This window comes from Microvirga sp. 3-52, assembly GCF_018383585.1.
In the GTDB taxonomy this organism is placed as follows: Bacteria; Pseudomonadota; Alphaproteobacteria; order Rhizobiales; family Beijerinckiaceae; genus Microvirga.
The window spans coordinates 56,470-113,964 of sequence record NZ_JAHAMK010000009.1 but is presented as its reverse complement, the minus strand read 5'-3'; the positions used below and the strand labels follow the sequence as shown (position 1 = coordinate 113,964).

At 65.8% G+C, this 57,495-nt stretch carries 52 protein-coding genes (2 of these 52 cut by a window edge); 7 read left to right on the top strand and 45 right to left on the bottom strand.

The window, feature by feature from the left end; translation table 11 throughout:
- Positions 1-1,758, top strand: the 3' portion of a protein-coding gene (locus KHP60_RS09815; RefSeq protein WP_213563714.1) for a response regulator. Its footprint begins 372 nt before the window's first position; 1,758 of the gene's 2,130 nt are visible here — the last part of the coding sequence; its start codon lies beyond the left edge, outside the window; the stop codon is at positions 1,756-1,758.
- A 250-nt stretch (positions 1,759-2,008) separates the two neighbouring features.
- Here KHP60_RS09815 and arsB read toward each other — a convergent pair whose 3' ends face one another.
- The 33 genes from arsB to KHP60_RS09650 form a co-directional block, all read right to left on the bottom strand.
- Entirely contained in the window at positions 2,009-3,076 is a 1,068-nt protein-coding gene (arsB, locus tag KHP60_RS09810; protein ID WP_213563713.1) for an ACR3 family arsenite efflux transporter, read from the bottom strand.
- 11 nt (positions 3,077-3,087) lie between these two features.
- Complete coding sequence (gene arsC / locus KHP60_RS09805) at positions 3,088-3,513, bottom strand: arsenate reductase (glutaredoxin) (protein ID WP_213563712.1); 426 nt, start codon at positions 3,511-3,513, stop codon at positions 3,088-3,090.
- Between the two features lie 56 nt (positions 3,514-3,569).
- Entirely contained in the window at positions 3,570-3,926 is a 357-nt protein-coding gene (locus KHP60_RS09800; protein ID WP_213563711.1) for a helix-turn-helix transcriptional regulator, read from the bottom strand.
- 154 nt (positions 3,927-4,080) lie between these two features.
- The gene (locus tag KHP60_RS09795) at positions 4,081-4,455 is read right to left on the bottom strand and encodes a hypothetical protein (RefSeq protein WP_213563710.1); all 375 of its coding nucleotides are present in this window, start codon (positions 4,453-4,455) and stop codon (positions 4,081-4,083) included.
- Between the two features lie 103 nt (positions 4,456-4,558).
- Positions 4,559-5,041 (bottom strand): DUF411 domain-containing protein, encoded by a 483-nt coding sequence (locus KHP60_RS09790; protein WP_213563709.1) that lies wholly within the window; start codon positions 5,039-5,041, stop codon positions 4,559-4,561.
- Between the two features lie 23 nt (positions 5,042-5,064).
- The gene (gene dmeF, locus KHP60_RS09785; protein ID WP_213563708.1) at positions 5,065-6,063 is read right to left on the bottom strand and encodes a CDF family Co(II)/Ni(II) efflux transporter DmeF; all 999 of its coding nucleotides are present in this window, start codon (positions 6,061-6,063) and stop codon (positions 5,065-5,067) included.
- Between the two features lie 116 nt (positions 6,064-6,179).
- The gene (locus KHP60_RS09780) at positions 6,180-6,617 is read right to left on the bottom strand and encodes a DUF305 domain-containing protein (protein WP_213563707.1); all 438 of its coding nucleotides are present in this window, start codon (positions 6,615-6,617) and stop codon (positions 6,180-6,182) included.
- A 26-nt stretch (positions 6,618-6,643) separates the two neighbouring features.
- Entirely contained in the window at positions 6,644-7,018 is a 375-nt protein-coding gene (locus tag KHP60_RS09775) for a hypothetical protein (RefSeq protein ID WP_249688663.1), read from the bottom strand.
- 23 nt (positions 7,019-7,041) lie between these two features.
- On the bottom strand, positions 7,042-10,167 hold the full coding sequence (locus KHP60_RS09770) for an efflux RND transporter permease subunit (RefSeq protein WP_213563706.1): 3,126 nt from the start codon (positions 10,165-10,167) through the stop codon (positions 7,042-7,044).
- A gap of 7 nt (positions 10,168-10,174) precedes the next feature.
- Entirely contained in the window at positions 10,175-11,896 is a 1,722-nt protein-coding gene (locus tag KHP60_RS09765) for an efflux RND transporter periplasmic adaptor subunit (protein ID WP_213563705.1), read from the bottom strand.
- A gap of 64 nt (positions 11,897-11,960) precedes the next feature.
- Positions 11,961-12,425 (bottom strand): hypothetical protein, encoded by a 465-nt coding sequence (locus KHP60_RS09760; RefSeq protein WP_213563704.1) that lies wholly within the window; start codon positions 12,423-12,425, stop codon positions 11,961-11,963.
- Between the two features lie 132 nt (positions 12,426-12,557).
- Positions 12,558-13,043, bottom strand: coding sequence for a plastocyanin/azurin family copper-binding protein (locus KHP60_RS09755; RefSeq protein ID WP_213563703.1), 486 nt, complete (start codon positions 13,041-13,043; stop codon positions 12,558-12,560).
- 11 nt (positions 13,044-13,054) lie between these two features.
- A complete protein-coding gene (locus tag KHP60_RS09750) occupies positions 13,055-13,285 on the bottom strand; it encodes a heavy-metal-associated domain-containing protein (RefSeq protein WP_213563702.1) in 231 nt (76 codons plus the stop codon).
- Positions 13,286-13,331: 46 nt separating this feature from the next.
- Positions 13,332-13,640 carry a cation transporter gene (locus KHP60_RS09745; RefSeq protein ID WP_311924797.1) on the bottom strand — a complete coding sequence of 103 codons (309 nt, stop codon included), beginning with the start codon at positions 13,638-13,640 and terminating at the stop codon, positions 13,332-13,334.
- Positions 13,641-13,684: 44 nt separating this feature from the next.
- A complete protein-coding gene (locus KHP60_RS09740; protein WP_213563701.1) occupies positions 13,685-14,455 on the bottom strand; it encodes a hypothetical protein in 771 nt (256 codons plus the stop codon).
- An 87-nt stretch (positions 14,456-14,542) separates the two neighbouring features.
- The gene (locus KHP60_RS09735) at positions 14,543-15,712 is read right to left on the bottom strand and encodes a DUF3800 domain-containing protein (protein WP_213563700.1); all 1,170 of its coding nucleotides are present in this window, start codon (positions 15,710-15,712) and stop codon (positions 14,543-14,545) included.
- Positions 15,713-15,795: 83 nt separating this feature from the next.
- Positions 15,796-18,018 (bottom strand): AAA family ATPase, encoded by a 2,223-nt coding sequence (locus KHP60_RS09730; protein WP_213563699.1) that lies wholly within the window; start codon positions 18,016-18,018, stop codon positions 15,796-15,798.
- Positions 18,015-18,482 carry a hypothetical protein gene (locus KHP60_RS09725; RefSeq protein WP_213563698.1) on the bottom strand — a complete coding sequence of 156 codons (468 nt, stop codon included), beginning with the start codon at positions 18,480-18,482 and terminating at the stop codon, positions 18,015-18,017. The genes KHP60_RS09730 and KHP60_RS09725 overlap by 4 nt, the downstream gene beginning before the upstream one ends.
- Positions 18,482-19,021, bottom strand: a complete 540-nt coding sequence (locus KHP60_RS09720) for a hypothetical protein (protein ID WP_213563697.1) — start codon at positions 19,019-19,021, stop codon at positions 18,482-18,484. Before KHP60_RS09720 ends, KHP60_RS09725 begins: the two co-directional genes overlap by 1 nt.
- Before the next feature lie 11 nt (positions 19,022-19,032).
- Complete coding sequence (locus KHP60_RS09715; protein WP_213563696.1) at positions 19,033-21,108, bottom strand: integrase; 2,076 nt, start codon at positions 21,106-21,108, stop codon at positions 19,033-19,035.
- A complete protein-coding gene (locus KHP60_RS09710; RefSeq protein ID WP_213563695.1) occupies positions 21,086-23,077 on the bottom strand; it encodes a hypothetical protein in 1,992 nt (663 codons plus the stop codon). The genes KHP60_RS09715 and KHP60_RS09710 overlap by 23 nt, the downstream gene beginning before the upstream one ends.
- Entirely contained in the window at positions 23,074-24,450 is a 1,377-nt protein-coding gene (locus KHP60_RS09705; protein WP_213563694.1) for a tyrosine-type recombinase/integrase, read from the bottom strand. Before KHP60_RS09705 ends, KHP60_RS09710 begins: the two co-directional genes overlap by 4 nt.
- Positions 24,451-24,910: 460 nt before the next feature.
- Positions 24,911-25,138: a hypothetical protein gene (locus tag KHP60_RS09700; RefSeq protein WP_213563693.1), complete on the bottom strand. Its 228-nt coding sequence runs from the start codon at positions 25,136-25,138 to the stop codon at positions 24,911-24,913.
- A complete protein-coding gene (locus tag KHP60_RS09695; protein ID WP_213563692.1) occupies positions 25,131-27,116 on the bottom strand; it encodes an AAA family ATPase in 1,986 nt (661 codons plus the stop codon). The genes KHP60_RS09700 and KHP60_RS09695 overlap by 8 nt, the downstream gene beginning before the upstream one ends.
- Before the next feature lie 377 nt (positions 27,117-27,493).
- Positions 27,494-28,132, bottom strand: a complete 639-nt coding sequence (locus KHP60_RS09690) for a hypothetical protein (RefSeq protein ID WP_213563691.1) — start codon at positions 28,130-28,132, stop codon at positions 27,494-27,496.
- Between the two features lie 345 nt (positions 28,133-28,477).
- On the bottom strand, positions 28,478-29,467 hold the full coding sequence (locus KHP60_RS09685) for a hypothetical protein (RefSeq protein ID WP_213563690.1): 990 nt from the start codon (positions 29,465-29,467) through the stop codon (positions 28,478-28,480).
- Positions 29,468-29,592: 125 nt separating this feature from the next.
- Positions 29,593-29,961, bottom strand: coding sequence for a DUF6527 family protein (locus KHP60_RS25820; RefSeq protein WP_409366270.1), 369 nt, complete (start codon positions 29,959-29,961; stop codon positions 29,593-29,595).
- A gap of 5 nt (positions 29,962-29,966) precedes the next feature.
- Positions 29,967-31,367, bottom strand: coding sequence for a ThiF family adenylyltransferase (locus tag KHP60_RS09680; RefSeq protein WP_213563689.1), 1,401 nt, complete (start codon positions 31,365-31,367; stop codon positions 29,967-29,969).
- A 1-nt stretch (position 31,368) separates the two neighbouring features.
- Entirely contained in the window at positions 31,369-32,253 is an 885-nt protein-coding gene (locus tag KHP60_RS09675) for a multiubiquitin domain-containing protein (RefSeq protein ID WP_213563688.1), read from the bottom strand.
- 240 nt (positions 32,254-32,493) lie between these two features.
- Complete coding sequence (locus tag KHP60_RS09670; protein WP_249688667.1) at positions 32,494-33,615, bottom strand: PD-(D/E)XK nuclease family protein; 1,122 nt, start codon at positions 33,613-33,615, stop codon at positions 32,494-32,496.
- Positions 33,506-36,019, bottom strand: coding sequence for a UvrD-helicase domain-containing protein (locus KHP60_RS25145; RefSeq protein WP_249688662.1), 2,514 nt, complete (start codon positions 36,017-36,019; stop codon positions 33,506-33,508). Before KHP60_RS25145 ends, KHP60_RS09670 begins: the two co-directional genes overlap by 110 nt.
- 17 nt (positions 36,020-36,036) lie before the next feature.
- Positions 36,037-36,639, bottom strand: coding sequence for a hypothetical protein (locus KHP60_RS09655; RefSeq protein ID WP_213563686.1), 603 nt, complete (start codon positions 36,637-36,639; stop codon positions 36,037-36,039).
- Positions 36,636-37,424, bottom strand: coding sequence for an RNA polymerase sigma factor (locus KHP60_RS09650; protein WP_213563685.1), 789 nt, complete (start codon positions 37,422-37,424; stop codon positions 36,636-36,638). The genes KHP60_RS09655 and KHP60_RS09650 overlap by 4 nt, the downstream gene beginning before the upstream one ends.
- A 404-nt stretch (positions 37,425-37,828) precedes the next feature.
- On the opposite strand from KHP60_RS09650, the gene KHP60_RS09645 reads away from it, so the two are divergent.
- A complete protein-coding gene (locus KHP60_RS09645) occupies positions 37,829-38,200 on the top strand; it encodes a hypothetical protein (RefSeq protein WP_213563684.1) in 372 nt (123 codons plus the stop codon).
- A 439-nt stretch (positions 38,201-38,639) separates the two neighbouring features.
- Here the strand turns inward: KHP60_RS09645 and KHP60_RS25140 are convergent, their stop codons facing one another.
- The 9 genes from KHP60_RS25140 to KHP60_RS09605 all read right to left on the bottom strand — a co-directional run bounded on the left by KHP60_RS25140 (position 38,640) and on the right by KHP60_RS09605 (position 49,780).
- A complete protein-coding gene (locus KHP60_RS25140; protein WP_249688666.1) occupies positions 38,640-40,544 on the bottom strand; it encodes a TniQ family protein in 1,905 nt (634 codons plus the stop codon).
- On the bottom strand, positions 40,541-41,689 hold the full coding sequence (locus KHP60_RS09640) for an ATP-binding protein (RefSeq protein ID WP_213563683.1): 1,149 nt from the start codon (positions 41,687-41,689) through the stop codon (positions 40,541-40,543). The genes KHP60_RS25140 and KHP60_RS09640 overlap by 4 nt, the downstream gene beginning before the upstream one ends.
- A gap of 2 nt (positions 41,690-41,691) precedes the next feature.
- Complete coding sequence (locus tag KHP60_RS09635) at positions 41,692-43,866, bottom strand: Mu transposase C-terminal domain-containing protein (RefSeq protein WP_213563682.1); 2,175 nt, start codon at positions 43,864-43,866, stop codon at positions 41,692-41,694.
- Positions 43,867-43,879: 13 nt separating this feature from the next.
- Complete coding sequence (locus KHP60_RS09630) at positions 43,880-44,641, bottom strand: TnsA endonuclease N-terminal domain-containing protein (protein ID WP_213563681.1); 762 nt, start codon at positions 44,639-44,641, stop codon at positions 43,880-43,882.
- Between the two features lie 20 nt (positions 44,642-44,661).
- A complete protein-coding gene (locus tag KHP60_RS09625; RefSeq protein ID WP_213563680.1) occupies positions 44,662-44,907 on the bottom strand; it encodes a hypothetical protein in 246 nt (81 codons plus the stop codon).
- 519 nt (positions 44,908-45,426) lie between these two features.
- The gene (locus KHP60_RS09620) at positions 45,427-47,499 is read right to left on the bottom strand and encodes an AAA family ATPase (RefSeq protein WP_213563679.1); all 2,073 of its coding nucleotides are present in this window, start codon (positions 47,497-47,499) and stop codon (positions 45,427-45,429) included.
- Between the two features lie 11 nt (positions 47,500-47,510).
- A complete protein-coding gene (locus tag KHP60_RS09615) occupies positions 47,511-47,864 on the bottom strand; it encodes a hypothetical protein (RefSeq protein WP_213563678.1) in 354 nt (117 codons plus the stop codon).
- Between the two features lie 69 nt (positions 47,865-47,933).
- Complete coding sequence (locus tag KHP60_RS09610; protein ID WP_213563677.1) at positions 47,934-48,578, bottom strand: hypothetical protein; 645 nt, start codon at positions 48,576-48,578, stop codon at positions 47,934-47,936.
- Between the two features lie 317 nt (positions 48,579-48,895).
- Complete coding sequence (locus KHP60_RS09605; RefSeq protein ID WP_213563676.1) at positions 48,896-49,780, bottom strand: LysR family transcriptional regulator ArgP; 885 nt, start codon at positions 49,778-49,780, stop codon at positions 48,896-48,898.
- 154 nt (positions 49,781-49,934) lie between these two features.
- On the opposite strand from KHP60_RS09605, the gene KHP60_RS09600 reads away from it, so the two are divergent.
- From KHP60_RS09600 to KHP60_RS09580, 5 genes are all read left to right on the top strand, one after another.
- Entirely contained in the window at positions 49,935-50,585 is a 651-nt protein-coding gene (locus KHP60_RS09600; RefSeq protein WP_213563675.1) for a LysE family translocator, read from the top strand.
- Positions 50,586-50,780: 195 nt separating this feature from the next.
- The gene (locus tag KHP60_RS09595; protein ID WP_213563674.1) at positions 50,781-51,530 is read left to right on the top strand and encodes a F0F1 ATP synthase subunit A; all 750 of its coding nucleotides are present in this window, start codon (positions 50,781-50,783) and stop codon (positions 51,528-51,530) included.
- A 97-nt stretch (positions 51,531-51,627) separates the two neighbouring features.
- Positions 51,628-51,948 (top strand): multidrug efflux SMR transporter, encoded by a 321-nt coding sequence (locus KHP60_RS09590; protein ID WP_213563673.1) that lies wholly within the window; start codon positions 51,628-51,630, stop codon positions 51,946-51,948.
- A gap of 63 nt (positions 51,949-52,011) precedes the next feature.
- Complete coding sequence (locus KHP60_RS09585) at positions 52,012-53,211, top strand: MFS transporter (RefSeq protein WP_213563672.1); 1,200 nt, start codon at positions 52,012-52,014, stop codon at positions 53,209-53,211.
- 98 nt (positions 53,212-53,309) lie between these two features.
- On the top strand, positions 53,310-54,497 hold the full coding sequence (locus KHP60_RS09580) for an MFS transporter (RefSeq protein WP_213563671.1): 1,188 nt from the start codon (positions 53,310-53,312) through the stop codon (positions 54,495-54,497).
- 141 nt (positions 54,498-54,638) lie between these two features.
- Here the strand turns inward: KHP60_RS09580 and KHP60_RS09575 are convergent, their stop codons facing one another.
- The 3 genes from KHP60_RS09575 to KHP60_RS09565 form a co-directional block, all read right to left on the bottom strand.
- Complete coding sequence (locus tag KHP60_RS09575; RefSeq protein WP_213563670.1) at positions 54,639-56,102, bottom strand: L-lactate permease; 1,464 nt, start codon at positions 56,100-56,102, stop codon at positions 54,639-54,641.
- Positions 56,103-56,190: 88 nt separating this feature from the next.
- Complete coding sequence (locus KHP60_RS09570; RefSeq protein WP_213563669.1) at positions 56,191-57,093, bottom strand: dihydrodipicolinate synthase family protein; 903 nt, start codon at positions 57,091-57,093, stop codon at positions 56,191-56,193.
- Positions 57,094-57,143: 50 nt separating this feature from the next.
- Positions 57,144-57,495: the final stretch of a YggS family pyridoxal phosphate-dependent enzyme gene (locus KHP60_RS09565; RefSeq protein WP_213563668.1), read on the bottom strand. It continues 443 nt past the right edge of the window; only the last 352 of its 795 coding nucleotides appear in the window; its start codon lies off the right edge, out of view — the gene reads right to left on this strand; its stop codon occupies positions 57,144-57,146.

Here is a 57,495-nt window from a genome sequence, read left to right as displayed (position 1 = left end):
CGCGAGTTTTTCCAGGCCCAGCGCGGACGTGACGCCGGCACATACATCAGTGCGGCTTTCGAGGGCAAGGCAACCCGCAAGCCGTCCTTCGCCGTCAGCCGTCGCCGCTCGACACCCGAAGGCCACTTCGATGGTATCATCCACGTCGCGCTCAGTCCCGAGTACTTCAGCCGCTTCTTCCAGGAGGCCGCCCCACCGGGACCGCATGCGGCCACCCTGATCCGCGAGGATGGCTCGGTCCTGGCTCGATCTCCTGTGCACGTGACCTATAGCCGGCTGGGACCAGACAACATCCTCATGCGGAGCATCGCAGCGCAACCCTATGGAGGAGCCGCGTCGGGCATCTCCTCAACCAATCAGCGCGAGCGCTACTTCGCCTACCGCCGTGTGGGCGACTACCCGGTCTATGTTGCTTTCAGCATAGACTCCGACGTCGTACTGGGACGCTGGTATCGCAACCTGGCGCTATACGGCATGGTGGCGGCCCTATCGGCTTTGACGCTGTTCCTCGTCTCGTGGTTGGCCCTGCGGCGGGCGCAGGCCGAGCAGGTCGCGCTCGTCCGGTTGCGGCATGAGAGCGGCCAGCGCCTTGCCGCGGAACAGCGGCTGTTGCAGGCGCAAAAGATGGAGAGCATCGGCCAACTCACCGGCGGCATTGCCCATGATTTCAACAACCTGCTGGCGGTGATCCTCGGCAACCTCGACCTCCTGCGCAAGCGCGTCAAGGATGACGAACGAGGTAAGCGGCTGTTGGAAGGAGCCATTCAGGGCGCCCAACGCGGTGCTGCCCTGACGCAGCGGCTGCTCGCCTTCTCCCGTCGTCAGGATCTCACGCCGCAAGCTGTCGACGTGCCACAACTCGTGTCGAGCATGATGGACCTGCTGACCCGCTCCCTCGGGCCAAGCATTGAGATCGTGACGCGCTTTCCTCCAGGCCTGCCACCGGTCAAGGTCGATCCGAACCAGCTTGAGATGGCGTTGCTGAACCTGGCAGTGAACGCTCGTGATGCCATGCCGATCAGCGGGACGATCACCATCGCGGCACACGCGCAAGAACTCGCCGAGGGCAACACGCACGGCCTGAGCCCTGGAGCCTATGTGTGTGTGTCGTTGATCGACACCGGAATGGGCATGGACGCGGCCACGCTCGCCCGCGCGGTCGAGCCGTTCTTCACAACCAAAGGGGTTGGGAAGGGCACGGGCCTGGGTCTCTCGATGATCCATGGTCTGGCCGTTCAGTCCGGCGGTACCCTGAAGTTGAGGAGCGAGCTCGGGAAGGGTACGGCCGCCGAGATCTGGTTGCCCCAGGGCGAAGTGGTGGCCGCGGCACCTGCACCTGACGAAACTTCCAGCCCGGCCCATCGTACCTGCACGGTGCTTCTGGTCGAGGACGATCCCCTGGTAATGAGTGCGACCGCTGCGATGCTGGAGGATCTCGGTCACACGGTGGTGGAGGCCTCGTCTGGAAAGATGGCTCTGCAGGTCTTGCGGGAGAATACGTCTGTTGATCTGGTGGTGACCGACCACGCCATGCCAGGCATGACCGGTCTGGAACTAGCGGAGCGGATCCGGGTGGAGTGGCCAGCCCTGCCGATCCTTCTGGCCAGCGGTCATGCGGAGCTGCCGGAACGAGCCGGACTTGCCCTTCCGCGGCTGACGAAGCCGTTTCGGCGCGATGAACTGGAGAACGCAATAGCGTCAGTCGTCACCTCAACCTGCGGGCCAGCGAACGTGGTACCATTCCGCAGGTTGGATTGATTGCCAACCGACCAGCGCAACATGCTGCGCCAGCTATGACCGCTTGCTGTTGCCTCAGGCCAGCGACCGCTCCGGCACTAACCCATAATCGAAATGTCAGGAGCTGGGCACGAGGCGGACATTCGCTGAACTTCTGATGTGGAGCTGCAAGCTGACATTCGCCAGATGGACGCACCGAGGCTGCTCATCTATGGAGGTGATAGCCCTTGGGTTCGGTCAGCCAGTTATCGGCAGTGCAGACAACCGAAGCTCATTCCCCGGCCGTCACCCTCCGTCCAGATGACACCGCACGCCCGGCCCCGCGCTCGTACCAACCTTGGCTGCGGTTCACGATCCAGACGACCGACAGCATCACCGGCACCTCGATCAGCACGCCGACCACGGTCGCCAGCGCCGCGCCGGAGTTGAACCCGAACAGGCTGATCGCGGCTGCCACCGCCAGCTCGAAGAAGTTGCTTGCGCCGATCAGGGCGGATGGGCCGGCGACGCAGTGTTGCTCGCCTGCGATCCGGTTGAGCAGGTAGGCCAGGCCGGAATTGAAGTAGACCTGGATCAGGATTGGCACCGCCAGCATGGCGATGACCAAGGGCTGCGCCAGGATCTGCTCACCCTGGAAGCCGAACAGCAGCACCAGCGTGGCGAGGAGCGACACCAGCGAGAGCGGCTGCAAAACACGTAGCAGTCTGGTCAGGGACGCCTCGCCACCATTCGCCAGGAGGCGCGAGCGCAGGAACTGGGCCAGGATCACCGGGATGACGATGTAAAGCACGACCGAGAGCAGGAGCGTGTCCCACGGCACCGTAATCGCCGAGAGCCCGAGCAGGAGACCGACGATGGGTGCGAAGGCCACCACCATGATCACGTCGTTGAGGGCCACCTGCGACAGGGTAAAGTGGGGCTCGCCCTTGGTCAGATGACTCCAAACAAATACCATCGCCGTGCAGGGCGCGGCCGCCAGGATGATCAGGCCTGCGACATAGGAGTTGATCTGGTCGACGGGCAGATAGGGCCTGAAGACATAGCCGATGAACAGCCAGCCGAGCGCCGCCATCGAGAACGGCTTCACGGCCCAGTTGATAAACAGGGTCACGCCGATCCCGCGCCAATGCTCGCGCACCCGCCCGAGCGAGGCGAAGTCGATCTTGATCAGCATCGGGATGACCATCAGCCAGATCAGGGCTGCCACAGGCAGGTTGACCTTGGCGATCTCAAAGGCACCGATGGCATGGAAGAACTCTGGGAAGACATGGCCGAGGGCAATGCCGGCGACGATGCACAAGGCGACCCAGAGGGTCAGGTAGCGTTCGAACACGGACATGGGGAAATCCTTCAGGCGGTGGCCACGCGGCGTCCGTGCTCGTCGACCACGCGCTCACCGTCTTCCTTGATGAAGTCGCCCTGCTGCGGCGGCAGGAGATCGAGAACCGCCTCGGATGGGCGGCACAGGCGCACGCCCCTGGAGGTCACGACGATGGGTCGGTTGATCAGGATCGGGTGCGCCATCATGGCATCAAGCAACTGATTATCGGTCAGGGACGGATCGTCGAGACCGAGTTCCCTATACGGCGTGCCCTTATCACGAATGACATCGCGGACCGGGACACCCATGCGCTCGATCAGTTGCCTCAGCAGGTGCCGGGCCGGCGGGGTCTTCAAATACTCGACGACGTGCGGCTCGATCCCGGCGTTGCGGATCATGGCCAGCGTGTTGCGGGACGTGCCGCAATCCGGGTTGTGGTAGATGATGACGTCCATAGGGAATGTCCTCGTTTCAGGCGGGCGGCTTCGGGAGCGGGATGCGGCGGCGCTGGTCAGCCCTCGGCGGCTTCCTTGGCGAGGCAGCAGGGCGCTAGGGTGTCGAGGAGAGGGGCGCACACGTCCAGGTGCCCACCGCAGCAATCCTGGAGCAGGAAGGTCACCACTTCGCGGAGCCGGGCGAGGTCGGCGCGGTAGATGATCGAGCGGCTGCGGCGCTCGGACCGGACCAGGCCAGCCCGCGACAGGATGCCGAGATGGCTCGACATGGTGTTGTGGGGCACCGCCAGCTCGCGGGCGATGTCGCCGGCGGGCAGCCCGTGCGGCTCGCGCGTCACCAGCAGGCGGAACACGTCGAGGCGGGTCGACTGAGCAATAGCCGCAAGGGCAAGGATCACGTTTTCTGATTCCATATGTCGAGACTTATGGAAATATCAGTGCTCGGTCAAGTGCGCGCCTAGTGGCACGTGCGGTCATGCCGTCACCGTCGGAGGGCGGCCGTGAAGGTTAGCTCTCAGAATGTTGGCACTCCGCGAGTCTGGCTGGGCGCGTCGACGCTGCGAGCGGTCAGTTCGGCTTGGGCGTTTCCGGAGCCGGGGACGGTGCCGGAGGACTCGCGGGCGCGTCCTGCTGCATGCCGGGCATGTTCCGCATCCCCGGCATACCCTGCATGCCGCCCGGCTGCTGCGGCTGAGGCTGCATCATGGCCATGTTCCGGCAGCAGGGGCACATGCCCCCCGCGTTCTGGCCCGGCTGTGCAGGCTGGGTCATCTGGCCCGGTTGCTGGGCCTGGGCCGTGGTCGTCGGCATGCCGCACATCATGGGGCCGGCCGTTGCGGTCGAACCCGTGGTCTGGGCCGCAGCCTGGTGCATCGGGCAGGCGAGGACGGGGGTGGCGGCGAACCCTGCCGCGACGGTGATGGCCAAGGTGAGCTTTCTCATGGCGTGTTCCTCTGGAACTGACCAGGGGAGGTTCGCGCCGTTCGCGGGTCTCGGCAACTCGCAATGTGGTGAGCGATCACGCCTTGGGGTGGTGCGGCGCCGGTCAGAGGGGGCGCACACCTTCGTAGCGCGCGAAGGTCGTCTGGCCCGACGGCCCGAACAGGACGACCTCGTAGGTCTCCGGCGCCATGCCCTCCATCTCCATGCCGGGCGAACCCATCGGCATGCCGGCGACGGCGAGGCCCTTGCCAGTCGGCTTCTCGGCGAGGAGGCGCCTGATCGCGTCGGCCGGCACGTGTCCCTCGATCACATAGCCGCCGATCTCGGCGGTGTGGCAGGAGGCCAGGTCCTGGGGCACACCCAGGCGCACCTTCACCCGATTGATTTCCGGTGTCTCAATCACCTCGGCCGAGAAGCCCGCCTGGCGCAGGTGCTCGACCCAGCCTGTGCAGCAGCCGCAGGTCGGGTCCTTGCTGACGACGATCTTGGGAAGAGCCTGCGCTCGCACGGGATGGGAGTATACCAGCAGGGCGCCGGCCGCCAGGCCGGTGACGAGACTGCGCCGGGTCATGTTCATGGTGTTCATCGGATCGCCTTTTCGGCAGCCAATCAGGCCGCCTTGCGCTGCGGGTGATTGGGACAAGCATGCACCTCGACGGTGACATGGGACAGGCCTTCGATGCCGGAGAGCCGCTGCTTGTAGACGTCGGGTGGCTGAGGGGCGTCCGACACGACCGAGACGATCAGGCCGGCATGGCCGGGACCCAGGCGCCAGAGATGGAGGTCCGTCACGCGGTCTTCCCCGACCTCGATGCGCTTGCGCACCGACCGGGCAAGCGTCTGGTCGGGAACCGCATCGAGGAGGGTGGCCCCAGCCGTCCGGATCAATCCCCATGACCACTGCGCGATGACGAGGGCTCCCACCACGCCCATCACGGGATCGAGCCAGCTCCAGCCGTAGAAGCGGCCGGCGAGCAGCGCCACGATGGCGAGGACCGAGGTCAGGGCGTCGGCTAGGACGTGCAGGTAGGCGGCGCGGATGTTCGTGTCGGCGCCATGATGGTGATCCCCATGCGCATGACCATGATGATGGTGGTCCTCATGGGCATGATGATGTCCGTGATCATGGTGATGATGCCCATGATGGTGATGGTCTCCGGCCAGCAGCCAGGCACTGGCGAGGTTCACGGCAAGCCCGATCACCGCCACCACCGTCGCTTCGCCGAACTGGATCGGCACCGGCGCCATCAGGCGCACGAGGCTCTCGTAGCCGATCAGCAGGGCAATCAGGGCCAGAATGATTGCGCTGGAGAACGCTGCGAGTTCGCCGACCTTGCCCGTCCCGAATGAGAAGCGGGGATCATGGGCGTGCCTGCGGGCGAAGCGGTACGCCAGCGCCGCAATGGCGAGCGCTGCGGCATGGGTCGACATGTGCCAGCCGTCGGCGACGAGCGCCATGGACCCGAAGATCGTCCCGGCGATGATCTCGGCCACCATCATGGCCGCCGTCAGCCCGACCACCAGCCAGGTGCGCCGCTCGTGACGGTCGTGATCCTCCCCAAGGAAGACGTGCTCGTGCTGCCAGTGGTGCAGGGTATGAAGGTGCATCGGATTGCTTTCGCTTGTCCTGATCTACATGGGCCATACGGGTCATGCCCGGAAGCGGCCGATGGCCGCTCCAGGCACGAAGAAGGGCAACCACTCGCTGCCGGCCGGCGCGACCGCTACTTTCCGTTCTTCTTGAGCCAATCCTGCATCTCGGCGATCTCCTTCTCCTGATCGTCGATGATCTTCTGGGCCATCCGCTTCGTCTCGGGATCCTTGGCGTGCTTGAGAGCGACCTTCGCCATCTCGACGGCGCCCTGGTGATGCGGGATCATGTGGGTGCGGAAGTCCACGTCCGGGTTGCCGGTGTAGGGCACGTGCATGTTGTGCATCATCTTCATGTCCGCCGCCTTGAAGTCCTTGGTCGAGGCCGGGTCGTTCGGCGACGGCATCATGTCCTGCATCATCTTCTGCATCGCTGCCGGGTCCATGTTCCCCATGGGCATGGCGCCGGACATCGGCATGCTGCCATGGCCCTGGTGCGAGGTCTGAGCGTACGCCACGCCGGCAACGGCGGTGATCGCGAGAGCGGCGATGGTCTTCGTGATGGTCTTCATCGTTTTTCTCCTTGGCGTGAGGGGGATCAGTTGTTGACGAAGCGGGCCTGGACGGCATGACCGTCGGCCATGGTGGCCGAGACGACCACGCGGGCTCCCGATCCGAGCGGCTGCGCCAGGGCGCCCACGAGCTTGTTAGGCTCGGCCGGCTGGAGCTGGACGGTCGCTGTCTTGCCGCCGTCCTGCACGATGGCGCGGGCGTTCTTCGTGCCCGCGGACGCCAGCGGCTTGTCGTCGGCCTCGGTGAGGAACAGGACGAGCTCGGAACCCTTGGCGACCATCTCGACGTGGTGGCCGGCGCTGTCGACGACGGGGCCGCCGTTCGGGCCCTTGGCCATCTCGTGGGCGGTGGCCCCAAAGGGAGCTGCTGCGATGACGAGGGCGAGGATGAGATGCTTCATGGTGGTTCTCCTTGTGTCTGGGATCAGAAGGCTTCCGCCGGGGTGAGGCCGTCGGCGCGACCCTCGCGGCTGGCCTGGATGCGCTCCAGCGGCTTCCGGCCGAAGGTCAGGAACAGGACCGGGGTGAGGAAGGTGTCGATCAGCGTCGCCGAGATCAGCCCGCCGAAGATCGTCACCGCCACCGGGTGCAGGATCTCGCGCCCGGGCTCGTCCGCCCCGATCAGGAGCGGGATGAGCGCGAGGCCGGCCGACAGGGCCGTCATCAGCACCGGGGTCAGCCGCTCCAGGCTGCCGCGGATCACCAGGTCCTTGCCGAACTGCTCGCCCTCGTAGAGCGCGAGGTTGATGTAGTGCGAGACCTTCAGGATGCCGTTGCGGGCCGAGATGCCAGCCAGCGTGATGAAGCCGATCATCGAGGCGACCGAGAGCGGTTGCCCGGCGATGTTGAGCGCGATCACGCTGCCGATGAGCGCCAGCGGGATGTTGCCCATGATGATCAGCGCCAAGGCCGGCGACTGGTAGCGGCTGTAGAGCACCACGAACACCATCGCGAGCGACAGGAGCGAGAGCGCCCCGATCCGCAGCGTCGCCTCCTCCTGCGCCTGGAAGGTGCCCTCCAGGCGGGTGACGTAGCCCTGCGGCCACTGCGTCTCCCCGGTGATGCGGCGGATGTCGGCGATGATCGCCGCCATGTCGCGCCTGCCGTCGGTGTTGCCGAGGACCGCGATCCGCCGCTGGCCGTTCTCGCGCAGCACCTGGTTCGGACCGTCCGTCTCCTGGACCGTCGCGATCATGCGCAGCGGCACGTGGCCCGTCGGCGTGGCGATGAGCAGGTCGCCAAGGCCGGTGGTGGAGCGGTCTTGGTCGGACAGGCGCATCACCACGTCGAAGCGGCGGTTGCCCTCCACGATCTGCGACACCGTGCGACCGTTCGACATCGTCTCCAGACCTTGCGTCACGGTCGCCGGCGTGAGGCCGTAGAGGGCGGCCTTCTCGTAGTCGACGTCGATGCGCAGCTGCGGGATGCGCACTTGCTTCTCGACCTGGAGATCGACCAGCCCTTCCACGCCGGACAGGCGCTCGCGCAGGCCTTCCGCCAGGGTGCGCAGCGTGTCGATGTCCTCGCCGTAGATCTTGAGCGCGATCTCGGCGCGCACCCCTGAGAGCATGTGGTCGAGGCGGTGCGAGATCGGCTGGCCCACGTTGAGCGTCGCGGGCAGGACGGCCAGACGGGCGCGGATGTCGCCCATCACCTCCTCCTTCGAGCGCTCCGACCGCTTCAGGTCGACATCGATCTCGGAGGAGTGGACGCCCTCGGCGTGCTCGTCGAGCTCGGCGCGGCCGGTGCGGCGTCCGACCGAGATCACCTCCGGTACGTCCTTGATCAGGTTCTCGGCAACCAGCCCGAGGCGGTGGCTCTCGGCCAGCGCGATACCCGGGTTGTAGGCGAGGCTGATGGTGAGCGTGCCCTCGTTGAACGGCGGCAGGAAGGCCCGCGGCAGCAACGTCGCCCCGTAGGCCGCCAGGCCGACGCCCAGCAGGATGGTGGTGAACAGGAACCCTCGGTGGGCGAACGCCCAGCGCAGCAGGGCCGCGTTGCCGCGCTTGAGGTGCCGGACCACGAAGCTGTCGTGCTCATGGCCCTTCACCCGCCCGGACAGCAGGTAGTAGGCCAGCACCGGCGTCACGGTGATCGAGGTGACGAGCGAGGCCAGGATCGAGACGATGTAGGCCACGCCGAGCGGCGCGAAGAGGCGCCCCTCGATGCCGGACAGCGCGAAGAGCGGGATGAACACCAGGATGATGATCATCGTCGCGTAGACGATGCCCGAGCGAACCTCCTGACTTGCGGCCGCGATCACCTCCAGCACCGGCCGCGGCTCTGGGAGTTCCCGGTTCTCCTTGAGGCGACGCAGGATGTTCTCGACATCGACCACGGCGTCGTCGACGAGCTCGCCGATGGCGATGGCGAGGCCGCCGAGCGTCATCGTGTTGATGGTGAGATCGAAGCCGTTGAAGACCAGCACGGTCACCAGGATCGAGATCGGGATCGCGGTGAGCGAGATCACGGTCGCCCGCACGTTCATCAGGAACAGGATCAGGATGATGGCGACGACGGCGGCCGCCTCCAGCAGCACGCGCTTCACGTTGTCGACCGAGGTCTCGATGAAGGTCGCCTGCCGGAACTGCAGGTTGGTGGCCGACACGCCCTGCGGCAGCGTCTTCTGGATCTCGGCCAGTGCGGCCTCGATCTTGCCCGTGAGGTCGACCGTGTCGGCGCCCGGCTGCTTCTGGATCGACACGATCACCGCGGGCTTGCCCTGGAAGCCGGCGTCGCCGCGCTTCACGCGCGGGGCGAAGTCGACCTGGGCCACCTGGTGCAGGAAGACCGGCTGGCCCTGCTTGTGGACCACGACCGTGTTGCGAAGGTCCTCCAGCCGCTTGGTGACGCCCACGTTGCGGATGAGGTATTCCCGCCCGTGCTGGTCGACGAAGCCGCCGCCGGTGTTGGTGCCGAAGCGTGTGACCGCGGCCTCGATCTGCTCGTGGGTGACGTCGAGCGCCTGCAGGGCCGCGATGTTCGGCACGATCCGGTACTGGCGGACCTCGCCGCCGATGGGGATTACCTGGGCGACGCCCGCGATGGTGAGGAGCTGCGGCCGGATGATGAAGTCGGCGATCTCGCGCACCTCCATCGGCGAGACGGTGTCGCTGGTGACCGCGACCAGCATGATCTCGCCCATGATCGAGGTCACCGGCCCCATCTGCGGGGTGACGCCGGTCGGGAGCTGCTCGCCCACGAGCGCCAGGCGCTCGGCCACGAGCTGACGCGAGCGATAGATGTCGGTGCTCCAGTCGAACTCGACATAGACGATGGACAGGCCGACGCCGGACACCGAGCGCACCCGGGTCACGCCCGGCATGCCGTTCATCGCGGTCTCCAGCGGGTAGGTGACGAGCTGCTCCACCTCCTGTGGCGCGAGGCCCTCGGCCTCGGTCATCAGGGTGACGGTGGGACGGTTGAGGTCCGGGAACACGTCGACCGGCACCCGCGGCAGGATCCACGAGCCGTAGGCGACGAGCACGAGCGCCGCCGCGATGACGAAGAGCCGGTTCTTGAGGCTGTTGCTGACGAGAAAGTTGAACATCGCCGCGTCACCGGATCTGGTTGATGAGCTCGGAGCCGCGGATCACGACCCGCTCGCCCTCACTGAGGCCGGCCCGGATCACGAGCCGGGTGGCGTCGAAGGGCTCGGTCCGCACCGGCCGCGCCTCGAAGCGCTCGGGATCCGTGTGGCGCCAGACGACCGCCTCGCCGTTGGCGCCGCGCACCACCGCATCCCGGGGCATGATGATGTCCCTGACCGAGGCCCCGTTCTGCGCAAACACAGTGACTGGCGAGCCGACCGACAGGTTGCCCGGCGGGTTCTCGACGGCGAACTGCACCACGGTGGCCTGCTGCTGCAGCGTCTTGCTGAAGCCCTGGAAGGTGAGCTGCAGGGGCGTGCCGTCGACGGCCGTGGCGCTGGCGCCTGTGACCTTGGCGGGATCGATCTCGCCGTAGACGAGCGCCTCCACCCAGAGCCCCTTCGGGTCGACAATCTGGAAGATCACGTCCTGGGAGGCGACGACCTGGCCGGCGACGACCCGCGCCGCGGCGATGGTGCCGTCGATGGGTGCCCGCAGGACCTCGGACTCGATGCGGGTCTGGCGCACGATCTCGCGACGGCGGCGCAGGCCCTCCAGCTCGATCTCGGCGTCCGTGACCTGGCTCGGCGGTGCGACGCCGCGATCCGAGAGCTGGCGGACGCGCTTGAGCTTGGTCTCGGCGACGGCGATCTCCTGCTCGATCTCGCCGACGCGCTCGGACAGGGTGGTGCGGTCGGCCTGGGGCACCGCCTGCTCGACCAGGGCCAGCACGTCGCCCTTCCGGACCGCTTGCCCGATGCGGGGGAGCCCCTTGTCCGGAGCGATGATGCGCCCTCCGTTGATGCTCTGCACCAGGCCGGAGCGGTTCGGGTCGGCGATGACGCGCCCGATCAGGCTCACGGCCTTCTGCGCCTCCTCCGGCTTCGTGAGGGTGGTCCGCACGTTGAGCAGGCGCTGGCTCGGCTTGGGCACGAACACCGTTCCGTCCGGCAGGCGGCGCGGCGTGTCGCCCGCAGGGAGAGCGGCCTTGGCGGCGTCGGCCCCGTGGTCATGCCCCTCATGGGCGAAGGCATAAGCCGTCGAGACGGCGAGCAGGACGAGCGCCAGGCCCGCCACGGGCACCAGCTTCCTGCGGCTCCGGGCCACCAGGCCGAGCAGGAAGCCGAGCGCGAGCGCGACGCCGGCGCTCACGTAGGGCGTGGCCACCTCGATGCTGCCGAACCGCACGGTCGGCGTGTTCTGCAGGACCTGCAGCGGCGAGGCACGCCCTGGGGCCGGAGCCGCGGCGACTGCCTTGGCGGGCAGCTGGAGGGTGCCGATCAGCAGGTCGTCGCCGCTTGGCGCCGTGACGGCGAAGATGAGCTCCAGCGGGCCTTCGCCCGCGAACTTGGGTGACAGCACCGTGTAGGTGCCGTCAGGAGCCGCCTCGGCCTGGGCTTCCTCGTCGCCGCCGACGGTCACCGCGATCTTGGCGTCGGTCACGGGCTCGTTCGACGAGAAGCGGTCGAGATAGATCCCGAGACGGTCACCGCGCAGCACCCCGACGAGCTCGTAGGCATCCGACTGGGCGGTGACCCGCGGATTGCCGGTGGTGACCGCGGCAGGCGGCGGGGCGCCGTGGTCGTGCCCCTCGTGGGCGACCGCCGCGGCGGCGATGGTGGTCAGAAGACCCAGGCCGACCAGAATGGCCTGGATGCGGCGCAGGGCGCCGTTGGTACGGATAAACATTGGGAGGACCCCGGATCATGAGCACGTCGTCGGGAGCGACGCGGCGTCGGGGCCGGTCGCTCGGTTACGCGATGCCGGGGGTTCGTGGCGGGCGCTTGAGGCCGTCGAGGCTCATCCCGGTGCCGTTCTGCGATGCCGGTAGGAGTTCGACCGCGATGCCCATCGGCGCCGAGATGGCGTCGGAAGCAATGGCCGTGAGGGCGATGGCGCAGACGCTGGCGCAGCAGGGCGAGGGCTTGGCGTCGGAGGCCGGATCCTCGGCATCGGCCGTGTCGACAGCCGTGTCGGCGTGCTGATGGGCGGCACCATCCGCATGGTCATGCGCGGCCTGGTGGGCATGTGCGGAGGAGTGGTCGTGAACTGCGGCCTGGTGCACGTGCCGCGCCGGGGAAGCCGGCGCGCATTCCGTCGAGCCTGGGCCATGCTGGTGCATGCCTGCCATGGCGCCGCCATGGAGCACGAACGACGCCATGGCCACGAGCATCAGGCTCGCGACGAGACGACGGAAGTGGGTCCACAGGGTGTTCAACGATTCGCTCCTGACATCAGGTAATGATCTGATGGGCAGCCGGTTTCCAAACCGTTACCTCTAGGGTCTTTGTGGCCTTTGTGGGCCCAGGGCTTGGTATGGCGGATTCGTTCGCCATGGCCAACCCGGCGTTCATCGCACCACCACCGTTCCAACCATACCGGCTTCGCGGTGGCCAGGGATCAGGCAGGCGTACTCGAACGTTCCGGCCTGGGTGAACTGCCAGCGCAGCACGCCGGAGGTCTTCGGCCCCAGGCGCTTGGCGTTCGGATCCTCATGGGCCATGTCCGAATGGCTCGCCATCTCCTCGGCGTGCCGGCGGTTCGCCTCGACTGTTCCAATGACAAGCTCGTGGTCGAGCTCGCCGCCGTTGCGCAGGACGAACTGGACCTGCTCGCCCTTGGCGACCTCGATGCGCTCCGGCGCGAACGCCATGCCGCGGTCGGTCTCCTTCATGACCACCTGGATGACGCGGCCGCCCTTGGCGGGATCTCCGGGGCGCCCGTAGGCCACCTCCGCGGTGTGGTCATGGCCGGCATGGCCCTGGTCGGCCCAGGCCCCCGAAGTCGGCGCAAGGGCCAACCCCATGGCCGCCAGGATCCTTGGAAGAGCCTGCATGACGATCTCCATTATCCAAGAGGCTGCAGCACGGGTTCGGCGGGGAAGCCGGCCTCGCGCAGGGTCCGCAGGAGTGCTGATTGGTAGTGCCGAGAGACGACCCGAACCGTCCGCGCCATCAGGTCGGCCTCGACGCGAGCGACCCCATCGAGCTTATGCAGGGCGCTGGTCAGGGCGGCGACGCAGCGGTCGCACATCATCTTCGGGATGTGGAGGAGGTTGTCGGCCTGGTAGCGGTGCATGGTCCGGATCCTTGTCTTGGTCCGTGTTTCGGGATCCCGCCGGCGCCTATCCGAGCGCCGGAACGGTCGGGGTGTAGCCGGCGCCGACGATCAGGGCCTTGACCTTGGCAAGGTCGCGGGTGCCACGGACCGAGACGATCTTCGTTGCCGGATCGGCCTGGACCCGGGCACCGGGCAGGCCGGCCTCGACCGCCTTGGTGATCGTGCTGGCGCAGTGCCCGCAAGTCATGTCCTCGACCTTGAGGGTCATGGCGTTCGGATCGCGCTTTGCGGTGGTGTCCGACTGGGCCTGGTGGGTGCTGCATCCGCACATGGGAAAACTCCGGTTGGCGTTGACGATGGGCAGACGGTGCACCTTCCCATCATTGGAAGGTCAAGCGCAATTTTCAAGCGAAGTTCTCAAGGCTTCAGGCGGACATTCCAATTGTGCAGGTCATCATTCCGATCATCGGGGTAATGGCCTTCCTCCCGGGCATGAAGAAGTGAGTGGGCATCGTCCGTGTCGAGAGTGCGCACCAATCGGCCCCCCCTGTCGAACACAGGGGTGGCCTCGGGATCTACGATTTCGTAGTGCTGCTTTGCCTCCTCCGTCATTGCGCGGACCTCTTCTTCCTCCGATGCCATGATCTCAGAGTCGGCGTCGGAGATTGGGCGTGAATACCGTCTCCTGCGGACCTTCTCGATTTGGAGTGCGGAGCGGTCGTGGGTCTCCTGCGGGTGGATCGGGCCCAAGGCTTGGAGCGCATTTATGAGCAGGTTTACGGCTGGCCTGTCGCCGTACTCACGCCGAAGCCGCTCCGACAATCTGTCGAACGTCTCGCCGGCCTGGTAGAGGAGGGCAGGGCTGAAAAGTTCGTAGGCGTTGCCATCCGCAATTGAGCAGTCCGTCTCGTCTATGATTTTCTCAATTTCGGCTTCTGCGCTTCCCATATTAGGGACAGGGATCTTGAAGAGGATCTTCCAATCGAAGGTGCCGGCGTACCCTTTCTTTTCGAAGAACTCGGTGCGCACATTTGGCTTGTGTGTGAACCCGTACTTCCAAACCAAGAAGTCTTTTTTCTTCGAGAGCTTCCAACTTTCCGCGATGTAGATGTAACCGGGTCCATCACCGCTGTTTTCCGTGAACTTCGCTCGGGCCGATACCAAATCTCTTCTCCACAAGGAACTCATAGGAGCCATCCACAGCGACGGGTGTTCATTGATCCTACGATGGACGCAAATCTGCTGTGATGCCGCCCTCACCAGCTTGGACTGGAATTATTGTTTTCTTCTTTCTCGCCGCTGGATCTTCAGTCGCCCCGCTGGGTGCATGGCCCGCTTCAGAGCCCGAGCATAAACCTCCGCCATGCCTTCAAGTGGATCCTGATGAAGCTCCGCCCGTCCCGCAAGGTGCTGGAGGACCACAAGGTTTGCGCGGACCAGTGGGTTTGCAGGGTCGATCACGTCATCGCGGGGAAGAATGTGGTTGGGATCGAGGTGGCGCGTGACGCGAGGAATGACCGATGCCAGCGCGGGATCATTCGGTGTGCGATGAACCGCCGCTGCTATCCCGGCTGCAAGGTCAGCGATCTGCAAGGTCGGATGATCGGTGGAGCGACCGAACGTGAGGGGTTGGGCAAGGTTGAGGCGCACTTCGATTATCCTGTCCCCTGCATGAAGCCGGACCTTCTCAGTTCGCCCGACCCAGCTCTCGAAGAACGGTGCCATTGCGAGAAGGGGCTTAGACTCGTCGCACAGCACCTCCACACGCTCGTGCCGTAGCCCGAAACCTCCTTGAAGGAGGGAGGAAAGCGCGGTGAATGTCAGGTCGAGGACCCACTTCCCCTCTTCACGAAGATGCCCTGTTCGGTCGGCAATGCGCTCCCGGTAACCGCGGGCGATGCGCAGGAGTTGCCTAAGGACCGCGGCTTCAGTGGGCAAGTCTGGAGCGGCATCAAACAGGTGCGGTGCATCCGCAGGGTCGAACGACCTCATGAATTTTTCCAACTCCGCCCCGACGGTCTCGGCGGTATCGTTGGCTCGCACGATTGTCCGATGAACGGCATTGGCGACAAGGCGTTGCAGATTGTGCCTGTAGAACAGGGCGCTGTTGTCCTCAACGACGGGCTCGATCAAATACTCATAGGCTTTTCCCGCGAGCGCGAGTTGCTTATCGAACACTGTCACGAGCAAGCGTCCCTCAAGGGCGTCAAGAACCTGCTCGGCGATCACAGGCCAATTGTCCCGGCGGCGGAGCGAAGATGCTTTGAGTTCCGGCGCTTGAATAGGGTGGCGCCGCCGGATGTCCGCAATCAATGTGGTGGCTTCCTCGACCGTTAGATCATGCGCGGCGTACGCAAAATACGGCTGGTCGAGGTTACTAAGGTTCGGGCCGGTGTATCCGGCTTCGTCGCATGAGATCAGACGGGGAGGAGATGTGACAGCCATCGCGCAAGCAAAGTATAGGGATCCAGTGTGACCCAGATCTCTTGAAGTGGTGCTGCTGGGCATCGCCTTTGCGACGCGTTCCGTCAAGGCCAGGAAAATCCGACCCTCCGGCTCTCCGACGCCCACGGCTGCCGCAGCGCTGCGGCGAGTGTAAGGGTGTCTCCGAGCAGAACCGCCTGCCGCTCGGCCCGGGTGACCGAGGTGTAGAGCCAGGAGGGATCCAGGAGCCGGGATGGCGTCAGAGCGACGATCACCCGCGCCGCCTGGGATCCCTGCGCCCGATGGCAGGTGAGGGCGTAACCGAGCGCGAGATCGATCAGCTCGTCCCGCTCGAAGGTGTGCTCCTCACCGTCAAACACCGCAATCAGGCTCCCGTCGGCTACATCAACGGCGATGACCTGGCCCATGCTGCCATTGAACAGGCCCCGCTTGTAATCGTTGCGGCGATGCACGACGGGATCACCGACCGAGAACAGTTCGCCCAGGGCGCCACGGATCTCTATCCCGTCATTCGCAAGCAGATGGAGGTCGTGCAGGCGCCGGTTGAGGACCCGGACCCCGGACGGGCCTTCGTTGGTGGGAGCCACCACGAGGACATCCTCACCGGCAAGGTCCAGGTAGGCCCCGATGAGCCGGTCAGCGATCTCGGCAGCTCCGTTCGCCGGGACGAGGCTCACGCCGGTCCCGATGCCCCTGTATGGCTCCAGGAGTGGCATCTCACGGGCGCGCAGACTTCCGGCGACGGCGGGGATGCCGCTGTCATCTGTTTGGCGGTGGACGACGGTCAGGCGGGCCGTGATCCGGGGGTCGTCGACGAGCTTGTGGAATGTCAGGCCGAAGCCCACTGGAGGGAGCTGGCATTCGTCACCCACCAGGAGCAGGCGGGCTCCCGCGGGCATAAATCGTTGGAGCGCATGGATCGTTGCCAGATCGACCATGGAGGCTTCATCGACGAGCACCAAGGATCGTGGCGAGATGTGTGCCAAGCTCTTGAGCTGTGACTCAAGCCTCGGGCGCTCGTCCGGCTCGACCAAGCCCCTCGCCAGCCGGGTCGTGATGGCACCGCGTTCTTCGAGTTCCCGCAGTGTCCGGAAGAGCGTTCGGGCGAGGCGTCCGGTCGAGCGGGACAGGCGGAGCGCCGCCTTGCCGGCCAGCGCAGCCAATAGGACGTCTCCGCCCGCAGCCTCCCACAGAGCGCAGATGGCCTTGGTGGTGTGTGTCTTGCCGACGCCAGCCCCGCCCTGCAAGCACGCGAACGGGCTTGCGAGCACCTTGAGTACGGCGGCCCGCTGCTCTGGATGGAGCCTTCCATTGACGGTCTCGTAGTGCTGCAGGGCGGACGCGAAGTCGAACGGTCCGATGTCCCGAGGGCGGAGGTCAGGGCGTTCCGCCATGGCTCTGAGGCGGCTGGCGACCGCCTCCTCCATAGCGGCGCAACCCGGAGCCCGCCACGTCCCGCCGTCGCCGCCGAGGATGGCGCCATTGCGAACCCCGCAATACAGGGCTGCCAAGAGGCGAGGGTGGCCTTGCCCGACCTTGAGCTTGCCGGCCAGCCGAACACGCAGGTCGTGATCCTCCATGGCCGTGGCGCCGGTCGCGATCAGGTCCTTGATGACGGCGTCGACAGCGCCCACCAGCCGGTTGGGCTGGTCGTCCGGGGCTGTCGCGCCAGCCTCCCGCATCAGCCGCAGCCCCAGGTCATCCACCTTTTCCCACGGCAGCAGGGTCACCAGGCACCAAGGGTTCCTTTCCAGACGCTCCACGGATGCGAACCCGAACGTCGCTGCGATGCGCCGTGCGACGCGCATGTCGTCGACGCCACGCTGCTGAAGCCAGGCGACCAAGCGCGCCTCGGTGTCCGCTTCACGCCAAGCCTGCACCAACGTCGCGGCAAGCCGCGGCCCAAGGACGGGCCGGTCCGGCGCGATGATCGCCGCGATGGCGGCTAAGTCGCCAGCGGCCAGCACCTCCGGCAGGGCCGTCCCGTATGTTTTCCAGAGGAGGTCGGCGCGTGACGGTCCGATGCCGGGCACCTGCTCCGCCAAATAGCGGGTGATCAGGACACCGCTGGGGAGCGACCTGCTGGCGCGGGTGGCGTCGATCTGCGGCCCCCACCTGGTCGACACCAAGTGGCCATCCACATCCCAGGTCTCGCCAACGGCAGGCTCGCCGAGCATGATCGTGCGGGCGGCCTTGACCCTCAGGCTGCACCCCTCCGCGACGATCCGGGCATCAAGGGTCCGTCCGGCGACGATCACGCCATAAGGCTTGCTGGACAGGACACGCTCGATCTTGATGACGGTCATCGGGCGTCTCCGAGCCGCATGACCATGCCTGTCTCCTCCAGCAGCCGCAGCTGCTCGCGAAGGACGGCATTGTCGCGGCGGAGCGCCTCAATGGCCGCATCGCGCTCCGCGAGGAGTTGCCGGAGCTCCGATGCTTCGCCAGAGAGCTTGCCGATCCGTCGGCGGGCGGCATCGTCGGCCTCGTCCGGGGAGCGTGACCCGATGGGGCTTAGCCCCTGCTCCTCGGCGACCTTGTTGACGAGGAGCATGAGCTCCGGCTTGCGATAGAAATGCTGCTCGTGGCTCAGCAAGACCCGTTCGTCCACCTGGCCCAAGTCACGCACGAGTTGCCGGACGTTCACCTTCTCCCCGACCGCAGGCAGTGAAGGCCTAAGCCCGTCGGATGCCAGCCACTCGCTGTGCAGACGCTCCAAGTGGGGCTCAAGGACGGAAACGATCAACGGCACAACAGACTCTCGCGCCATCACTTGCTTCCCTTCTTGCGCTCAAGCGGGTGCACGTTCTCGCCAGCCAAGGCCGCTTTCAGGCGAGCGTTCTCGGCTTCGAGGCGGGCGCACTCCTTCGTGAGTTCATCGATCTTGTTGGCGTTCTCGATGTATTCGAGTTCGGCCTCGGCCCATCGCTGACGGATCAGGCGCACTTCGTCCTTCGCGGCATCGGCGCGCTCGGTGACCGCGCGGCGCACCACCTTGAGGCCCTTGCGGAGCTTCATCTGCACACGGTCGACCCAGGCTTTCACTTCGTCCCGCAGCCCGCGATGACGAGGCTTTTGCAGCAGGGTCGAGCTCAGTCTGGCGCGGCGCAGCACCTCTGCGGCGGTGACCTCTCCCTTCGCGTAGGGGTAGATCCCTTCGTACCTTTCGATGTCGGCCTCGATCTGGCGCATCGCCTTGAGGATCGCGGCGCGCGTGCTGTCGGCCTTTGCGGCAGCGGCCGCTTCTCCGTGTTTGGCGATGCCGCTGTTCCCTTTGCGTCCAGTGGACCGCGCGTCCTTCGTCGTCATGGTCCTCTCCCTCACGCCGTTTCGTGCTGGGCGCCCTGGCGGGTGTCCCAGATCCGCCGGGCGGTCTCGTTGCGCGCGATGCATCGATCACGGACGTCGTCCCACCTCTTCAGGGTTGCGAGGATCTGTCCCTCAAGGCTTGCGACCCTCAGTTCCTCGCCCTCGGCGGCCGCAGCCACGTGCTCGTTTAGCAAGGCCGTCAGCGCCCCTTCGCATTGGTGTTTTGCCCGCGCCATCTCTAGGCGGTGGCCGCAATCCGTCCGACAGGCTCCAGGATCCGGGGAACCGCGGCCCTGGGTGCATGGACCGTACTGCCCGACGGCCTTCGTGCAGAGAACGCCCGGGCGGACCATGCTCCAAGGCTTTTCGTTGCAGGTCAGGATGTCGATGGCCTCGCCGAGGGTGTCTGCGTCCAAGGCGTCCTTTCCCCACCTCATCTTCAGCCGCTCCAGACCGATCTGCAGGGGAGCTGCGGCGGGGCCGCCCGCGTTGCCGCTCTCCGCGTCCTTGAGTGCTTCCGCAGCGAGCGCGTAGGCAACTTCTTCGGCAACCTGTTTGACTTCGCTGGCGATCTCCGGGTGGGACAGCATGTAGCGAAGCGTCATTTCCAGGTCGCGGTGGCCGAACAGATCCATCAAGACTTGCGGAGCCGCCACAAGCGACAGCGCTACGATGCGTGCCACAGTATGTCGCCACCGATGGGAGTGGGGCCTGATGCCGCCCGTCGCATGGGTCAGCCCGAGCGCCTCGACCGCGCGGATGACCGCCTCGTTGATGTTGTGCAAGGGTGACCCTGCCGGGCCCGTGCCCTCCTTCAGAAGCACCCACAGGTGCGTGGCGTCGCCTGGGCGGACGATCCGCGCAAGCTCGTGCTGGATGGACAGGGCCTTCATGGCCGCAGGATGGAGAGGCCAGTCCCGCGCCTGTCCGTCGAGTTGATCGATCAGCTTGAAGGTCCGCGCCCGCAAGCGTCCCTCACCATCGACGCCAATCGACTGGTCGTTGGCGTCAAGGATCTCGCTCGACCGGCCACCGGCGCAAAAGTTGGCGGTACAGAAGTTCAGGGCCTGGAGCAGGCTGACCATCATGTTGATCGCCGAGGGATCCTTCGGCGGCCAGACGTCGGTGGTTATGGATCGCCTGCTTTCCCGAATGGTGATTGGCCATGGAAGTCGGGTGAGGGGCCTCCCATCCGCATCGTGCCAGTCCATCCCGGCGATGATGGCGCGACGCTCCTCGATGATGCTTGGATGGGATGAAGCCCGTTTCGCTTTGCGCGCTCTCTCAGTGGCCTCGCGAAGGCTCTCCCAGCACTGCAGGATTTGCGGCGCGAGGTTGTCGTGCAGCCAGCGGGCCCGCCGGATGAGCTCCGACACGAACGCGTCCGAGAACGGCTGGTATGAACGGGGCTCCGTCTTCTGCGTCCGCGTTGCGACAGGCTGGCCCCGGCGCGACTTTTCCCGAGCCGGTCCACCGTCGCTCGGTTGTTCGGGATCCTCCCTGAAAGTGGGAAAATCCCTGATCACGCCGCGGAGCCCGAGCTTTTGCAGGCGCTCAGCAAGGGATCCGACCAGCTTCTGGGTCGAACTTGAGCCTGAGACGCCGGTGCGAAGGGCTGCCCAATCGGATCGGGTCAAATGCGACCACAGGTGTCCGTCCGGGGAGGGGCGGTTCGCAGCCGACCAGGTCGCCATGCGCAGCAGGACGGCCGTATTCGTCAGCCAGGTGGAGGGCTTGTAGCGGCGCACCCCCTTCTTGGTCTGATGCGGGAGCGCGAGTGCGAACAGAGATCGACGGATACTCTCATCCCAGGCGGCGACCACATGGGGCAGACCATCCGCTTCGATCCGGGGCTTACGCGTACGTACGCTCAGGAGGCGCATCTGCCCCGGTGGCACCCAGTTCTCCGGAACCACGTACTCCGGATCGCCGACCCGAATACTAGGCAGGAACTCGATCTTGCTCACCTCGGCCCACGGGCGCGCACCCAGCGAGCCGAAGTTGCCGATGGTTGTATCGAGGCGGGAGGCCCACCTGGAAGGGGCGTCCCGGTCCACGACGTGCTCAGTAGCTCGAATAGGTGTCATGGGGCTGGATCTCGCCGGTGGTGAGTTTGCCAAGGAAATGATCGATCAGGGGCTCGACACGGTCTGCGCCGAACTCGGCCAGGGTCGCGTCAAGCGAACGCTCCTCATCCTCCCATGAGGACCCGGCCCAGGCGGTCAGCGGGAAGGTGCGCTTGATGAAGATGAGTTCGGCACGGGCCCGGGCGAGCGGCTCCAGGCTGTCCTCAAAAACCAGGCCGTGGACACACCCGGTGCAGCGCTGCACGCGGCAGAGGGAGCCTTCGACATGGGTGGGCGCCACCTCGCGCGGCGGGTTGCGCGGATCAAGGCAGCCCATGCCAAGGCGGGTGCGCTGTCGCTTGTCCAAAAGCCTCCTTTCCTGTTCTGCCGTGATCTCGCCTTTCTCGACGAGGATCCTCAACCGGGTCGGGTCGAGCTTCCGCCCCGTGGCGATCTCGGCAAAGGCGGCATCCTGCACGCGCCTCACGGCGGCCTCGCTGTGGGCGCGATAGCGCCGCTGGCGCAGGTAGTGCCTCAGGACGCGGGTGTCGGCGTGCTGGGCCCCCAACTTGGCGATGAGGATGTCGTACCCGGACGCGGCGTAGGCGTGCCCGATCCATGCGTCACGGGAGTCGCCGGTCGCCATTTTCAGAAGGGACGGATGCTCCTCGGCGAGCCCATGCCCTTTTGCCACAACACGCGCGATCTCGTTGAGGCGAGCGCAGTCCTGCCCTTCGAAGCAGCTCACTTCGCCCACCTTGTTGACGACGTGGTAGAGCCAAGGGCTCCGTGCCACGGCCTCAAGTCGTGCGACGTCGCGGGCTCGGGCAGGGGTGGGGTCTGCGTCGTGTCGCTCGCGCGCCTCTCCGAGACGATGCTCGACCGTCCGGCGCATAGGCGCGGTCCGCTCGATCATGAAACGGACGATCCGGTAGGGATGCCACTCAGGCTTCGCCAAGGAGAGCGCGAACACGTGGCGGTCGGCGCGCTCCTTGTAGGAGTGAACGATCTTGAACTCGGGCTTCTGGGGGTGATCCTGGCACCACTCGTTGTCTGCCGTGACATCCAGCGCGAGAGCCGTAGCCAGGTTCCAGCCGGTGCCGAGGAGAAACAGCCAGAGGAAGACCGCGGTGTCATGGTAGCTGGGGTGGAACCAGCGGAGCTTTCCGACGATGCCCTCGCGCCCACGCACTCCCATGCCGGGGGCTAGGTACTCTGGGCCGTCGTGCTTCAGCGTTCGGTCGTTCGCCTTGTTGAGCCCTTGTCCTTGGTTTGCATACACCTCCTCCTTGTAAAGGAGGCGCTCACGTGTCAGTTCGTGGACGAGCCACGCATGGTTCTCACGAGCCTCCCAATCGGCGCTGCTAGGCAGCCTTGCCTCTCCGCGCGGGTCGGAGCCCCTAGCCGCCAGCACCTCTCCCTCCCTGAACATCGACTTGATCGACATTGCCTCTTTCTTGAAGGCATTGAAGAGACGCTGGACGCCCTTCTCATCGATGTCCTCGCGGTAACCGAGCACATCTCTGTGCCGAGCGGGCCAGAAGAGGGGATCCTCGTCCCGAGCGGCGCGCATGGCATCCACGATGCCCTTGATCCCTTTGTAGACCTGCCCGCCGAGGCCACGGGCCTCGGCCCACCTCTGCAGGAGAGCGCCGTGCCCGTCTTCGAGTTGGGAGCACCCCGAGACATGTCGGCCCGGGTCAATCTCGTCCAAGAACCGGAAGAGTGTCCGCAGGAAAGACAGGATCTGCCGCTTGTCACCTTCCGGGGGACGCGAGAGTTGGAAGTGTTCGGCGAATTCATAGGCGAAGGGGCGCCGGCCTTGATAGTCGCCGCTCCACTTGTCCCGGGCTCGCGGATCGACGTGATCCCTCCGCCCGCCGAAGGCGAATTCGGAGAGGTCGATCTCGTAAGCCGCGCCCCTGTCAGGGTGGATCCAGAAGCGAAGTGCGCCCGCCTGGAATACCGTGGTGCTGTTGAAGGCGTTCACGAGGCGGCTCCGGATTTGGTTTTGCCCGCGAGGAATTCGTGCCAGCCTTGCGCCACCTCCGCGATGCCGGCCGCGGTCACAAGCCATCGCAGGTACAGGTCAGTCGTCGTTTCGCTGAGATGCCCGAGTTGCTGCTGCAACGTTTTCATGCACCACGATCCGCGCATCATCACCCAGTCGGCGCTCATGGTGCGGCCTGCGGCCTTGGCTTCATGTTCAAGGGTGTAGAGAACCGTGAAGCATGCGTACGTATGCCGACCGAAGTGGGGATGCCACCGAGGGGGGCGCGGCTTCACATCCCGGAAACACTTGTAGAGCGTCTCCGCCGAGATCGGCGTGCCTTCGTGGTCACGCGCATCGGACAGGAAGAGGAGGTGGCTTGCGGGTGTCCGCGTCCGCTTCGTCCACAGCATCCTCAGCTTCATGCGGCGCCCGTCAATCCACTCCCTCAGTTCGATGAGGAAATCGATGTTGACTTGGATCGTGCGCGGACGCCCGCCCTTGGTGTGCGTGAGGGTGACGGCCCCAGCCTGTCTGCCGTCCGACTTGAGGGCCCGGAGCTCCTCCATCGACGGGATCTGGCCTTGGTTGAGTGACACTGTCTCCTCACGGCGCGCGCCGGACTCCAGGATGAACCTGCAGGCCATGTGCTTGGCGTAGCCCCGCTTAGCACGTACGGCGGCTAGCCAGTCCCGGACGGCCTCGGGCTTGGGGAGCTGCGCGACGATTGCGACAGACGCGGACTTGGACGTCTTGATGCGGCCGACCCGGGAATTCAGTTCGACCGAACTCTCCTGTGCGGATTGACCGGACCGGATCCGCCGCGTGCTGGCACGGTATGCCACCGTAAATGGGGGACGGAGCTTATTGTGTGCCGCCCACTTGAGGAAGCTTGTCACCTCATCGGTGCGGTGGTTCGCTGTTGAGCCTTGGAGCGCCTTGCCGCTTGGGGACCAGCGGCCCTTGTGCATGTCGCATTGGAAGGACAAGACCCCATCCTTGTAGGTGAGGGTTCGCCAGTCCTGGGCTTTTGCCTCGCACCATTCGATGAAGACGAGCAGATGGCGGGCGACCGTCTCGATTGTGCGCTGGGCTGGTACTTCGCCCCCAGCCAGAGGGGTGCTGCCGGCCTTGGGGCTCCACTCGCCTATGGCCCTTTCACGCAGATACCTGTTGTGCTCACGGCAGTAGCGACCCTGTCCGTCGAACAGCACGGGCACATGGGCAACGCTCTCGAAGCGCAACGCGACCAGGCGCCCCAGTTTGGGCATGTACATCTTGGGCTTCGAGGGCCCGGCGAGACGGAGGCAATGGGTCTCCGAACGGGAGGCCGCCACAGCGGCGGCAGGGAATGCAGAAGGCTTGTCCTTCATATCCTGTTTCTCGGTCAAGGCGCGAGCGACCGGTGGCCCAGGACGGACGGCGAAACCGCACTTGCGTGAATCCACGCGGTCGTGCATTGTCTGCCGTCGCCCGTGAGCCTCGTGCATGCGCCGAGGTTGGGATGGTGACCCACTCCGCGGTTTCTCAGGCCATAGTGGAGTGGATCGATTCAGGGGGCATTCCGACGCCACGTCGGAGTGCCCTCGGTCGTTTCTGGATCTGTTTCTTCGGTCTTGGCTCTCCGTCGTTGCAGTCGCGAATTCGCTTTGAGCAAATTCGTTTGGTTGAGTCGAGTCTTATTGACTTCCTGAGAATCGCCCTTTTCTTGGTCTGCCATCCTACGAAATTTTGCCCTAACTATCAGTCAGTTGTCTGTAGTTCGTCGCTTTTCCGCTCTCCGCGTTGCGATAACCATCCGCGGGTGTCGTGAAGAAAAAATTTTAAGCCGGGTCACGGGACGCCGTCTTCCGTGATGCTGCTTCGCCTTGTGCGTGCGAGCGGGAATTTCACAACGGTGCCGCTAGGGCAGGGACCTCTTGCTCGGCGTTCGGCTTCCACATGGGCAGCGGCGGCAATCCCAAGCAATGCACGCTGCCCAGCCTGGCGATAGACGTCGGGTCCGAGCGTGGCATGGATCCCGACCAGCCGGCTCAGAACGCGCAGCAGGAGCTCATCCATGGGTGGCCTCCGGGTGGTCGCGGTCCGTCCGTACCCGACGGCCTTGGAGATGCTCCTCGACAAATCTGATGAACGCCCTCGCCCCTATTTGGCGCTCGCTGACGAGCAGGCGCGCGAGCTCCTCGATCAATGGCCGATGCTCGGTGAGAAGATCCGTCGTGGTGGCGCGGAGCCGTGCAAGGTCGTCCTCCACGGCCTGCCGCAATAATGGATCCATCAAGAGGAGCGATGTCGCATTGTCGGTCGGCCGATGCAGCAGCGTGTCGCCCAAGCCGTACGCCGCGTGGACATCGACCAGGATCTTGGTAGCCATCGCCAGGTCGGAGCTCGATCCCGACGTTGGTTGGCCGCAGATCACGGTCTCGCCCACATGTCCGGCGAGCGCTGTCATCACGCGTCGCTCGGCCGCCGCACGCGAAAGCGCCACGTCCCGGCTCATCGTGACCGTCTGCCCGCCGCTGCGCCCCTGCCCGACGATGGAGATCGACCGGACCACACCATCATTGGTCACGTGGGACACGACCGCATGGCACGCCTCGTGGACGGCGGCCCGCCACAGGTCTTCCGTGGCACGGGCGTCACGCGGCGCGATCTCCTCTAGAAGGTCAGCGAGCACCAAGTCCCGTTCCTCGGCGCGCGCTTTGTGCCTGGCGCGCTTGACCCACGCCATGGCATCGGCACCACTCGCCCCGACGCCCAGTTCCGCAAGCGGGAAGAGGTCCTCGCCCTTGAGATCATCCCCAAGATGGAAGCGGAGGATCCTGGCGAGCGTGGCGACATCAGGCCGACCGATCTCAATTATGCGGCCAAGGCGCCCTGGCCTGATGAGCGCAGGGTCCAATCGGTTTCCGTGGTTGGTCGCCCCAACGATCACCACCCCATCGAGAGTTGAGCGCTGGCTTCCATCCAGAATGGTCAGAAGATGCTGGATCACGGTGGTCCAGAAGGCACGATTCCGATCCTCCAGGCCGCGTCTGTCGGGCACGGCGTCCACCTCGTCGAGCAGCAGGAGCGAGCCGCCGAGCCCTGTCGACGCCAAGGCCGCCGCTTCCGCGAACGCAATTTCCGCCTGTCGCAGAACCGAGTCCAAGTACCCAGGGCCCCCTGTGAACCAAGCGCTCATGCTTGTGGCCACGAGCGGCAGTTGGGCAGACCGCGCCAGCGACCTGACGAAGCTGGTCTTGCCCAGGCCTGGCTCGGACGCCAGGACTACCCGGGAGTCGATGCTGTCGAATGGGATTTCGCCCCTGCGCCACGCCTGCAGGTCGCGGATCACGCCGGTGGCCCATGGCATCACCGCGTCATATCCATGCAGTTCCGAGATCGGAGCCGCCGTGGCGACGGACTTGTCGGCCAGGTTCCGCGCGACCGCGGCGTCTTGCAATCTCCGTATGCACGAACGAGCGGATGTCGAGGACCTTATGGCCACGCAAAGTTCCGGAAAATCCAGGCCGACGCCCAGGCCATCGGGGAGTTGGCGGGGCAGGGTGCCCGTCGCAGCCTTGATCGCCTGTCGCAGTACGGCAGGCGAGGGTGGCCGCACGGTGATCCAGATGTCCGCGGTGGCGGTCAGCGTCGATGGCAGCAGCCGGTCCGGCGCCGCGGCGATGCCGAGAGCCCGGCCGCCCACCGTCAGTGCATCCACGATCCACGAATTCCTCTTATCCGGCCTGTGGCTGGTGCGGTCGGAGCCATCCCGGGCCACGACCTGGGTCCAGCGGGTCAGGTCTGCTGCGGCTTCCCTGAGAGGTCCGACCCAAGCGGGGGTCGGTGCTTGAATGATCACGGCCAGGGAGCCAGGGGCTCTGAGGCGTCGCCGGATCGCAGGGGTCAGGGCGGCCTCCAGGATATATCGTCCAAGCGTGCAGGTGGGAGGGATCCGGTCGCCGGGGCCGAGCTTCAGTGGGGCCGGTGCCTCCAGCAGTTCCTGGAGATCGTCGAAGTCGGTGATAGTGGTGGCCTGTTCAGTCTCGTCCATGGCAGCCTCGTGCGCGGCGGGTTGGGCGGACGCGCATGAGCGCGCCGGGCGGACCTCGCCAAGTTGATGGAAGGCGGCACCACGCAGGCTGCCGGCCTGTGCTTGGGATCAGGTCTCCGGCCCAAGCTCATGGAGCCGGCGGCAGACGAAGCGGCGCTCGGCCATGCGAGCGCAGATGGACACCCATGAGGTCCAGCGGCCTTGCGGAAGGCTCGTCGCGATCCGGGCAGCCCGGACTGTTTGTGGATGGGACGGGGAAGCGCTCGTCGGCCTCCGGAAGCCGTAGCCCTGCTACGGGGTGGACCAGCGATGGTGCAGCGTCATGGCACTCGGTCCGCAGTCGTAGTTGAACAAATAGGGAACGTGGGCGAAGCCTGTCAATTACCCCCTTCGGATGGGGGCAGCGGGACGGGAACACCTCGCCGCCAGACCCGGGTCTCTGGTCCCAGAGGGGCGGAAAGCAGGTCGAGGACGAGGACGTCGCGGCAGGCGAGGGCGAGGATGGCCGTGATGCCGTCGCCGTCCCGCACCGCCTGGGCCGCTTCGGCTAACGGTGCAGGCCACGCCTTGAGAAGGTCGAGCACCCTCACTTGGTCGGCAGCCGAGACGGCGGTTCGGCGGCAGCCCCAGATCGCACGTGCGTTTGTCAACAGGGGTGTGCCGAAAACCTGTGGCGGCTCGCGTCGCTCGTACCAGACGCCGCGACCAGCTAAAGCCGCCGCAACCGCCTCGAACCGGCCGTGGTCGGCTCCGGTCCGGGACAGGCGCTGGATGTCGATCACGATCTCTTGGCCCGCCATCAGCAGCCGGAAGTCGGGGAGGTGCTGCATGGCGGTGCCGTCCACCGTGATAGTGACCGGCTCGGCGGGCAGGATGGCCCGCACCGTCTCGTCAAGGGCAGCGACGATCAGGGCATCAAGAACGCCGCGGTTGCGGACCTTGATAGGGTCGGCCGCCTTGACCCCCTCGAAGCGGGCGAACGGTGAGGCGGGAAGCCGTGGGGCAAAGGAACTCATGACGTGTACCTCTCGTAACGTTGGGCGAATCCCGGCGCGCCCGGGCGCCGAGGGCGCCCGGGGTGTTGGGGGAGGCTCGCCGTCTCGCGGCGGATATGTGGATTGCGGCGCTAACGCCTAGGAACAAACACAGAACGAAAAGCTTGACCATGTCAACGGCGAGAAAGAGCTAGCTCTTCTGTCCCTTAGCCTAGCCAGGTGAAAACCAACGAACTGTGGGCACCAACTACTCGTGTTTTATCGATAGTCGCAGAACAGCCCGCGGGCTGTTCTGCGCACGGGGACGCAGCTACCTGATACGTTCAGGGATAATCTCTGACTTAAGAGGAGGGTACGGTCTGTTGGTTACGGCTTCGCAAGTGCGGCGAGCACGTCGGTCGGCGTCATTGAAGGCCGAAGATCGGGCGAGGCGAGCGCCGATTGCATCTTCGTGTCGCGGGTCAGGATCACTACCTGAGGGTCCTCTAGATGTCCGACAACGAAGGCGTCGTTCACGTCATTCTTCTTATGGTTCGCGCCCGCCAGAAGGGGAGAGCTAAGAGCATGAAACAGGTACCGGAGGGTGTATTCATGCTTGGAACCGGGCTTTAGTTTCATGTCCGCCCGAACCGCGTTCAGGAACCGCAGATAGTCGCCATTTTTGGCGGAGGTTCTGACGAAAGCGCGGAATTTCTCCAGATCAAATGTCCGCTCGATGTCGCCTAGAGACAGATTGACTCCAGCAATCTTACCAAGTTCGACCCGCGCAAGAGTGACCAAAACCGTCCTTACGTCGTTGATGGCCGTGCTGAGAACTTTGTCATGTTGGCCGGTAGCGTAACCAGCTCGTACCGCCTGCTCGACAGTCTGCTTGATGTATGGCTGATTTCCACCGATCAATGCCTCAAGGAATTTCGCTGCCTGTGGAGCGAAACTCGCAGAGGACCCTGCATGCGAATGAGCAATGCCCGAGCAGAATGCGGCCAAGGCGACATTGAGCATCCAGTTGAGGAATTGGCTCTCCATATCAATGCGCTGTTTCGTCAGAGAAGCGTGAAGCGGCTCGATGGCAGCGAGGCATTGTGTGTCTGTCGCCGCGTCCAAATCTGATTGGGTCAGTGTCACGTAAGGCGACGACAGGCGTTGTAGAGGGTGCTGACGAAAGAGACGGAGTCCTTCCCTAAGGCAGTCAAGCGTCCCCCATTGAGGATGTCCCTGGCGGATAATCCACTCTGAGATAGACACATCTGAGATGCAGGCGTGTCCAGTCCCCAGCAGTGACTTCAGGTTTGCTGCTTCGCGGTCTTTCGGATCCAGGCAAGCATAGATGTAGTTGGTATCGAGTAGCGGCTTCACAGGCATTTCCGTTACTTATATTGGAAGTGGGCGGGGAGTGGGTGCGTGTCCGGGAGACGGTCAGGGCGCCTCCGCGTCATAGCCTGAGGTTCAAGGCATGTCATGGTCAGGCAGATGGATCCGGCTCATTCCCTTCTGTGGACAACAGCAGGCCTTCCGCCAGCGCACCATTGCACAGAACCGCGGGTGATCCAGAAATGGCAGCCGCATTCATTTTTCTGGTGGACCGATGGCTTGACGGAAGGACGTCGAAACCAATCCATGCCGATGTTCCATCGCGGCCGCCGCTTGGGATTCAGATTGAGCGGGATCACTGCCCCACACCCGCCTGGGCACTTCAAGCAGGCCCATTTCTCGATCCCGGCATCCACCACATGCACTATTTCGCCTGGCGCGATATCGGCGTCGGACGGATAGGTCGACACTTGGCGTACAGGGAGCTCAAAGCCTGGAAACCCAAGCCGCTTGAGGAGAGTGACCAGAAGCTTTCGCATACCGGTCACCCCATCCGATGGAGGAAGGGCTCGACGTCCCCAAGCCCCCAAACGCCAGTCCCAGCGCACATCTCGCATTCGATACGGGGCTTGACCGTCGTGGAGCGGTCATCGACCGTGTCAAAGCGCCGGCGGCGCTCAGGCTTCATGCCCTCGCCACCCCGGAACAAGGTCAGGGCCTGCAGGAGTTCGTTGATCGCCATGCAGGCCGTCTCCGTCGTGAACGTGACGACTGCCGGGGCCGGGTCGCCACCTCCCATGACGTAGGCCTCAGCCTTGCGCCGCTCATACTCGGCAGGATCGGTCCGGCGCAGGGCTTCCTCCGCAGCCAGACGCGGAACCACAAGTCCGCGGCAGAGGAGGCAGGGCGTTCCGGGAGCCACAACCGTCACTCGCGCAGCCATTTCATAAGGCCTGTCCTCGCGGGCCGGCATCATGCGAAGACCCATGTCGATGACTGGGATGCCGTAGAAGTAGGCGAACCGGTTCAGGAACAGCCGGCCATCATGATCGTCCGTGCAGCCGAAAATGACGTCGCACGAGCGCAGCGCGTCTCTGGCGTCGGCATCGCCAACCCAGCCACGGAACGTCGCTACCTCAACGCCCAAGTCGGCGGAGCGGATCTCGCGTGCCAGGACTTCGACCTTGGGCGTCCTTGCCTCAGCGTCACTCCTGCGGGCTCCATGCACTCGATTGAGGTTCGTCAACTCGATGACATCATCATCCACCAAGAGCAGGCCACCGATGCCGAGCCTGGCGAGCATCATCGCTGTCGGGCTGCCGGTGCCGCCGCAGCCAACGATGCCAACGCGAAGCGCGCGAATGGTGGGGTTGAACATCGGTCCGAAAAGACGGGCCTGACGGTCGAGACTCTCGGGAGCATGCACCGTCTCTTTGGAGACATGCAGGGAGATACGCTTGCCGGTGACGAGCACACGGCGACAGGGTTCCATCGTGCCTGGGCTCGTCCATAGGCGGGCCGCGATGCTGCTGTCTCCCCCGAGGACGACGCTTGCAAAGGAATGGCCATTGCCGGACCGATTGGACACGATGCCGAGAAGATCGCGCTCGTTCCGGTCATCCTGCTCGGAAAAGAACGCGGTGCTGCCCGGGTGGGTATGCACGATGGCAGCGATGAGGCCGTCCTGCTCGGCCTGCTTGAGGAGCTTCACGAAGCCCCGAGTCGACCACGTTACGTGGACACCGGAGGCGGAGATCAGGTCCTCGGGTGGGATCGACAGGACCCGGCGGGACACCAGCCGCCGGCGAGGCGCCTGTGTCCAGGGATCGGCAGCAATTTCCGCCGATCCGAAGAGGAGGTAGGCCGCGGCTTCGGAGCCGTCAGCCGTGGTGAGGGCAGCGCGAAGCTCCGCCTCGTGCGCGTCGAGGATGATCATATCGAGCATGTCACGCTGCCTCAAAAGCGCGCTCGACGCGCTTGACCATTGTGTGCAAGCCGTCGACGCCGGGGCGCCACTCGTAGTTGTGGCGAGACCAGCGCTGCCAGATCTGACCACAGAACTGGAGGCGCGCCTCGGTGGCACGGGGCTCGGTACGGGCCGGCATCAGCTTGAGCCAGGGGAGGCAGTAGAACATGTCGGGCGCGCAGTCGGGATAGCCCGGCGGCAGCTGGATCAACACATCCACCTCGGTGGCATCGAACTTCCCTTCCGGAAGGGGAAAGGCGCGGAGGATGACAGCCCACTGTGCCCCCTCCTGCACGACCTGATACTGCAACCCCCTGCTTTCCAAGTAAGCTGCATCGCGCGGGGGGAGGGCCGTGAGGCCCTCCGTCGTCTGCGCGATGGCGGTGAAGAACTTCTCCACACCGGGCTTGCTCAGGTCGACAAGGTCGGTGTCGCGGATGAGGATGTCGTCGCCTCCGCGCACTTCCTGGTACACGTCGTGGGTGGCGGGGTTGACGCCGACGAGGCGCTTGAGCGCGAGCCCGCTGATCATGGGCTTGCCCCATTCCTGATCCTTGCCATCGATCAGGAGGCGGAAGGAACGGTCGCTGCGGATAACGATGACCTTCTCGACCCCGCGATCTCGCAGGTCGAAGAGTTCGTCGAGGCGGAGATCCTCAAGCGTGCCATCCGGCAACAGGGCGGAGGCGATGAACTCCTCGACCGGATGCGCACCGGCCGCCTTCAGGATCTGCCGACCCGTGGGCTTGGGATCGTCGATCCCGACGGTGCGGAAGTTCAGGTTCTCGTCGCCAATCTTGACCTCGAAGCTATCCAGCTTGGGCCGCTTTGAATTCTCGGGCGGATGTTCGTCCGGCTTGCTCATCTTGTAACCTATCGATTTGACGAGGCGCTTCCGGGACCATTCCCGCGCCTTCACTAAGCCAATCGAACGGTCGCGCTTCGACCGGAAAGCCGGATGAAAACTTTTTTGATCTTTTGCTCACGCTCGCTCTGAACGCAGAGGGATGTCCGACCGTACGGCCGAAGTCCTTGTGGGGGGCGAAAAAAGGGGGAATGCTGAGGCTTGCATTGGGCCTGTGCAAGCGGCAATGCAAGCCTCGGGTCATTTCTGTTCTGAGGGGATCACCAAGCGCCCATCGGGAACCGGCCCGCAGGTCACGTAATGCGGGCAGCGGGGGCACACGCGGTCGCTGGGGCGCCGCGGGAAGTGGCCAGCGGCGATGGCCGACGTGAGCTCCTGCATCTTGGCCTCGCGGTTGGCGAGTTTGCGGGGCCTCAGCTCGATGGGCGTCACTGCGTCGTCGGTCAGATGAATGGCCTCTACGCCGGCCCCGTCACCGTGCCATTGACGGGCTGCAATCTGATAGAGGCCATAGATGATATCGTCTTCCTCGTCGGAAGCCTTACGCCCCGTTCGAACCCGCCGAAGCACAACGCTTTTGCCAGACTGGCGCACTTCGTCCGGCCGAACGACGACCCGTACTGCTCCGGCCGTGAGCTCAATATCGGAGACTGGCGCATGCGGGGCACCTTGCCGGGACCGGATCAACGCCTGGACCAGCTCCAGGCCCGCCCGACGGAAATCTTCCGCGTAGCCGTTTTCCGTGGGTCCCTTCTCGGCCCAAACTTCATTGTAACGCTGCTCGACTTCAGTGAGCGGTAGGTGCCAGCGCTCCGGCCCGGCCCGCAGCCAACCAACGATGTCGTAGACCACATCATGCATTTCCACGAAGGCCGTCGAGCGCCGGCCGCCGGCAGAGCGTAGGATGTGCGTGTAGAAGAAGCGGCGCGGACATTTCGCGTAGAGCGAAAGCTGCTCGGCCGTCACCACCAGAGGCTCGGCACGCTCGACCGCCACCTGATCCTCTGCCGGGTCGGGGCGCGAAGGGCGGAACAGGGCTGGCTCATCGACCGCCGCCAGCGCTGATCCAAGCACTTCAATGTATGGTGAGGGGCTGCGCCTCTTTCCGTCGGCCTGTGTCGCGGCGGCGTACAGTGTGAGATACCGCTTGGCGCGCGACATTGCGACGAAGAACAGGCACTCCTCCTCTTCTTCGTGCCCTGCCTTCACCGCGTCGAGACCGGTCATCCCGCCTGCACCCGCGATCATCCCGTCAGGAGGTGGGCATCGGGGTGGGCGGTTCGGGCCAGGGAAACCAGTGACGGTCATGCCAGGCACGTGAACGGCCTCGAACTCCAGGCCTTTGCTGCCATGCACGGTCATGAGGCGCACCGCATCCATGGTGCCCGCCGCTGCCGGAACCTGCCGCAGATCCCGCTCCTCTGATAGGAGGACGAGCCGACGGGCGCGGTCGAGGAGACGTTGGATCGGTAAGCCGAGGCCGTCTGGAAGGCTCCGGCAATGGGTCAGGAACTGCCAGATGGCGATCCCGCGGACCCGGTCGGCCGCTGCNGCGGTCGAGGAGACGTTGGATCGGTAAGCCGAGGCCGTCTGGAAGGCTCCGGCAATGGGTCAGGAACTGCCAGATGGCGATCCCGCGGACCCGGTCGGCCGCTGCGCCTGAGGCTGCAAGCGCCCTAATGCTCTCACCTCTGTCCAGCAAGAGTCGGCAGAGGACGTACCAGGGATCGCTCCCGGCTGCGAACCCTTCTAGATCGCGGCGGAGGCGCGCGAGCGCCTCTGCGCTCGCCTGTCCGACGAGGGCCGGAGCCGAAGCCAGCCATGCCAGCGGCTCTACGCCCTTGGCGACATGCCGCTGGACGATGGCGAGGTCGTGCAGCGGCAACGCGTAACGTGGCATCGTCGCCACCCGTGGCAGGGTCGAGGCGTTCGGGTCCACTAACAGCGATAGGATTGCCAAAAGGTCTCGCACCTCCTCACGCTCGAAGAGGTTGCCTAGGAACAGGACCGGGATCCCGCGGGCCTCCAACTCGGCGGCGACGTCGGCAAGCCTTCCGTTGCCCCGGCATAGGACGGCTTGGTCCCGGAATGCGACCCCGGACTCGTTCAATTCGAGGATGCGGGCCGCCACCGCCGCCGCCTCGTCGCCGGGATGGGTGACCCGCCGCAACTCAGGCTGCGCGCTCCCCGGGCCGCGGTTGGCCGCAAGATCGAGCTCAAGCGCGCCCGCCGACGCCTTCATGGTGGCGGCGAAGCCAACGAAGGTGGACACCACCTCGCTGCTTGACCTGTAGTTCACCGTGAGCTGGGCGCGAACACCCCCTGGGAAGTCGTCGAGGAACTGCGCCATGTTTCCCGACGAGGCGCCGCGGAAGCGATAGATCGACTGGCGGGAGTCCCCCACGACCCAGAGGCGCTCCCCGGATCCTGCGAGGGCCTTTAGCAACCGGACACTCGCCCGGTTCACGTCCTGATATTCATCGACGAGGATGTGGCGGTGGCGCTCGCGGAGTGCGGTCAACGCCTCTGCGTCCCGTTCCAGTAGCAGTGCGGGCCGCAGGACGAGATCTCCGAAATCGAGGCGCCCGGTTCGACGCAATTCGGCGTCATACCGCTCGTAGACCGCAGCAACCTCCATCGCCTTCGCCGCACGTATGGCTGCCTCCTCATCGCTAGCGGCCTGCGCGGCGATGGCCATGTGGGTTGCCAGCCGGCGGTACTCGCCCGGCCCCACCACCTCGTCCTTGGCGCGGGAGATTGCCGAAAGCATGTCGCCCAGGTCCAAGGTCGGATCGTAGAGATTGCGGAAGTGCCGCAGCGGCAGGGACGGCACGAGGTCTTCGAGCAGTGCAATCGCAGCGGCCCGGTCGATCAAGGGTGGATTGTCGGGCAGACCTTCCCGGTCGTGGAACCGGCGCAGGATGTCGAGGCCAAAGCCATGGAAGGTCCCGATCCAGGCCGCCGACGCATCCGGTCCCGAACGGGCGAGACGCTCGATCAATTCGCCAGCCGCCTTGTTCGAGAAGGTCAGGACCAGGATCTCTTCTGGGTCGGTCCCAGCATCGATGAGGCGCTCGATGCGCCCGACAAGCGTCTTCGTCTTCCCCGTCCCGGGACCAGCCTGAAGCTGGAACGGCGCACCCTGATGGCTCGCGGCGGCTTCTTGGCTGGGATCGAGCCCCGGACTCGGGCTGTCCTCCGATGTCGAGACGGGTTGCTCCGGCAGCAACAGCGCGTCAAGGAGTTGTTGTGCGACGAGCGCGAAGGGAAGTCCGGAGCGTTCGGCGATCTCGGTCGCGCCCAGCCCATCGTTCAGAAAGAGCTCGCGCACCCGCTCTCTTGGCAAGGCAAGCTCGCGGGCGAACAGGTCGGCTTGGACCTCGCGGCGCTCGCGGCGACCATAGTCCACCACCTTCTCGACACCACTTGCGGCGCCTTCTGCAGGTCGGCTGGGATCTATCTCATGATCAATCTCGACCTCGCTCGGCTTGTGCACGATTGCGTGGCCGAATTCATGGCCCGCCAACAAGGCGCGCTCCGCAGGAGCCATCTCCCTGGCGCACGCAATCAGTCCGAGCTGCGGGTCGAATACACCTCGCCCGCCCCGCAGGACCGGATCGCCGGCCGCCAGCCAAGACAGGTCGATATCCTCTGCGGCGATGGCCGCCTCCACGAGCGCCAGCGGGTCCCACGGATCGGCACCGGCTGCGATGGCAGCTTGATGGCGGCGGGAGGCCTCTCGACGGATGGTTTCGAACGCGTCCATACGGGCCCCCGAGGTTCTTAGAGCGAAGCGAGGTGCCGCTTTTGCTCATCGCTCAGCCCGGAGCCGTCGAGCGCCTCCTGGAAGCCCTGCTTCGTGGCGGCTTCCGGTTTGCCATCCGCCTTGAAGCGGAGGCCCGCCGGCACGCGTGGTGGTCCCGCCAGGAACTCGGCCAGAGCGGCGGCTCCCGTGCCGAGCAACTCGGCCAGCCGAGCGAGGAAGCCAGCTGTCATCTCCTCGCTTCGGATCAACCGGTCCCGCAGGCGTCCGATGAAGAGCAGGTTGGCTCCGAGCTCGGCCGCCACCCTCCGACAACCGGCTCTATCGAGGCCTGCAAAGGGATCCGACACCTCTGTTCCCGCAGTATGTTCCGCCAGTCGAGCATCGACCTCGAAGAAACGCGTGAGCGCATCGTTCGCCAGAGCCTCGTCGACGGCTCCGCATTCCGGAACAGCGTCAAACTCCGGTGTCGCGAGATCCCGGGCGAGTTCGACGAGTTCGTCCTCATATTCGGGGAAACGCTGGACAAAGCCTCGGAGGACCTCCGGCGCAAGGCGGTCCTCCCGGGTGGCGAAGTCGATCAGGACGTCCTCACGGCTTGGGTGGAGGTTCCGGCCGGTCATGACTCTGACCCTTCAAGGCTGGCGCGGAGGCGCTCAACGCCCCGCTTGATGCGGTTGCGAACGGTCCGTTCGTTTACGTCACAGATCTTGGCGATGGTCATTTCATCAGGATCCTTGGCATCGATCTTGTGCCCCTGGAGCAGGAGCCGGATGGGCTCGCGCTCGTCGTGGGGTAAGACGTCAATCGAACGTAATGCCTGTTCCCGGAAAATTTTGTATTCGGCCGTCGTCATTCCAAGCGCGTTCTCCGCCTCCGGCTGCCGGAAGGGATCTTCTGCCGAGGCTGGAGCCGCCTCATCATCCGGCGGATTTAGCTCGGCCTTGCGCAGATCCCGGCGCCGTTCGGCGCCATACAGGTCCCGCCGCAGGGCTGCGAGTGCGCCATCGAACATCACCTCGAAGGGGTCGAGGCGTTCTGGCTCGCTCCGCAAGCCTCGCGCCAGCACCTCGAAGAAGCGGGAGCGCACCTCCTCGCGGACCGTTTCCGCATCGCCCACCGCGCCGTACCGAATTGTGTGGGCGAGGTTATGCCGCAACCGGCAGTCCAGGATACCGAACAGCTTGGCGAACCATTCGCTGCGGTTGTCGCGGCCAGCCTCCCGCAAGAGGTACACGAGGCACTCGGACGAGATGTATCCCGGCTTCCGGCGGTCTCCGATACGGAGGCGCTCCAGGATCGTCTCACGGTCGAGGGCGGCGAGTTCATGAAGGAGCGCTGTGGTCTCAGGACGCCGTTCATAGGGCTGCCCGGTGCTCCGAGTTTTGGTCAGCGGACGAAGCCCCATCGCGGAAAGACTCCACCTCTCAATCTCTCAGTTTTGGTCAGGGTGTCGGCCCCCCTGGTGAGGAGGGCCGGACACTAACCGTTCGTGGAAGGCAAGGCTCAACTGGGCGAGCTTCGCCTCGTGGTGATGGCCGGCGGAATATGCCGGTGTAGAGGCCCCCAAAGGATGCCTCACGCGCGCTCCAGAAGCCTTGCAAAATAAGGATTTCCGAATCTGGTTTGCCTCAACCGAGCGGCGTTGCAAGCCGTCAGAGCGCCTCACCCTACAACGCATCAGTTCGCCTCACCGTGAGGACAACTTTGCCGTCAGAACAGGAACGTACCAAGGCCAGTCGAGATGTTGCTTGTGCCGGTCGATCTCTGCGTCGAGGCTCATCGGGTAGGTTGTCGCAAGGGGATCGATCGATGAGTGCGGATGACAATTGGTCGGAACGGCGGCTCAAAAAGGAGAAGGCGCTTCTGGAGTCACTCCGTTTCTCGCTCGAGATCGGGTGCTGCGCCATTCTCAAGAACAAGATCTCACGCTACGGAGCCGGCCTTGCGAGCTCTGCCAATTCCGATACCAGGGCGGAGTACGCCCGGATCATTGAAGACGCCGAGGGCGCCTTCCAAATCGAGGCTATCCATGGCCAGGGGAGCCTAATCAAACTCGACCATCCCATCGTGATAGACCTGATTGGGAAACGGGTCCCGCGAGTGCCTGCCGCCATCTCCTCCGAGGAAATTGCGGCAGCCAAACGTTACAGATCGATCACGGCTTCGGCTGGGGGCGATTGAGGTACTCAATCACGGCCCTGGCCGTTTCGAAGCGAGGAGTGTTGCTTGTGGCCCCGTCGCCAGTGCCGACGGAGTACGAATACCATTCATCCTGTTCCGCGAACGGGTTGAATGTCACTCCGTGTTCCTTGGGAAGGTCTGCCGACGCCTTCAGAAAGTTCTCGGACAAAAGTTCATTCCAAGGTTCATCGCGCCAAGACTCTTCCCAAACCGCCTTTTGCCTGCCCCAGTAAGTGCTCCAAAACAGATCAAAGTCTGCCGATCCTTTCAACAGAAGCAACCATTCCTGGTACGCGTGGGACTCAGCGACGGCCTTGCGCAGCCCGTCGAGTCCCGGATAGCTTCAAGGGGACGCCCATCCTCCGAAGGCAGCGAAATACTCCGTCCCGCTCTCCGTTTCCCTTGCGCCTACCATAGCCATCGCTTTCTCCTTCCTGTTTCACGGCGGCATACAGGATTCGCGGCCCCAGGTCCTCTTCGCGCGCGCAGAAGCTCGGGGCATCGACAGGACGTTCCTGTCGTAGAAGGTTGCGTGAACCGTCGCCGGATCGAACGCGGGCCCGATGCCCGCCACCTCCAGCGCCGACTTCAGCCGCATGTGGTGGACCCCTTGCTCCTTCGCGGCGACGTGCAGCGTGACGTATCGGCCCATGAAGGCATCGAGGTCGTCCTGCCTCACGACCTGCCGGGGGCAGCGGTTCACGGGATTGACCTCGACGCGCGAGGGCAGGTGCCCGTGCTCGATCAGGGCCTTCACCACCCGTGTGGTGGTGCCGAGCCGTTGCTCGACCTCGCGCAGGGAGAGACTGCCGTCCGCCTGTCCCTGCACGAAAGGCTGCACCTCCGTGGGATCGACCAGCACCGACAGGTACCCTGCGGCATCGGTCCGCCGCCCGACCCGCGCGAGCTTCCGGTCGAGGATCAGCCGCACGATCTCCATCGCCGAGCAGCAAGCCCACTTGGCCGCCGTCGGGATCGGCATGAGCCTGCCGTCCCCGGCATCGGCCTCGGACGCGTCGGCCAGCAGCCGCCCGAGGAAGGCGTCGAGGTCGCGCCGCGCGAAGGCGTGGTCCTTGAGGGTCTCGGTCCCGCCGAGGACGAACGGCTCGATGAACCCCGCCTCGAACAGCAGCCGCTCGTGCGGGCGCGGCGCGTTCAGGTGCTCGCCCGCCTGCTTGAGGGACATCGTCTCCGACACGCGCTCGAGGAAGCCCCGCGCCTTCGCGGCGTCGAACGTGATGCGCTCGTCGGAGAGGGCCAAGGCCTGCTCCGGAACGTGACCGGCGGCGTGGAGGAGCTTGCGCAGCCGCTTGGGGTGCGCGCCCGTCTCGAGCGACGCGGAGCGCACGGAGTGAAGGCGGCGCACCGTCACCTCGCGCCCGAAGACGGCGTCGCCGGGGCCGACCGGCATCGTCTCGATCACGTGCCGCCGGATGATGTCGCGCAGCGGGTCGTAGGCCGCGTCCTCGGACTCGTGCGCGAGCCACTCGTACAGGCGGCCGAACACCACGCGCGGACCCCAGTCGCCCTTGGTCGCTGCGAAGCGGCCTTGGCCTTGGAGAGCGGAAAGGAACGTGCGGATGCCGTCCTCCCCACCCGATGCGATCACGAACCCCGCGGCCCCGGCCTCGTGCCACTCGGAGTCGGAGAGGCGGTCCGTCCGGAAGCGGATGCCGTGCATCGCGACCGCGCCGATCACCTCGCACGCCTTGGCGGCGGCGTAGAACGGCAGTGCGGCGAGGAAGGGCACGTTCTCCGTCTCCCGTCCCTCGCAACGGGCCAGCAGGTAGCGCTCGAAAGCCGAGGCACGCCGCCTCGGGGCCGTGTCGGCGAGATGACCGATCCTGGGCAGGGAAGGTTGGACCAGGACAGAGAAGTCATGGATGCGCCGGGGGTGGTCGTCCTCGGCCACCGCAACAAGGCCGCTCCCGTGCTCAGGGCACGTACGGATGGACCCGATCAGCCATGCCGTGCGGCCGTAGGGGCGCACCTCCAAGGGTTCGTCGCTTTCCACGAGGTCGGCCGTGATGCAGTGGGGACAGACCCGCACGGCCTTTCGGCTCAGGCTGTCCTGCACGAGCTCCTGACCACCGATGCGGTAGCGCCGCTCCCCGATGCGCGTGATGGCCCCTGCCTTGAGGGCCGGGACATCGGCGCGGGTGCAATGGGCCAGCGCCTCCAGTGCGGCCGGATCGCCGTCGACGATGCCTTGGAAGGACAGGCCGCGGTCGAGGCAGAACGCGCGCACCGTGCGCCCGAGGAGGAGGGCGTTGCGCGAGCAATGGCTCGGCGGGGTGATGCCGGGGCGCAGACGCACGGTCAGGGATGGGTGCAGTGCTCTCATGGGTTCCTCCTGTCGCGGGGTTGGGTCTTCCGGGACTTCCCGGCCTTCCTGCTCTTCCTGCCCCTGCGGGGCTTGTCGTCCTCCTCTTCGTCCCCGTCCTCTTCCTGCGGCTCCTCCCGCACCAGGCCTTCCTGCGGCCGGATGAGCCACCAGTCACCCTGGGCCGTGAACACGTTCGCCTCCGGCTGGCACCCGGTCCTGGCCTTGTAGGCATCGGCGAAGTGCGTGACCGCGAGGGTGCCCGTCTCCTTCCGGAGCGACTCCCGGATCGCGTCCTGGATGATCTCGATCACGATCCCGAACCGGCCGAGCGCCGCGTGCAGGAGCCGCGCGATGAACGGTTCGTCGGTCACCCCATCGAGCGTCAGCTTGGCCTTGCCCTTGCCGTAGTCGGTCAGGAGGCGACGGACGAGATCGGCGTCGCCCTCGAGGGTCAGGTCGCCGAACACCACGTGCCGGGAGCGCCGCCAGACCTGCTCGTCCTGCGCGAAGAAGCGCCCGATTTCCGGCAGGCCCGAGAGGATGAGCCACACGGGCCAGTCCTTGTTCTGCATCAGGCGCTTCAGGGTGTCCTGCACCTTGCCGATCTCGACCGGGTTCCGGCTCTGGAGCACGTGCTGGAGCTCGTCGATGTGCAGGAAGCGCACGCCGCGCAGGGCCAGGTTGCGATGGACCATGTCCCAGACGACGTTCTCGTCGAGCCTGCGCTCGACCGGGCTGCCGATCGCAGCGAGGATCTCGTTGCCGAGCAGGCGCAGCGTGCATGGCGACGGGGTCGTCACGGAAACCAGGACGCAGTCGGAGTCCGGGTCGCCGTAGCCGGCGAACTCCTCGCGCCTGTGGAAGTGGCGCTCGAGCGTCCGGGTCTTGCCCGCACCGGACTGTCCCGTGACCGTCAGGGAGCGTCCCTCGCGCAGCCGCCCGACCTGCCGGGCAGTGCCGGAGGAGGCGGCCTCCTGCGTGAGCAGGAAGCTGTCGATGAGACCGTCCAGTTCGGCCTCGAGGGCCGTGTCCCGCGGCGTGGTGATGTAGGCGGAGAGGACGCCCGCCATCACGTCCCCGCCGCGTGAGCGCCGCTCGGACTGGAGCCGGCGCATCCGGCTGACGGGATCCTCGCCGTCGTGGCTCGTCGTGATCGTGTCCATGCTCAGTCCTCCATGCCGTAGTGGTCGTCGGTCGACGCGGGGCCTTCCGGCTCGTCGGAAGCTTCGTCCTGCCCGTCGTCCGCCTGGGGCTCGGCCCGGACGACAGGAGTGGTCACTTCCTCGACGCCGAACTCCGCCGGATCGAACACGGCAGGACCGTCCGCCGGGCCGCGGTCGAACGAGAAGGTCCGGAACACGCCATGCTCCAGGCGGTCGACCGCGGCGGAGGTGATGATCGGGGAGGCGATGCCGGCACGTTGCGTGGCCGAGGCGGAGAAGGCCTTGATGTCGGCCAGCGCCTGGAGGACGACGCCCTCGGAGAGCCGCGCCATGGCGGCATGCTCACGGCGCAGCGCACGCTCGGTCGCGATCCAGTGCTCGAGCGCGACACCGTCGAAGCCTGCCTTCACGCAGGGCACGGTCAGCCAGCCGTCCTTGGTCCGCACCGACACGTAGCCGAGGTCGCCCTCGTCAATGCGCACGAGCACGGGCTTCTGCTGCGCGACCCGGCGCAGGCGCTGGAGTTCCTCGGACTGGTAATGGAGGCCCAGCACCCGCACGCCCGTGTTGGTGATCCGGCGCTCGACCGTGACGCCGAAGATGTGGCGGTACACGTCCGGATCCGGGGGCGGCAGCACCGGGTGGAGGCGGGTGGTGCGGATCCAGCAGTTGCGAGGCGTCTCGCCGCCCAGGCCCTCGTGCGGCGTGTTGTGATAGACGTCCACGATCCAGCGCACGATCACCCGGCCGAGCTCGTCCGCGTCGATCACGGCGTTGGCCTCGGCCTCGTAGTAGCCCTTGGCGACCACGTTCTCGAAGGTGCGCCCCTCGAAAAGGGCCACGAGCTGTTCGTGGATGGTGCGGAAGAACCGTTCGATGCGGGCCCGGTTCTGCGGGGTTCCGGCCGGCGGGAACAGCATCTCGCTGCCCATGTCGGTCACGGCCGCCCGGGTCTCGTAGGCGGTGTAGGCCTTGTCGTTGTCCGTCGCGAGGGTCTCCATGGTGCCGCACTGGTCCCACGGGGTCACGCATCCGGCCGCCTCGGCGAAGCGCGCCTTGTCTCCCACGGCCATCGCGATCATCGACACGGCTGCCGTGGAGGTGTTGCTGTCGGTGATGCGCGCGGCCAGGACGCAGCGCGTGTAGCAGTCGATGGCGACCGACAGCCAGAGCCGCGCACGCAGCACCGTCTCCTTGACCTCGGGGGAGAGGAGGGCCCACACGCCGGCCTCCTCGAGAATGACGTGGAGGGAAATCTTCCAGGCATCCATCTCCACGCGCTCGAGCGGACGGGACACGTCGAGGCCACCGCGGACGATGAAGAACTTCTTGCGCGCTGCCTCCTCGCCCTCGCGCCCCGCGCAGACCATGAACGGGTCGAGCCCCGCGATCACGCGCTCGAACGCCGCCCGGCTCGGCTTCTTCAGGAGACGCTCGCCCGTCTTGCGGCGCTCGGTGTTCTTCTTCCGGACGGCCTCGGTCAGGTCGCAATAGAGCGAGGCCTTGGTCGGCTTGAGGCGGCTGGCGTAGCCCTCCGCGATCTCGCGCATCAGCTTGCGTTCCTCGACCTCAAGGCGCGGCATGCGGTTGCCGCTGCGCCCGTAGCCGTCGCGCAGGGCCATGGCATCGAAGCAGCAGGCCTCGTACTTGCGCAGCCACTTGCGGAGTGCCGTCGGGCTCGGCGGACGCTTCACGATGACGTCGTCGCTGCCGCAACGTCCCTGCTCGATCGCCTTCTGGAGGATGCCTGCCACGTAGTCCCTGATCCAGGGCTTCATGGACGGATCCGAGCGGGTGACCTTGCCGGCCGCCTCGTCGCGAATGAAGGCGTCGCAGGTGTCCTTGCGCGCGATGAGCCTCTCGCGACGCTTCGGCGGGAGCTCGGTGATGAGCCGCTCCGGCCCCTCGAGCCGGATCGCGGCAGCGGAGGAGCGGTGGTAGTTGCGGATGATGTTCATCCGCTCCTTGAGCAGTTCCGCGAACTCGGCGTGCGTGAAGGACTCGCACAGGTTCGGGTTGTCGACCCGGCGGAAGACATGGCCCTGGTCGTCGCTGGACACCGCAGCCAGTTCGAGCACGCCGTCGATGACGTAGCGTGCGTGGGGCTCGAGGGCGTAACGCGGCACCGCCGTGGCGGGGAGGGACTTCGGGGTCTCGGGAAGCAACGGGTTCGTCATGGTCGGTCTCCTCTCAGTGGGTGTTGCTGGGCTTGCGCACGGGCCGCACGCGGCTTGCGGGCGAGATGCGGCCGGGTCCGGCGTGCTCGAGCACGCCGTCTCCGATGAGGGCGACCACGGCCATGAAGCCGTGGCCGTCGTTGCGGGAGGCTGCCATCAGGCCGGCGATCGGGACGGTGCCGCGCAGGGTCGATGCGACCGCACCGACCTCCGCGATGACGGTTTCGTCACGCATGCGGCGGGACTTGAGGATCAGGCGCGCGTCCGCCGCGCGGTCACGGGTGATGTGATCTCCGGTCCGCACGACGAAGCGCTCCTTCGGTCCGCGTGCGGACTGGGCCTGAAGGCGCCCGAGCGTCTCCTCGATGCCGCTGGACCTGACCTTCGATGCCGGCTTCACCGCGATGTTGAGGCGGATGCCGCCACGGAGGTCGGTGACGAGATCGAGGGTATGGCTGCGCCTGCGCCCGTCGGCATCGACGTACGTGATCGGGGCCGGCTGCTCGCGCACCGCGACCACGTCGGGGTTGGTCACCGCGATGCCGATCAGGTCACGCTCGAGCGTGCTGTCGTAGACCATCTCCCGGTTGGTCGCCGGGTTGACGAGGGAACCCCTCACGGAGCTGGTGGTCTTGCCCTTGAGGGGCGACCGCCGGCTCGCCTTCGAGGCCGACGGCGGGATCCAGACCCTCTCCGTGCGCGCCATCGTGCCGGCACGAGCCGGCCCTGGCCTGCCCCCGTCCGGGGGGCAGGCATCCTGTGCGTTGCTGCTCATGGTGCGTCGTCCGTTCCGGCCTACTGAAAGCGGGTCGGGGACTGGCGGAGGAAGGACGCGACGACTGCGCTCGTGTCGTCATCGTCCAGGTCGAGGATGTAGCAGCGGTCCCAGGCATCCGAACGGCCGAAGCGGTAACGTTGCGTGAGACGGTCGACACGCTGGGAGATCCCGTGGTCGTCGAGGAACTCGTCCCCGACCTCCAGCGGGATGGTGCGGGACGGGAAGCGGAAGGACGGCGTCGAGGTGTTGCTGGTGTTGCGCATGGCACACTGCTCCGGTTCGCGCTTTGCCAGGGCGCGGTTGGATAGTCACCGGGAGTGGCAAGCATCCCGATAGGTGCTGCACAGGCTGGGAGCCTGTGGGGTTCGTCAGCGCCGTATCGGGCGGAGGGCCAGGGCAGCGCGGCGATGGCCGCGGGTGGAGGCGGGAGCGAATGCTGTCGTCATGTGTGGCCTCCTCTGGCTGTGGCCGCTCAGGGCGAGCGGACCGGGGTGTCGGGACCGTACGCAACCGGAGTCGCGGACGGTCGGGGCATGCCGCCTGACCATGAGCAGGGCTCGGGCCGGGCAGGGCGCGGAAGGAGTGGGGAGATGCGTGCGTCGCCCGCATTCCTTTCCTCGCGCGAGGGGCCGTCACGGCAAGGACAGTGCCCTGCCGGAGGGCAGCCGATGGACGAGGAGGTGCGACGGTGGTGCGGGGAGCTTACGCCCCGGGGAACCCTGCCCCTGAGGCGTGCTTCTCAGCACCGCGGTCGAGCCGCTCGCCTATGGGCGCTATGTAAGCTACTGGGTTCCACATAGCGGCCCGGATACCAGGACTGCCCGGAGCGAGTCAACGCCGTCCAATCCATTCCGGGGACAATTTTCATAGGAATCGGAAGGATTCATGGGATTGACTGCGGAGCCGTTTCGGATGGTCGCGACGATTCCGAGGATCTCGTCGAAGGACGCACGCCCGAGCCTCGCGAGAACGTCGGCGAGTTCGTTGACGGCGTCTCCGTTGGTCCGGACCAGCAGCCGTGCGCGCTCCAGGCTCCCGGCGAGTACCTGGTTCACCGCGCGACGTAGAATGGGATCGGCCCGAACCCGGGCGAGGAGCTCGTCCTCGTCCCGCGATGACAGGTAGGCGAGGTTCTCGCCGAATCCGAGGGACACCTCCATGGCGGCCGCCAGCGCGGTCGCCTTCTGGAGATCGGCCCCCTTCGATCCTCCCCCACCGTCGGACCGGGCGCCGAGCACGACCTCCTCGGCGGCGATCCCCGCCATGAGTCCGGTGATCTGGGCCAAGTATGCGGACCGCGTCCGCAGCAGGTCGGTGGCATGCCGCATGAGCGTCACCCCGGCGTTGGAGTCGGCCGAGGCCTCGCGGAAGACCCTCGTCTCGACCGGAGCCATCCCGGACTCCTTCAGCAGCAGGCAGCCGACGACCGCATGGCCGGCCTCGTGCACGCAGACGCGGCGGAAGTCCGCCTGGGAGAGGTGCCGCCGCGGCGGCAGGGCAGCGGTCAGGTCGTGCATCCCGAGGTCCCGCCGCTCCCGTCGCGCGATGCGCCGGGCGTCGCGCACGACCTGCTCGATCACCGCTCCCGAGGTACCCTCCAGCCGCTCCGCCGCCTCCGTCAGGTCCGCGCCGGGCAGCGCGCCGCCGAGGTGGTGCCGCAGGATGCCCTTGCGCGCCTCCGGGTCCGGCAGGGGGATGACGACGTGCCGGTCGAGGCGGCCGGGACGCCGGATCGCCGGGTCGATCCTGTCCGGCAGGTTCGTGGCGCCGACGACCACCACGCCCTCGCGCGCCTCCGCTCCGTCGAGGCACTCGAGGAAGCCGTTGATCACCTCTCGGCTGTACTGCTCGTTGTGCCCGCTCAGCCGCTCGCGGTCGCCGAACGAGTCGAGCTCGTCGACGAACAGGATGCACGGCGCGTCGGCCTTCGCCTCCTCGAAGGCACGGCGCATCGCCTTGAGCAGGTCGTCGAGGTGTCCCTTGCCCTGCCAGCGCGCGAGCGAGTGCAGGTGGACTGGGACCATGCACGTGCTGCCCAGCGCCTTGGCGAAGATGGTCTTGCCCGTCCCGGGCGGGCCGCTGACCAGGATGCCCTTGTCCATGTCGCGCCAGCGGATCCGTCCGGCCCTGTAGTCCGCCATGTCCAGCGCCAACGACCGTCCCCACTCCGCCGCCTCGCCGAGTCCGTGCAGGTCGTCGAGCGTTGGGGCATCCCTGGCATCGTGCACGGAAGGTGACGTGGCCCCGCCCGTCTGGGCCGCTGTCAGCAGGCGGACCGCCTGCCGGAGGCTACGGTCGGGCCTGAAGATGGCGCCGATCATGGCGAGCGGGACGCCGCCTGCCGCCTCGACGAGGTCGGCGGGAGGCGGATATCCGAGGACAACCTGCATCGCGCCCCGCAGCGCACGGGGATGGATCGGATCGGGCGTCACGATGGCATCGGCAGCGGCGCGGAAGAGTTGCGGGAAGTCGGCCTGGGTCGGGGCGAGGGCGAGAAGCCGCGAGCGTGACGACAGTCTTTCCCGCAGGTAGGCGATGTCGGCCTTCGACCGCTTCCTCCTCCCGCCCTCGAACGTGATCACCTCGTACTCGGGGTCGAGCATGGCGAGGCGGGGATCGAAGCCGTCCCGGACCGTCGCGCGCAGGAGAGCCTTTGCGGCCCCGACGAACACGTCGCGGTCATCGTCGTCGGCAACCGCGATGCCGACGATGCACGGCTGCTCGCGCAGCACGTGATGGAGTCCTGCCTGCCGCAGCGTGCGGACAAGAAGGCCGCGGGCGAGGGCCGCGCCGACATCGGCGGGCCGGGGCGCGATCTCCCTGCGCCTGTCGGGGAGGGTCCGTACATGAGCCATCGATCCTCTCCTCACGTGCGCGGGCTGCCGACCGGGACCGCGAACGAGCGGTCCTTCCGGCCGAGGGCGTAGAAGCGGGTGATCGTGCGCGCATAGCCGAGCGTGGGCGCGAGCACCCACAGGCCCGTGGTGACACCCTGCCTTCCGTCGGTGATGGTCGGGTGGTTGAACATGATCCCGGTCAGGCAAGGGTCGGGGCGCGTGACCCCCTGCCAGTCGCGGATCGTCGGGCACGAGGCCAGGCGGCCCTTGTCGGGATGACGTCCCCGCCGGATGTCTTCGAGGTCCTGCACGAGGCCGCGCAGGCGAAGGATCTCGGACTCCAGTTCGGGCGCCGGGCCATCGTTCCTGATGATGAAGGTCATAAGCGTGCTCCGTCGCGTGCGGCCCCAGGTGGTGGCCGGCGACTTGCTGTGTTGGCGGATGCGGTCGGTTCAGTCGTGGAAGCGGGAGACGCGGGTCTCGGGACCGATGCGGCCGTCGTCGAGATCCATCTCCACGAAGCGGCGCAGGGCCATGGCGGCGATCACGCCTATCGGGTCGCGCCCGTCGCGGATGACCTGCATGCAGACGGAGAGCGGCATCGGCCCCTGCTCGTCGAGAAGCGTGAGCAGCCGGACGCGGTCGCCGAGCGAGATGCGGTAGTTGGCGTAGCGCAGGAGGTCGCGGGCGTTGCCGAGCCGGAAGCCCCCGTGGAGATCGCACGCGCCGTAGGCCTCGTAGCGATACCCAAGGTCACGGGCGACACCGGACACCCAGTCCGGCGGTGACGACTTCGCGTCCGGTGGGACGGCATCAACAAGGATCGTGCCGGTGGATCGCTCGACAGCGAAGTCCGGCACGTGCATTCCGGTGCCGTAGGCGAGGATCGTAGGCAGGCATGTCCATGACCCCACGTCGGGATCGACGTCGAACAGGCAGGCGAGATCACGGGCGGCCTGGTTCCGGAACAGCGGCAGCCCTCGGCAGCGGACGGTGCCGCGCGGGTGGAAGGAGAGGCAGGATGCGCTCTCGCGGATGTGGGCCAGCAGGTCGGATACATCGTCGGCGACGATGTCGGAGGAGGAGATGATGGGCATGGGTACGCTCGTCCCAGTGCGGACGGCAACGGCCGTCACGTGAACCGATCAAGTGCGGGTTCGGGAGATCAGCGTATCCAGGATATTCGGACCCGGCGCACGGCGACGGTGCGCGGGAGGCGCGATCCGGTCTCGGCATGGTGTGCGATTTCCTGGGTCATGGTCAGAACAAATAGGAAACGATGCCATGCTTGTCAACTGAATATCCGCCGATTTGACGATGGGATCCGCTCCACAGCGTGACCTTGCGTTAGAGCTGTCGTGATTGGCATGCCGATGGGCGCCTTCCAGGGAGGTTCGATGGGTTCCCAGGCATCTCAGCCCGAGATCAGCATTGTCCTTGCTTCCTGCACGACCGTACGCGTCACATGCCCGAGGACGGGTCCCATGATGCGGCTCTGCTGCCAGAACAGCGGGACATCGAGGGGCTGACCTTCCCGCAGCGCCGTCAGCCTCCCGGCGCGCAGGTGAGGGCCCGCCAGCGGTTCCGGGATCATGCCCCAGCCGATCCCGGCCAGCGCCGCATCCACGAAGGCCTGCGACGAGGGCAGCCAGTGGAGCGGGGGGTGGAGGTCGGCGCCGACGGCCATCCGCAACCATTCTGCCTGGAGCCGGTCCTTCCTATCGAAGGTCAGGCATGGGGCATGCGTCGCCGCCGACTCGTTCAACCCATCGGCAAACCACCGGGAGCAGAACGCCGGGCTGGCGGCAGCAACGTAGCGCAACGCACCGAGAGGGTGGCAATCGCATCCCTGGATCGGCGCCCGGTGGGCGGTCACGGCCGCCACGACCTCTCCACGCCGCAGCCAATCCGCGCTGTGATCCTGATCATCCAGCACTAGGTCGAACAAGTAACCTTGTGTCCTTGCCATGGCCGGGATGAACCACGTGGCGAGACTGTCGGCATTGATCGCGATGCGCAGGGTCACGGGCTGGCAGCCGGCCTCACGTCCCGGAAGGCTGCCGCGCAAGGAATCCTCCAGCAACGCCACCTGCTCGACGTGCTGGCACAGGCGTTGGCCGACCTCGGTCGCCATGCACGGCTGCCCTCGGATCACCAGCACGGTGCCGAGGCGCTCCTCCAGCAATTTGATCCTCTGCGAGATTGCCGACGGAGTGACGGAGAGTTGCTGGGCCGCACGCTCGAAGCTTCCGGTCCGAATGACCGCCGAGAGGGCCGAAAGGTGAGCGTAGTCGAACATGGGTTAGAGAACCTAATGTGGATACAGATAGTTTAATTTTCCTTATTGTGCATCACGCCGTAACCAATGTCGATCAACCATCGGCACCGACAGATGCCTGTTGCCATGAAAGGATCATGGCAAAAGCCGGGCCACCGACCTGCCAGGAAACCTCATGCTGGATACAACCCAACTTGCCTTGTTCACCGCAGCAGCCCTCATCCTAGCCATCACGCCTGGGCCCGGTATCTTCTACGTTGCGGCCCGCACGCTCGCGGGCGGTCGGGCCGAAGGGGTGGCTTCCAGCTTCGGGACGGGGCTCGGCGGCATGGCCCATGTCCTCGCCGGCAGCCTGGGGGTCTCAGCCATCGTCCTCGCCAGCGCGGAGCTGTTCACGGTCCTGAAGCTGCTTGGCGCGGCGTACCTGGTCTGGATCGGCTTTCGGACGTTCCAGGTCGCGCGTCGGGATGCACTGGCGGCCTTGGCGGGCGACCAGACGGCACCACCGGTCGGCGCTCGCCGGGCCTTCCAGGAGGGCGTGCTGGTGGAAGCATTAAACCCCAAGACGGCGGCGTTCTTCCTCGCCTTCGTGCCTCAGTTCGTGGACCCGGCTGTCGGCAACGTGGCTCTGCAATTCGCCGTTCTCGGCTTCGTCTCGGTCGCCCTCAATACCTTGGTCGATATCGTGGTGGCCTTCGCGGCGAGCGGCATCCGTGCGGGCGCAACGGCGCGGCCCAACCTGATCCGGCGCCTGCGGGAAGGGTCCGGAGCGGCCATGGTCGCGCTCGGCATCGGTCTCGCCTTCGCGAGCCGGCCATCGAGCTGATCACCGGGCTCGCCCCCGTCTCGGGCGAGGCTTTTACGGGATCGCCCTTTCCATGCCCTTGCAACGGCCTCCGGATTCTTGATATAGCCACCGTGCCTCGGGACGACCCTTGGCCTTCGCATCATCGGGGACGGCCCCACCGTCGCGGCATGACCTGCCGCTCCTGTGGCTTCGATCTTCAGCGGAGGCGTCCCCATGGCCAGTCCCATCGAGCAGTTTGTCGTCAAGACCGTCGTTCCCCTCGGCAACGTGGGAGGGGTCGAAATCGGCCTGACAAACGCGGCCGTCTTCATGATGCTGGCCGTCGTCTTGATCGTGGGCGGGCTGGTCTGGGCCACACGCGAGAAGGCCCTTGTCCCGGGCCGCGCGCAGGCTGTTGCCGAGATGCTGCACGAGTTCATCGCGGGGACTCTCCAGGACGCCGCCGGCCGGGAGGGGATGAAGTTCTTCCCCCTGGTGTTCTCGCTCTTCGTCTTCGTCCTGACCCTCAACCTGCTGGGCATGATCCCCGGAGGCTTTACGGTCACCAGCCAGATCGTCGTCACCTTCGGCCTTGCCTTGCTCGTCATCGGCACCGTGATCGGTTACGGCTTCATGAGGCATGGCTTCCGTTTTCTCGGCTTGTTCGTACCCTCGGGGGTGCCGAAATGGCTTCTCCCGGTCCTTGTGGTCATCGAGATCATCTCGTTCCTGTCCCGGCCCATCAGCCTCAGCCTGCGCCTATTTGCCAACATGCTGGGTGGGCACATCGCCCTGAAGGTGTTCGGCGGCTTCGTCGTGGCGCTCGGGACGGCAGGTGCCGGATACGTCTTGCTGGCGCCGCTCCCGTTGGCGATGACGGTGGCCCTGACGGGTTTCGAGTTCCTGGTGGCCGCGCTCCAGGCCTACGTGTTTGCCGTCCTGACCTGCATCTACCTCAACGATGCCATCCACCCGGGGCACTAAGACTGGATCAATCGGCTCGGGCACCATGGGGACGACCCCATCGGTCATGGGCGAATCCGCCAGGACGGCCTGGCTCGGGACAAGAGAGGTTTTGACAATGGCCTGGGTTTATCTGTTCGTGGCGGGATTGCTGGAGGTCCTGTGGGCCTTCACCATGAAGCAGTCGATGGGGTTCACGAAACTGGTGCCGAGCATCGTGACCATTGTGGCGATGATTGCCAGCTTCGGACTGCTGTCGTTTGCCATGAGGGTGCTTCCGCTGGGCACGGCCTACGTGATCTGGACCGGGATCGGTGCCATCGGGGCTTTCGTGGTCGGCATCGCCGTTCTCGGCGAGCAGGTCACGGCCCTGCGGATCGCAAGCGCCCTCTTCATCCTGGTCGGCTTGATCGGCCTCAAGATTGCGTCGGACCATTAGGTCTGGCGCAGCATTGCCGTTTGCCGCCACTCCAGACGCGGCACTCATGAAGACGTAATCGCAATGACCAGCCAGATTGACACCCCAGCCAACCGCCCGGATGCACCGGCCTCCGAAGGGCCATCGGGACCGTGGCCACTCGTGCGCTGGTTCATCTCGGCTGCAACCTTGAACGTGCCGCAGGCGGCCGGGCCCGTCGCGTTCTCGCTCGTTGCCTTGAGCCTCACGGGCGACACCAGCGGCGGCGCTGCCATGATCCTGGCCATGACGCTTGCCCAAGTGGTCGGGGCCATCCCGATCACCCGGTTCGGCAGGAGTCTGGCTTCGGCGACGTTCCTGAGGCTGTTGATCGCCTTTCGCACCTTGGCCCTGGGGTTGATCGCGCTGTGCGTCGCCTACGAGGCATCGTTCGTGTGGCTCATCCTGATCGCGGCACTTGCCGGAACCGTGAACGGCGCAGCGCATGGGTTTCTGCGCTCCGTGCTCAACCAATTGGCACCTGCTTCACGGTTGCCGCGCGCGCTCGGCATTTCGGCCACGCTCAACGAACTGACCTTCGTGCTGGCTCCGGTTGCAGCGTCAGGCTTGGGTACCATCTCTCCTGTCATTGCCGTCTTGGCACTCACGGTCCTCGGGGCCATTCCAGCCTTCCTGGTTCCACGCACACGCTCGACAGCCATTGTCGGCGTGGAGCATGCCGATGGCTCGGTTCTCAGCCCTTCGATCCTCCTGTGGCTGATGTGTGCCGCCGCCGGCGGGGCCACGGTTGCGGCGATCGAGATCGGCGCGGTCGCCCTGGCGCTGGCCTTCGGGTACGAACCGGCACTGGCGATCCTGTTCACGGTACCGCTGTGCCTGGCCTCGGTGGCCGGAGGGATGTGGGTCAGCGTTCGCAACCGCATGGCAACGCAGCGGACCGTGCTGGCCCAACTGACCGTCATGACGTTGGGTGCCTTCCTTGCCGCGCTCCAATTGTCGATCCTGACAACCGTGATCGGGGCCGTCCTGATAGGCTTCGTTCTGGCACCGCTAGGAACGTACTACTCGCTCATCCTCGATACCCTGGCTCCCCCGCGGAAGCGACCGGAAGTGTTCGCGCTGCTGCGCACCGCAAACGCGCTGGGAGTCATTTTCGCCAGTGCCGTACTGACCGCATTCTCGCTGTCCATTTCGCTTGCCGCTGTCACGTGCACGATGATCACCGTCACTTCAGTGGTCGGAATCGCGTCGATCAGGACACCAGCTCGGCGTCGCAAGGTGTGAGAAGGACATGCACATCGCTCGTAAGCACAAGCGAACAGCGGATTATCGTCGGTCGGGCGAAGCACGTCCAGGATCTCAGTCAATAAGGGAGCACTCGTTTGTCCGTTTTTGCTGCGCCGGGGATGCGCGCGCTCCTCGCCACGGTTGCGCTCGCCTTCACTGGTTTTAGCCTGTTGCTGCCGATTTCCCCGTCATGGGTCATCGCGGGCGGAGCAAGTGAAGTTGCGGCCGGAAGCGTTACCACGACACTCATGTTGTTTACCATTCTCGCGCAACTGTACGTCAACCGCGCGCTCAGGTCGTTCGGATGGACGCCGATCCTGATGGCCGGGGTTCTGTTTCTCTCGGTTCCAGCTCCCTTGCAGGCTCTTTCCCCGAGTCTCGCGATCGTGTCGGTCACAAGCGCCCTTCGCGGCGTTGGGTTTGGAATCATCACGGTGTGTGGGGCAACCGCGCTAACGCTTCTGGTCTCGCCTGCGCATCGCGGTAAAGCCGTAGGCGCATATGGCCTCGCGGCCGCACTGCCACAACTGGCCTTCGCCTCGTCTGCTCCAATGCTCGCGGATTCCTTCGGCTTCCCGATTGTGCTCATTCTCGGGACGGTGCCTGTGTTGGCTCTCATCTGGTTGATTCCGCTGGGTCAGCGACTGACGAAACTTGCATCGGTTGCCGAGAAGGAACCACCGGAGGTGCGGTCACAGTCACTCGGTCGCATGGTCATCGTCATTTGGCCCACGCTCATGGCGCTCGTCATTGTGACCAGTACGGGCGGTGCCCTTCTGACGTTCGCAAACCAGATTGCCCCAAATTCGAAACTGGCAACCCTTGCGCTTCTCCTCCTTACAGGCTTTGCCACGCCTGCCCGATGGGCAGGCGGTGCACTGAGCGATCGTTTCGGCACACACCACATGATCCCAGCCCTCGTCATCGTCACGGCGTTGGCTGCCCTAACATTGAGCGGCTCGCTTCTCATCACCGGTACAGCTTGGAACAATGTGCTTCTGCTTGCCGGGGCAGTGCTGCTTGGGAGTGCATACGGCGGACTTCAAAGTGCGACTCTCGTTCGCGCGTTTCATGACGGCGGGGCAGCCAACGCAGCAAAGGTGTCCGTACTTTGGAACGTTACCTTCGACCTCGGGACCGGCATTGGAGCACTCATCGTAGGCGCCATCGCACAGTCAGCCAGCTTCGCACTTGCACTTGCCTGCTTGGCCATCCTCGGCCTTGCAGGGTTCGCGGCAATACGTGTGCAAGACACGACATCGAGGCTTGACGCCCGATCCTGAGAGTCGTGTTCCGCGAATGATAGCGCCCGCAGAAGGCCAGTTGCGACCACATTCCAAGAGTGTTCAAGGGGGCAACTTGCTTCGAGGAAGTGGGGAGTGAGTCGAGAGCCCCACATGAGGCAGCCAGCGCGCCTTCGCCGCCTAGAGGACACGGGTGGCGATCAAGCAGGAAGCGACGACCAGTACGGCAGCGATCACCAAGGCAAACGGGAGCATGACCCGATAGGCCTCCCGCTCCCGCCCCGGGGTTCCGGCGAGACCGCACACGATCGACATGCGCACCGGCGAGACCATGTTCAGCGACAGGGCCGCCGCGTGCTGCAAGGCGATCACGGCTGCGACGTTCAGGCCTGCCTCCGTCGCAAGACTGACCTGGGAGGCCATGAACAACCCGTTGGCGGCGTTGCCGCTGTTGGCGAGGGAGCCGAACACGGCAGAGATCAAAGGAGTCGCAACGATGGCCCAGCGGTCCAGAGCCGCGAACATCCCGGCGGCCAAGCCCTCGGCGATGCCTGAACCCGACAGGACCTCCGCCATCATCGAGAAGGTGACGATGGTCAGGACCGCGAGGCGGCCTGTCTTCCAGGCCCTCGCGATTTCGGCCGGGAAGGCGGATACGTGTCCGCGCACGAGCCCCGTCAGGACGGCCCCCACGACCAGCCAGGTTCCCGCATGGAAAAGGGGCGACCAAGTCGGCGCGCCGGAAAATGGTCGTGCCCGGCCAGTCGCCTCGAGGAAGTGGGCGAGGGGCGGAAGCAGGCGGGTCAGGACCAGCCAGCCGATCAGCAGCGCGAAGGGCGCCATCCGGCGGACGGCAAGGGAAAGCGTGCGGCGGTCGGGGCGCTCATCGGCCAGGTAGCGCAACACGATCATCGGCCCGTAGGCTGCCAGCATCGCCGTTTCGGGGCCGAGCAGGGCCGTTGCGGCAATCACGGCGGCGAGGCTCGCGCCGAGCCAGGCAGCCTCGCCGATCCGCTCGCCCCAGCCTCCGGTGATGCCCGCCTTGTCGGCCATGCGCCAGTAGAGCGGCAGCCAGAGCACGTTGAAGGCGACGAGGAAGAAGCTCGCATGGACGGCGAGCGTGGTTGGGTCGGTGCGCGCGAATGCGGCGGCGACGATGGCACCACTGCCCATGCCGCCCCACAGGATCATGGTCTGGCTGAGCAGGCTGAACGCCAGGAGGGCGATCGGCGCCACATCCAGTCGCCGGACCAGCATCATCGTTCCGATGATGCCGACGCCGAACCCGGTCGCGGATTCCGCGAAGGGGCCGATCAGGAAGCAGGCCGTGAACAGGAGCCGACGTCTTGCGCGCGCATCGGACAGGTGCGTCTCGACCGGCATGGCGGCGTTGCCGGGCCTAATCGCCATCTGCCAGAACAGCAGGCCGCCGAGGATGTACGGCACCACGATCCAGCCGATCCATGCACCGCGTGCGAGAGAGATCACGGCATCGGGCAGCCGGAAGTCGAAGGGGGCTGTAGTGAGTGCGACGAGCAGTGCGGCGCACAAGCCGACGAGCGAGGCTGCAAGCGTGCCGAGCCGCCCACTGGCGATCGCGGCAATGACCGCGAGCGCAGGGAGTGTCCATAGGATGTAGGTCAATCGGGATCCGTCTCTCGCACGGCATCATCTACCTGGAGACGGAGCCGTCGCATATTGGTTGCGTGACACATCATGAATGGACTGCCGATCACCCTGTGACGTGCGTCGGCAGTCGTGCCAGCGTGTCGACGACTTGGCGCTTCGCCGTAGCGGGAAGGGGCAGGATGGGGCGTGGTGGCTCGGTGCGGCAGATGTCGAGCAGCTCGGCCAACTCGTAGACGACACGCAGGCTGGAGTACTGCCTGAAGAGTGACCACAGTGGCTCAAGCATGCCGTCGAGCCTGCGTGCCTCGGCGGCATCGCCCCGTTGGGCCGCCCTGACAAGCTTCAGGCACACACCTGGCAACAGGCCGCCGAGGACGCTGTACCAGGTGTCGGCTCCGGCGAGCATGGTCTCCACTGCCGTCCAGTCCGCGCTGCACCCGATTGAGAAGCCCTGCGGGACGATCGCGCGCTGACTGGCCAGGTGCTGGGCCGTGTCATCGGTGCCGACGCCGGGATTCTTGATCGCGACGATGCCGGGCACCTGTGCCAGACGGCCGACGAGCTCCGGCGTGAACTTGAAGTGCGTGGTGCCAGGGTTGTCATAGATCACGATCGGCAGGCCGCCCTCGCGCGCGACGGTCGAGAAGTGCTCGAACACCTCGTCGTCGGTGAGCGGCGTGTAGGACGCGGCCGAGAGCAGGCCGGCCGCCGCACCGATGTCCTTGGCGTCCCGGGCGAGCCCGACCGCCTCGTCGGTGCGCAAGGCGCCGATCCCGGCGATGACAGGGATCCGGCCTGAGGATTCGTCCAGCGCGGCCTCGACCGCCCGGCGTCGCTCGCCGCGTGTCAGGTACATGTAGATCCCGGTGCTGCCGAGCAGGCCGATGGAATCGACCTCTGCTGCAATCAGGCGGGTGACCAGCCTGCGCAGCGCAACGGTGTCGACGCGGCCGGCTGCGTCCGTTGGAGTGATCGGAAAGGCGGATAAACCGTTGGGAAGACTCATGATGGGATCTCCGGATTGTTTGACGAGGCGGGGGATGGTTCGACTGGGGATCACGTCGGTCCTGCGTTTCCAGCAAGACCCGGCCAGTAATGGCCGTCGGGAGTGGGGCGCTGGCCGAAGATGGCCTGGCCCACGCGCACGACGGTCGCCCCTTCCTCGATCGCTTCCTCGTAGTCGCCCGACATGCCCATGGACAGCTCCGTCAGCGCAGGGTCGGAACTGACCGCCTCGTCGCGCAGGCGGCGCAAAAGGGCAAAGCATGGCCGCACCCGCGCCATGTCGGAGCTGAACAGTGCGAGCGTCATCAACCCTCGCGGCCTCAACCGCGGGAACCGACCCAGGGTCTCGACGAACGGCAGCAACGCATCCGGGTGCAGGCCGAACTTGCTCTCCTCCCCCGAG

Bases quoted from the DNA above. Each gene is read 5' to 3' on its own strand.
- arsB (WP_213563713.1), bottom strand. From the start codon at position 3,076: ATGTCCGTGTTCGAACGCTACCTGACCCTCTGGGTCGCCTTGTGCATC.
- arsC (WP_213563712.1), bottom strand. From the start codon at position 3,513: ATGGACGTCATCATCTACCACAACCCGGATTGCGGCACGTCCCGCAAC.
- KHP60_RS09800 (WP_213563711.1), bottom strand. From the start codon at position 3,926: ATGGAATCAGAAAACGTGATCCTTGCCCTTGCGGCTATTGCTCAGTCG.
- KHP60_RS09795 (WP_213563710.1), bottom strand. From the start codon at position 4,455: ATGAGAAAGCTCACCTTGGCCATCACCGTCGCGGCAGGGTTCGCCGCC.
- KHP60_RS09790 (WP_213563709.1), bottom strand. From the start codon at position 5,041: ATGAACACCATGAACATGACCCGGCGCAGTCTCGTCACCGGCCTGGCG.
- dmeF (WP_213563708.1), bottom strand. From the start codon at position 6,063: ATGCACCTTCATACCCTGCACCACTGGCAGCACGAGCACGTCTTCCTT.
- KHP60_RS09780 (WP_213563707.1), bottom strand. From the start codon at position 6,617: ATGAAGACCATCACGAAGACCATCGCCGCTCTCGCGATCACCGCCGTT.
- KHP60_RS09775 (WP_249688663.1), bottom strand. From the start codon at position 7,018: ATGAAGCATCTCATCCTCGCCCTCGTCATCGCAGCAGCTCCCTTTGGG.
- KHP60_RS09770 (WP_213563706.1), bottom strand. From the start codon at position 10,167: ATGTTCAACTTTCTCGTCAGCAACAGCCTCAAGAACCGGCTCTTCGTC.
- KHP60_RS09765 (WP_213563705.1), bottom strand. From the start codon at position 11,896: ATGTTTATCCGTACCAACGGCGCCCTGCGCCGCATCCAGGCCATTCTG.
- KHP60_RS09755 (WP_213563703.1), bottom strand. From the start codon at position 13,043: ATGCAGGCTCTTCCAAGGATCCTGGCGGCCATGGGGTTGGCCCTTGCG.
- KHP60_RS09750 (WP_213563702.1), bottom strand. From the start codon at position 13,285: ATGCACCGCTACCAGGCCGACAACCTCCTCCACATCCCGAAGATGATG.
- KHP60_RS09740 (WP_213563701.1), bottom strand. From the start codon at position 14,455: ATGAGTTCCTTGTGGAGAAGAGATTTGGTATCGGCCCGAGCGAAGTTC.
- KHP60_RS09735 (WP_213563700.1), bottom strand. From the start codon at position 15,712: ATGGCTGTCACATCTCCTCCCCGTCTGATCTCATGCGACGAAGCCGGA.
- KHP60_RS09730 (WP_213563699.1), bottom strand. From the start codon at position 18,018: ATGACCGTCATCAAGATCGAGCGTGTCCTGTCCAGCAAGCCTTATGGC.
- KHP60_RS09725 (WP_213563698.1), bottom strand. From the start codon at position 18,482: ATGGCGCGAGAGTCTGTTGTGCCGTTGATCGTTTCCGTCCTTGAGCCC.
- KHP60_RS09720 (WP_213563697.1), bottom strand. From the start codon at position 19,021: ATGACGACGAAGGACGCGCGGTCCACTGGACGCAAAGGGAACAGCGGC.
- KHP60_RS09715 (WP_213563696.1), bottom strand. From the start codon at position 21,108: ATGACACCTATTCGAGCTACTGAGCACGTCGTGGACCGGGACGCCCCT.
- KHP60_RS09705 (WP_213563694.1), bottom strand. From the start codon at position 24,450: ATGAAGGACAAGCCTTCTGCATTCCCTGCCGCCGCTGTGGCGGCCTCC.
- KHP60_RS09700 (WP_213563693.1), bottom strand. From the start codon at position 25,138: ATGGATGAGCTCCTGCTGCGCGTTCTGAGCCGGCTGGTCGGGATCCAT.
- KHP60_RS09695 (WP_213563692.1), bottom strand. From the start codon at position 27,116: ATGGACGAGACTGAACAGGCCACCACTATCACCGACTTCGACGATCTC.
- KHP60_RS09690 (WP_213563691.1), bottom strand. From the start codon at position 28,132: ATGAGTTCCTTTGCCCCACGGCTTCCCGCCTCACCGTTCGCCCGCTTC.
- KHP60_RS25820 (WP_409366270.1), bottom strand. From the start codon at position 29,961: ATGCGAAAGCTTCTGGTCACTCTCCTCAAGCGGCTTGGGTTTCCAGGC.
- KHP60_RS09680 (WP_213563689.1), bottom strand. From the start codon at position 31,367: ATGCTCGATATGATCATCCTCGACGCGCACGAGGCGGAGCTTCGCGCT.
- KHP60_RS09675 (WP_213563688.1), bottom strand. From the start codon at position 32,253: ATGAGCAAGCCGGACGAACATCCGCCCGAGAATTCAAAGCGGCCCAAG.
- KHP60_RS09670 (WP_249688667.1), bottom strand. From the start codon at position 33,615: ATGACCGTGCATGGCAGCAAAGGCCTGGAGTTCGAGGCCGTTCACGTG.
- KHP60_RS09655 (WP_213563686.1), bottom strand. From the start codon at position 36,639: ATGACCGGCCGGAACCTCCACCCAAGCCGTGAGGACGTCCTGATCGAC.
- KHP60_RS09650 (WP_213563685.1), bottom strand. From the start codon at position 37,424: ATGGGGCTTCGTCCGCTGACCAAAACTCGGAGCACCGGGCAGCCCTAT.
- KHP60_RS09645 (WP_213563684.1), top strand. From the start codon at position 37,829: ATGAGTGCGGATGACAATTGGTCGGAACGGCGGCTCAAAAAGGAGAAG.
- KHP60_RS25140 (WP_249688666.1), bottom strand. From the start codon at position 40,544: ATGAGAGCACTGCACCCATCCCTGACCGTGCGTCTGCGCCCCGGCATC.
- KHP60_RS09640 (WP_213563683.1), bottom strand. From the start codon at position 41,689: ATGGACACGATCACGACGAGCCACGACGGCGAGGATCCCGTCAGCCGG.
- KHP60_RS09635 (WP_213563682.1), bottom strand. From the start codon at position 43,866: ATGACGAACCCGTTGCTTCCCGAGACCCCGAAGTCCCTCCCCGCCACG.
- KHP60_RS09630 (WP_213563681.1), bottom strand. From the start codon at position 44,641: ATGAGCAGCAACGCACAGGATGCCTGCCCCCCGGACGGGGGCAGGCCA.
- KHP60_RS09625 (WP_213563680.1), bottom strand. From the start codon at position 44,907: ATGCGCAACACCAGCAACACCTCGACGCCGTCCTTCCGCTTCCCGTCC.
- KHP60_RS09620 (WP_213563679.1), bottom strand. From the start codon at position 47,499: ATGGCTCATGTACGGACCCTCCCCGACAGGCGCAGGGAGATCGCGCCC.
- KHP60_RS09615 (WP_213563678.1), bottom strand. From the start codon at position 47,864: ATGACCTTCATCATCAGGAACGATGGCCCGGCGCCCGAACTGGAGTCC.
- KHP60_RS09610 (WP_213563677.1), bottom strand. From the start codon at position 48,578: ATGCCCATCATCTCCTCCTCCGACATCGTCGCCGACGATGTATCCGAC.
- KHP60_RS09605 (WP_213563676.1), bottom strand. From the start codon at position 49,780: ATGTTCGACTACGCTCACCTTTCGGCCCTCTCGGCGGTCATTCGGACC.
- KHP60_RS09600 (WP_213563675.1), top strand. From the start codon at position 49,935: ATGCTGGATACAACCCAACTTGCCTTGTTCACCGCAGCAGCCCTCATC.
- KHP60_RS09595 (WP_213563674.1), top strand. From the start codon at position 50,781: ATGGCCAGTCCCATCGAGCAGTTTGTCGTCAAGACCGTCGTTCCCCTC.
- KHP60_RS09590 (WP_213563673.1), top strand. From the start codon at position 51,628: ATGGCCTGGGTTTATCTGTTCGTGGCGGGATTGCTGGAGGTCCTGTGG.
- KHP60_RS09585 (WP_213563672.1), top strand. From the start codon at position 52,012: ATGACCAGCCAGATTGACACCCCAGCCAACCGCCCGGATGCACCGGCC.
- KHP60_RS09570 (WP_213563669.1), bottom strand. From the start codon at position 57,093: ATGAGTCTTCCCAACGGTTTATCCGCCTTTCCGATCACTCCAACGGAC.